Source organism: Gulbenkiania mobilis (genome assembly GCA_004346645.1).
Lineage (GTDB): Bacteria > Pseudomonadota > Gammaproteobacteria > Burkholderiales > Chromobacteriaceae > Gulbenkiania > Gulbenkiania mobilis.
Genome location: SMDA01000007.1, coordinates 1 through 57,671 on the forward strand (window position 1 = coordinate 1; position 57,671 = coordinate 57,671).

The 57,671-nt window shown below is 63.4% G+C and carries 49 protein-coding genes (1 of these 49 running past the window's edge); 25 read left to right on the forward strand and 24 right to left on the reverse strand.

Going from position 1 to position 57,671, the window contains the following annotated elements:
• Window positions 1-399 precede the first annotated feature (399 nt).
• Entirely contained in the window at window positions 400-1,977 is a 1,578-nt protein-coding gene (nadB, locus tag EV669_RS10735; protein WP_132098675.1) for an L-aspartate oxidase, read from the forward strand.
• Between the two features lie 16 nt (window positions 1,978-1,993).
• Here the strand turns inward: nadB and EV669_RS10740 are convergent, their stop codons facing one another.
• Complete coding sequence (locus tag EV669_RS10740; protein WP_132098676.1) at window positions 1,994-4,306, reverse strand: PAS domain-containing sensor histidine kinase; 2,313 nt, start codon at window positions 4,304-4,306, stop codon at window positions 1,994-1,996.
• Window positions 4,307-4,547: 241 nt separating this feature from the next.
• Here EV669_RS10740 and EV669_RS10745 point away from each other — a divergent pair, with 241 nt between their 5' ends.
• The 5 genes from EV669_RS10745 (at window position 4,548) to EV669_RS10765 (ending at window position 10,292) form a co-directional block, all read left to right on the forward strand.
• Window positions 4,548-5,549 (forward strand): TRAP transporter substrate-binding protein, encoded by a 1,002-nt coding sequence (locus EV669_RS10745; RefSeq protein ID WP_054285862.1) that lies wholly within the window; start codon window positions 4,548-4,550, stop codon window positions 5,547-5,549.
• 68 nt (window positions 5,550-5,617) lie between these two features.
• A complete protein-coding gene (locus EV669_RS10750; RefSeq protein WP_054285863.1) occupies window positions 5,618-6,229 on the forward strand; it encodes a TRAP transporter small permease in 612 nt (203 codons plus the stop codon).
• On the forward strand, window positions 6,226-7,509 hold the full coding sequence (locus EV669_RS10755; RefSeq protein ID WP_054285864.1) for a TRAP transporter large permease: 1,284 nt from the start codon (window positions 6,226-6,228) through the stop codon (window positions 7,507-7,509). Before EV669_RS10750 ends, EV669_RS10755 begins: the two co-directional genes overlap by 4 nt.
• Window positions 7,510-7,657: 148 nt before the next feature.
• A complete protein-coding gene (locus EV669_RS10760) occupies window positions 7,658-9,976 on the forward strand; it encodes an NADP-dependent malic enzyme (RefSeq protein WP_132098677.1) in 2,319 nt (772 codons plus the stop codon).
• 67 nt (window positions 9,977-10,043) lie between these two features.
• Window positions 10,044-10,292, forward strand: coding sequence for a PhaM family polyhydroxyalkanoate granule multifunctional regulatory protein (locus EV669_RS10765; protein ID WP_054285866.1), 249 nt, complete (start codon window positions 10,044-10,046; stop codon window positions 10,290-10,292).
• Between the two features lie 10 nt (window positions 10,293-10,302).
• On the opposite strand, the gene EV669_RS10770 is transcribed toward EV669_RS10765, so the two are convergent.
• Window positions 10,303-10,905, reverse strand: coding sequence for a flavin reductase family protein (locus EV669_RS10770; protein WP_055434267.1), 603 nt, complete (start codon window positions 10,903-10,905; stop codon window positions 10,303-10,305).
• A 114-nt stretch (window positions 10,906-11,019) separates the two neighbouring features.
• Here EV669_RS10770 and dnaE point away from each other — a divergent pair, with 114 nt between their 5' ends.
• The 5 genes from dnaE to EV669_RS10795 all read left to right on the forward strand — a co-directional run bounded on the left by dnaE (window position 11,020) and on the right by EV669_RS10795 (window position 17,989).
• The gene (gene dnaE, locus EV669_RS10775) at window positions 11,020-14,463 is read left to right on the forward strand and encodes a DNA polymerase III subunit alpha (protein WP_132098678.1); all 3,444 of its coding nucleotides are present in this window, start codon (window positions 11,020-11,022) and stop codon (window positions 14,461-14,463) included.
• A gap of 13 nt (window positions 14,464-14,476) precedes the next feature.
• Window positions 14,477-15,100: a LysE family translocator gene (locus EV669_RS10780; protein ID WP_054285869.1), complete on the forward strand. Its 624-nt coding sequence runs from the start codon at window positions 14,477-14,479 to the stop codon at window positions 15,098-15,100.
• 124 nt (window positions 15,101-15,224) lie between these two features.
• Window positions 15,225-16,331: a PfkB family carbohydrate kinase gene (locus tag EV669_RS10785; RefSeq protein WP_055434269.1), complete on the forward strand. Its 1,107-nt coding sequence runs from the start codon at window positions 15,225-15,227 to the stop codon at window positions 16,329-16,331.
• Window positions 16,328-17,254 (forward strand): pseudouridine-5'-phosphate glycosidase, encoded by a 927-nt coding sequence (locus EV669_RS10790; protein ID WP_318271431.1) that lies wholly within the window; start codon window positions 16,328-16,330, stop codon window positions 17,252-17,254. The genes EV669_RS10785 and EV669_RS10790 overlap by 4 nt, the downstream gene beginning before the upstream one ends.
• Before the next feature lie 81 nt (window positions 17,255-17,335).
• A complete protein-coding gene (locus tag EV669_RS10795; RefSeq protein WP_132098679.1) occupies window positions 17,336-17,989 on the forward strand; it encodes an HD domain-containing protein in 654 nt (217 codons plus the stop codon).
• Here EV669_RS10795 and EV669_RS10800 read toward each other — a convergent pair.
• From EV669_RS10800 to EV669_RS10825, 6 genes are all read right to left on the reverse strand, one after another.
• Window positions 17,964-18,764: a substrate-binding periplasmic protein gene (locus EV669_RS10800; protein ID WP_132098680.1), complete on the reverse strand. Its 801-nt coding sequence runs from the start codon at window positions 18,762-18,764 to the stop codon at window positions 17,964-17,966. The genes EV669_RS10795 and EV669_RS10800 overlap by 26 nt on opposite strands.
• Before the next feature lie 252 nt (window positions 18,765-19,016).
• A complete protein-coding gene (locus EV669_RS10805; RefSeq protein ID WP_054285873.1) occupies window positions 19,017-19,826 on the reverse strand; it encodes a MetQ/NlpA family ABC transporter substrate-binding protein in 810 nt (269 codons plus the stop codon).
• A gap of 50 nt (window positions 19,827-19,876) precedes the next feature.
• Window positions 19,877-20,563 carry a methionine ABC transporter permease gene (locus tag EV669_RS10810; RefSeq protein WP_054285874.1) on the reverse strand — a complete coding sequence of 229 codons (687 nt, stop codon included), beginning with the start codon at window positions 20,561-20,563 and terminating at the stop codon, window positions 19,877-19,879.
• Window positions 20,563-21,300: a methionine ABC transporter ATP-binding protein gene (locus EV669_RS10815; protein WP_072242892.1), complete on the reverse strand. Its 738-nt coding sequence runs from the start codon at window positions 21,298-21,300 to the stop codon at window positions 20,563-20,565. The genes EV669_RS10810 and EV669_RS10815 overlap by 1 nt, the downstream gene beginning before the upstream one ends.
• Window positions 21,301-21,577: 277 nt before the next feature.
• The gene (ribA, locus tag EV669_RS10820; protein WP_132098681.1) at window positions 21,578-22,189 is read right to left on the reverse strand and encodes a GTP cyclohydrolase II; all 612 of its coding nucleotides are present in this window, start codon (window positions 22,187-22,189) and stop codon (window positions 21,578-21,580) included.
• Between the two features lie 113 nt (window positions 22,190-22,302).
• Complete coding sequence (locus EV669_RS10825; protein WP_318271434.1) at window positions 22,303-23,034, reverse strand: GAF domain-containing protein; 732 nt, start codon at window positions 23,032-23,034, stop codon at window positions 22,303-22,305.
• 87 nt (window positions 23,035-23,121) lie between these two features.
• Between EV669_RS10825 and EV669_RS10830 the strand changes: the two genes are divergently transcribed.
• A complete protein-coding gene (locus EV669_RS10830; RefSeq protein ID WP_132098682.1) occupies window positions 23,122-24,201 on the forward strand; it encodes a hypothetical protein in 1,080 nt (359 codons plus the stop codon).
• Between the two features lie 71 nt (window positions 24,202-24,272).
• Here the strand turns inward: EV669_RS10830 and EV669_RS10835 are convergent, their stop codons facing one another.
• The 3 genes from EV669_RS10835 to EV669_RS10845 all read right to left on the reverse strand — a co-directional run bounded on the left by EV669_RS10835 (window position 24,273) and on the right by EV669_RS10845 (window position 26,992).
• Complete coding sequence (locus EV669_RS10835; protein ID WP_318271436.1) at window positions 24,273-25,364, reverse strand: polyamine ABC transporter substrate-binding protein; 1,092 nt, start codon at window positions 25,362-25,364, stop codon at window positions 24,273-24,275.
• A gap of 162 nt (window positions 25,365-25,526) precedes the next feature.
• The gene (gene hslO / locus EV669_RS10840; protein ID WP_132098684.1) at window positions 25,527-26,402 is read right to left on the reverse strand and encodes an Hsp33 family molecular chaperone HslO; all 876 of its coding nucleotides are present in this window, start codon (window positions 26,400-26,402) and stop codon (window positions 25,527-25,529) included.
• Window positions 26,399-26,992, reverse strand: coding sequence for an Ntn hydrolase family protein (locus EV669_RS10845; protein ID WP_054285879.1), 594 nt, complete (start codon window positions 26,990-26,992; stop codon window positions 26,399-26,401). The genes hslO and EV669_RS10845 overlap by 4 nt, the downstream gene beginning before the upstream one ends.
• 188 nt (window positions 26,993-27,180) lie before the next feature.
• On the opposite strand from EV669_RS10845, the gene EV669_RS10850 reads away from it, so the two are divergent.
• The 4 genes from EV669_RS10850 to EV669_RS10865 all read left to right on the forward strand — a co-directional run bounded on the left by EV669_RS10850 (window position 27,181) and on the right by EV669_RS10865 (window position 32,091).
• Window positions 27,181-27,996 (forward strand): class II glutamine amidotransferase, encoded by an 816-nt coding sequence (locus EV669_RS10850; protein WP_132098685.1) that lies wholly within the window; start codon window positions 27,181-27,183, stop codon window positions 27,994-27,996.
• Between the two features lie 253 nt (window positions 27,997-28,249).
• A complete protein-coding gene (locus EV669_RS10855; RefSeq protein ID WP_132098686.1) occupies window positions 28,250-29,605 on the forward strand; it encodes an aspartate aminotransferase family protein in 1,356 nt (451 codons plus the stop codon).
• Window positions 29,606-29,671: 66 nt separating this feature from the next.
• On the forward strand, window positions 29,672-31,477 hold the full coding sequence (locus EV669_RS10860) for a putative nucleotidyltransferase substrate binding domain-containing protein (RefSeq protein ID WP_132098687.1): 1,806 nt from the start codon (window positions 29,672-29,674) through the stop codon (window positions 31,475-31,477).
• Window positions 31,477-32,091, forward strand: a complete 615-nt coding sequence (locus tag EV669_RS10865; RefSeq protein WP_055434277.1) for a 3'-5' exonuclease — start codon at window positions 31,477-31,479, stop codon at window positions 32,089-32,091. The genes EV669_RS10860 and EV669_RS10865 overlap by 1 nt, the downstream gene beginning before the upstream one ends.
• On the opposite strand, the gene EV669_RS10870 is transcribed toward EV669_RS10865, so the two are convergent.
• From EV669_RS10870 to radC, 5 genes are all read right to left on the reverse strand, one after another.
• Window positions 32,082-32,615, reverse strand: a complete 534-nt coding sequence (locus tag EV669_RS10870; protein WP_132098688.1) for a ClbS/DfsB family four-helix bundle protein — start codon at window positions 32,613-32,615, stop codon at window positions 32,082-32,084. The two genes, EV669_RS10865 and EV669_RS10870, sit on opposite strands and share 10 nt — an antisense overlap.
• Window positions 32,616-32,705: 90 nt before the next feature.
• Entirely contained in the window at window positions 32,706-33,080 is a 375-nt protein-coding gene (locus EV669_RS10875) for an oxidoreductase (protein ID WP_054285885.1), read from the reverse strand.
• Window positions 33,081-33,159: 79 nt separating this feature from the next.
• On the reverse strand, window positions 33,160-34,074 hold the full coding sequence (rbsK, locus tag EV669_RS10880) for a ribokinase (RefSeq protein ID WP_054285886.1): 915 nt from the start codon (window positions 34,072-34,074) through the stop codon (window positions 33,160-33,162).
• Between the two features lie 141 nt (window positions 34,075-34,215).
• Complete coding sequence (locus EV669_RS10885; protein WP_054285887.1) at window positions 34,216-34,467, reverse strand: hypothetical protein; 252 nt, start codon at window positions 34,465-34,467, stop codon at window positions 34,216-34,218.
• A gap of 22 nt (window positions 34,468-34,489) precedes the next feature.
• Window positions 34,490-35,164 carry a RadC family protein gene (radC, locus tag EV669_RS10890; RefSeq protein WP_055434280.1) on the reverse strand — a complete coding sequence of 225 codons (675 nt, stop codon included), beginning with the start codon at window positions 35,162-35,164 and terminating at the stop codon, window positions 34,490-34,492.
• Between the two features lie 189 nt (window positions 35,165-35,353).
• On the opposite strand from radC, the gene coaBC reads away from it, so the two are divergent.
• Together coaBC and dut are read left to right on the forward strand one after the other, a co-directional pair.
• Window positions 35,354-36,535, forward strand: coding sequence for a bifunctional phosphopantothenoylcysteine decarboxylase/phosphopantothenate--cysteine ligase CoaBC (gene coaBC, locus EV669_RS10895; RefSeq protein ID WP_132098689.1), 1,182 nt, complete (start codon window positions 35,354-35,356; stop codon window positions 36,533-36,535).
• Window positions 36,536-36,634: 99 nt separating this feature from the next.
• Window positions 36,635-37,087, forward strand: a complete 453-nt coding sequence (gene dut / locus EV669_RS10900) for a dUTP diphosphatase (protein ID WP_055434282.1) — start codon at window positions 36,635-36,637, stop codon at window positions 37,085-37,087.
• Between the two features lie 92 nt (window positions 37,088-37,179).
• Here the strand turns inward: dut and EV669_RS10905 are convergent, their stop codons facing one another.
• From EV669_RS10905 to EV669_RS10925, 5 genes are all read right to left on the reverse strand, one after another.
• The gene (locus tag EV669_RS10905; RefSeq protein ID WP_054285891.1) at window positions 37,180-38,004 is read right to left on the reverse strand and encodes an ABC transporter permease; all 825 of its coding nucleotides are present in this window, start codon (window positions 38,002-38,004) and stop codon (window positions 37,180-37,182) included.
• 4 nt (window positions 38,005-38,008) lie between these two features.
• Window positions 38,009-39,271 (reverse strand): ABC transporter permease, encoded by a 1,263-nt coding sequence (locus EV669_RS10910; RefSeq protein ID WP_132098737.1) that lies wholly within the window; start codon window positions 39,269-39,271, stop codon window positions 38,009-38,011.
• Between the two features lie 84 nt (window positions 39,272-39,355).
• Complete coding sequence (locus tag EV669_RS10915) at window positions 39,356-40,390, reverse strand: ABC transporter substrate-binding protein (protein WP_132098690.1); 1,035 nt, start codon at window positions 40,388-40,390, stop codon at window positions 39,356-39,358.
• Between the two features lie 59 nt (window positions 40,391-40,449).
• Window positions 40,450-41,559 (reverse strand): ABC transporter ATP-binding protein, encoded by a 1,110-nt coding sequence (locus tag EV669_RS10920; RefSeq protein ID WP_318271437.1) that lies wholly within the window; start codon window positions 41,557-41,559, stop codon window positions 40,450-40,452.
• Window positions 41,560-42,008: 449 nt separating this feature from the next.
• The gene (locus tag EV669_RS10925; protein ID WP_132098691.1) at window positions 42,009-46,820 is read right to left on the reverse strand and encodes an NAD-glutamate dehydrogenase; all 4,812 of its coding nucleotides are present in this window, start codon (window positions 46,818-46,820) and stop codon (window positions 42,009-42,011) included.
• A gap of 510 nt (window positions 46,821-47,330) precedes the next feature.
• On the opposite strand from EV669_RS10925, the gene EV669_RS10930 reads away from it, so the two are divergent.
• The 7 genes from EV669_RS10930 (at window position 47,331) to EV669_RS10960 (ending at window position 53,496) form a co-directional block, all read left to right on the forward strand.
• Window positions 47,331-48,095, forward strand: a complete 765-nt coding sequence (locus EV669_RS10930) for an ABC transporter substrate-binding protein (protein WP_132098692.1) — start codon at window positions 47,331-47,333, stop codon at window positions 48,093-48,095.
• A 75-nt stretch (window positions 48,096-48,170) separates the two neighbouring features.
• Window positions 48,171-48,938 (forward strand): ABC transporter substrate-binding protein, encoded by a 768-nt coding sequence (locus EV669_RS10935; protein ID WP_132098693.1) that lies wholly within the window; start codon window positions 48,171-48,173, stop codon window positions 48,936-48,938.
• 54 nt (window positions 48,939-48,992) lie between these two features.
• Complete coding sequence (locus EV669_RS10940) at window positions 48,993-49,682, forward strand: ABC transporter permease (protein WP_054285896.1); 690 nt, start codon at window positions 48,993-48,995, stop codon at window positions 49,680-49,682.
• A complete protein-coding gene (locus tag EV669_RS10945) occupies window positions 49,679-50,410 on the forward strand; it encodes an ABC transporter permease (RefSeq protein WP_132098694.1) in 732 nt (243 codons plus the stop codon). Before EV669_RS10940 ends, EV669_RS10945 begins: the two co-directional genes overlap by 4 nt.
• Before the next feature lie 9 nt (window positions 50,411-50,419).
• A complete protein-coding gene (locus tag EV669_RS10950) occupies window positions 50,420-51,562 on the forward strand; it encodes a succinylglutamate desuccinylase/aspartoacylase family protein (RefSeq protein WP_132098695.1) in 1,143 nt (380 codons plus the stop codon).
• A complete protein-coding gene (locus EV669_RS10955) occupies window positions 51,559-52,374 on the forward strand; it encodes an ABC transporter ATP-binding protein (RefSeq protein ID WP_054285898.1) in 816 nt (271 codons plus the stop codon). Before EV669_RS10950 ends, EV669_RS10955 begins: the two co-directional genes overlap by 4 nt.
• A gap of 117 nt (window positions 52,375-52,491) precedes the next feature.
• The gene (locus EV669_RS10960; protein WP_132098696.1) at window positions 52,492-53,496 is read left to right on the forward strand and encodes a GlxA family transcriptional regulator; all 1,005 of its coding nucleotides are present in this window, start codon (window positions 52,492-52,494) and stop codon (window positions 53,494-53,496) included.
• Window positions 53,497-53,698: 202 nt separating this feature from the next.
• On the opposite strand, the gene EV669_RS10965 is transcribed toward EV669_RS10960, so the two are convergent.
• From EV669_RS10965 to EV669_RS10975, 3 genes are all read right to left on the reverse strand, one after another.
• The gene (locus EV669_RS10965; protein WP_132098697.1) at window positions 53,699-55,876 is read right to left on the reverse strand and encodes an ATP-binding protein; all 2,178 of its coding nucleotides are present in this window, start codon (window positions 55,874-55,876) and stop codon (window positions 53,699-53,701) included.
• Between the two features lie 115 nt (window positions 55,877-55,991).
• Window positions 55,992-57,287 (reverse strand): adenylosuccinate synthase, encoded by a 1,296-nt coding sequence (locus EV669_RS10970; RefSeq protein WP_132098698.1) that lies wholly within the window; start codon window positions 57,285-57,287, stop codon window positions 55,992-55,994.
• A 32-nt stretch (window positions 57,288-57,319) separates the two neighbouring features.
• Window positions 57,320-57,671: the final stretch of an ATP phosphoribosyltransferase regulatory subunit gene (locus EV669_RS10975; protein WP_132098739.1), read on the reverse strand. It continues 800 nt past the right edge of the window; only the last 352 of its 1,152 coding nucleotides appear in the window; its start codon lies off the right edge, out of view; the stop codon is at window positions 57,320-57,322.

A 57,671-nucleotide genomic window follows, 5' to 3' on the forward strand; every position in this document is an offset into this window, starting at 1 on the left:
TGTTCTAAACTGTCAAAGATCAGGCCGGCGCCGTTGCGCTCAGCAGAGGAAGCGAACTATACCCACCTCTCAATTATGCGTCAAGCAGTATTCGGTGATTACCTTGAAGGTTTTGCCTGAAAACTACAAAAAACAGCCACAACACGTTGTTCACGAAGAACATTTCAGAAAACCAGCCACACCCGGACGTGTGAGGGGGGGGCCGCCAAGCCCCTAGCCGGGAATGGAAGGGGCGGCGCGATGCCAAGCCGAAGCATCACGCCTAGGCCGCTTTGCTGTCCCGCCCCCTGCCGACCGATGTCTACCCTGCCCGCCAGCGGGCGCCCTACCTTTCCAAAAGCTTTTCGGCTGCATTTCATTGCTGATAGGCTTGCCCACATCTCACAGGAGCAGGATGCAATGCTGAAATTCGATGTGGTGATCGTTGGCAGCGGGCTGGCCGGGATGACGCTGGCGCTGCACTTGGCCGAACGCTGCAAGGTGGCGGTGGTGACCAAGCGGGACCTTCTTGAGGGCAGTTCTTCCTACGCCCAAGGGGGAATTGCAGCGGTACTGGACACGGACGACACGGTGGAGGAGCACATCCGCGACACGCTGGTGGCCGGTGCCGGGCTGTGCAATGCCGCGACAACCCGCTTTATCGTGGAACACTCCAAGGAGGCCATCGACTGGCTGATCGACCTGGGTGTGCCGTTCACCCGCGATGCCACCCACCAAACCGGCTACCATCTGACCCGCGAAGGCGGACACAGCCACCGGCGCATCATCCATGCCGCCGATGCCACCGGCGCGGCGGTGACCACCACCCTGGGGCAAAAGCTGAAGGCCCACCCGAACATCACGGTGCTGGAAGAACATATAGCCATCGACCTGATCACCTCCAAGCGCCTTGGGCTGGAGGGCCGTCGGGCGTATGGCATCTACGCGCTGGACAAGCAGGCCGACAGGGTGGTGACGATTGCGGCCCCGCACACCATCATTGCCGCCGGGGGGGCGGGCAAGGTGTACCTCTACACTACCAATCCGGATACTGCCACCGGCGACGGCATTGCGATGGGCTGGCGGGCCGGCTGCCGGGTGGCCAACATGGAGTTCATCCAGTTTCACCCCACCTGCCTGTACCACCCGCACAGCAAGTCGTTCCTAATCTCCGAAGCCGTGCGCGGCGAGGGCGGCATTCTGCGTTTGCCTGACGGAACCCGCTTCATGCCCTCGCATGATGCCCGCGCCGAGCTGGCGCCCCGGGACGTGGTAGCGCGCGCGATCGACTTCGAGATGAAGAAGCACGGCCTGGATTGCGTGTATCTGGATATTTCCTACAAGCCCGCCCATTTCATCCGCGAGCATTTCCCTAATATCTATGCTCACTGCCTGGAACTGGGTATCGATATCACTCAAGAACCGATCCCGGTGGTGCCGGCTGCGCACTATACCTGCGGCGGACTGGTGACGGATCTTGCGGGACGCACCGATGTGGACGGCCTGTATGCGGTGGGGGAGGCGGCCTGCACCGGCCTGCACGGTGCCAACCGGCTGGCAAGTAACTCGCTACTGGAGTGTCTGGTGATCGGCAAGGCGGCCGCGGCCGACATCTTGGCTACCCCACCCGGCACGCAGCCGGCGATCCCCGACTGGGACGACAGCCAGGTCACTGACCCAGACGAGGAAGTGGTGATCTCACACAACTGGGACGAACTGCGTCGGGCGATGTGGGACTATGTGGGCATCGTACGCACCAACAAGCGTTTGGAGCGGGCGCTGCACCGCATCGAACTGCTGCGCGAGGAAATCAGCGAGTACTACCGGCACTTCCATGTCAGCAACGATCTGATCGAGCTACGCAACCTGGTGGTGACGGCGGAGCTGATTGTGCGCTCTGCCATGGAGCGCAAGGAAAGCCGCGGGCTGCATTACAGTCGCGACTACCCCGAAACCTTGGCCGAAGCGCACGACACTGTGCTGACGCCGCAGCGTTGATCTCGGCCGCGGCCGCTCAGGCCGCGGTGGTCTCCGCCTGTAGCAGGGGCAGCGTGAACCAGAACAGGCAGCCCCCGGACAATGTGGCGTTAACGCCAAACTCGCCACGGTGGAATTCCACGATCGAGCGGCAGATGTTGAGCCCGATGCCCATGCCCTCCTGCTTGGTCGAATAAAACGGCGTGAACAGGCGGTCGCGCATGTCTTCAGCCAGCCCCGGACCGTTGTCGGCCACCTCCACATGCCAGTAGGCGGGGCCGACCCGGGTACGGATAGCCACCGTCGGCCGTCGGGTCTGGCTTTCCACCATTGCCTCGATTGCGTTCTTGATCAGGTTGAGCAGCACCTGCTCGATCAGCACCGGGTCCATTTCCAGCCGACAGACGCGGCCATCCTGCGCGACCTCCAGCGCAACGCCGTTCTTGGCCGCTAGCCCTTCGGCCAACCCGACCGCTCGCCGGATGACAGCAGACGGATCGGTGGCCTCCAGCTGCGGGGCGTGCTTCTTCACGAAAGCGCGGATGCTGTTGACGATCTGCCCTGCCCTGCGCGCCTGATCTGCAATCGCCTGCACCGCATCGCGCACCCCGCCGGGCAACGGCAGGTCTGCCGGCAGCCGGCGAATCAGCCCGGAGGCGTAGGTGTTGATGGCGGTCAGCGGCTGGTTGAGCTCGTGGGCCAGACTGGAAGCCATCTCACCCATTGCAATTAGACGGGCGGTATCCTGAAAGCGCTCGGCCTGGGCCCGCTCGCGCGCTTCGTGCTGCCGGGCTTCGGTGACATCCGACAGGATGGTCAGCCAGGCGGCTTCCCCATTGACCCATTCGATAGCGCGCCGGTGCAGCAAATACCAGTGCTCACCGTGGTTGAGCACCACCTCCAGCCCGCTCCCGCCCGCTTCGGCCAACCTTGGCAGGCCCGGGAAGACCGGACAGCAGGCGCCGTCCGGCTCGCAGCTGAGCCACATCGTGGCAAAGCCCGGGTTAGCGTACAGCAGCTGCGCGCTGCCCCCTTCTGTCACACACACCCCGGCATCCAGCCCGTTGAGCACGGTCAGGAAGCGCTGGTGCGACAGGTTGAGGGCCAGCCGCTTCTTCTTCAACTCCGTAATATCGTAGAGCGTGGCAATCCAGCCGCGCTGGGTACCATCGCGGTCCACCAGCGGAGTGGCGTAAAGCCGCACTTCGAAGCGTTCGCCGTCGCTGCGACGGAAAGGCAGCTCGAAACCATGTTCGGGCTGGGCCCCGGCGCGCACTGCGCGCATGGCACGTTCCAGCACCGGCCGCTCCTCGCGCGGCCAGTAACTGTGGGGGGGGCGCTGACCGACAAGCGCCTGCGCGGCGGTACCCGTCATCTCGCAGAAGGCCCGGTTGACGTGCAGGATCTCCCCTTCAAGACCAATGGCCACCAGGCCACTCTTCATCGAATCTTCCATTGCTTCGCGCAGCGTCATCTCGCGCTCCAGCGCCAGTTCCGCCCGGGTACGCTCGCGGGTGTGCTGGCGTAGCCGCCACAGCGAATAGGCCAGCGCGCCCACGAGCAGCGCAATGACACCCGCCACCGCTGGCATCGTCAGCCCGACGCCGCTGCGGTAAACGGTGGCACGCAGCAGTAGCCCGTCCCCTGGCGGATCGAAGCCGATCTGGTGCGTCAGGGCATCGGCACGCACGGCTCCCTCGAACTTGCTGGCCAGCTCTCTTCCGCCCAAATCCACCACACTGATGTGGTATTTGGAGGCGATCCACCACGGCACCTGGTAACGCAGCAGCCGCTCAAGGCCGTACACCAGCCGCACGCCCCCGACAAAGCGTCCCTGCGAGAACAGTGGCACCACAAGATCGAACTGCACCTTGCCATCAGCCGCCCGGTAGTAAGCGCCGTAGGCGGGGCGACCAAGGCGGCTGGCGCGCCACAGCGCGCTGTAGGCCTCATTGCGCAACGGTGGTTCCTGCACCAGCGCGAGGTTGCGCTCGTTCCAAAGTCGGTGGCCATCGGCACTGACGCGCTCCACCGTCAGGAGCTCCGGGTTCTCTCGCAGGAAAAGGCGGGTGTTGGTGATGAACTGCGCGCCGGTCAGCGCTTCGTCGGCAAGCGCATCGGCCACGTTGGCGCCCCACTCCTGGTGACTTTCCATATGCAGCCGGATCGACTGTTCCAGCCACAGCACTTCCTGGATGAGGTTGTCGCGCTGTTCATCCACCCAGTCGCGGTAGACGAGATAGATGAGTCCGCCAAGCGCGACCAGAAGGGCCGCGAGGATCATGGCGGTGGACAGCCACAGTAGCCGGGGGGAGCGGCGTAGGGCGGCGCGGCGGATGGAAGAAGGCATGGAAAGGCGACCGGCAACAAGCAGAACTGCCAGTGTGCAGAAGGCCGGAGGGCTTGGCAAACCGCGCCGCCGTCCGGTTCAGCCCACTACAGGAAAACCCTGATGCCGAATTCCCCAATGGTGGCACCACCGCCCTCCCCCTAATTTAGCGTCTGCCAGACAGCCCGGACACAAGGGCTGCTTCGGGGATGCCCCCAACAACGCAAACCAGATACCGGACCCGGTATACAGGAGATTCGAGATGAAACTGAAATTTGCCGCCCTGATGGTCGGTGCCGCCTTCGGACTGTCCGGCGTAGCGCATGCTGCCGGTGAAATCGTGATCAAGTTCAGCCACGTGGTGGCGCAGGACACCCCCAAGGGCAAGGCAGCCGAATACTTCAAGAAGCTGGCTGAAGAACGCACCAAGGGCAAGGTCAAGGTTCAGGTCTACCCGAACAGCCAGCTCTACAAAGACAAGGAAGAGCTCGAGGCGCTGCAGCTGGGCGCCGTGCAGATGCTGGCCCCCAGCCTCGCCAAGTTTGGCCCGCTGGGCGTGAAGGAGTTCGAAGTTTTCGATCTGCCTTACATCTTTGACGACTATAACGACCTGCACAAGGTGACGCAGGGCCCGATCGGCCAGCAGCTTCTGGGCAAGCTGGATAGCAAGGGCATCAAGGGCCTGGCCTTCTGGGACAACGGCTTCAAGCATTTTTCGGCCAACAAGCCGCTCAAGTCGCCGGCCGACTTCCGCGGCCTGAAGATGCGCATCCAGTCGTCCAAGGTGCTGGAAGAGGAAATGCGCTCGCTGGGCGCGCTGCCTCAAGTGATGGCCTTCTCCGAGGTCTATCAGGCCCTGCAGACGGGCGTGGTGGACGGAACCGAGAATCCGCCGTCCAACATGTACACCCAGAAGATGCACGAAGTGCAGAAGAACCTGACCACTACCGGTCACGGCTATCTGGGCTATGCGGTGATCGTGAACAAGAAGTTCTGGGATGGGCTGCCGGCGGACGTACGCGGCACGCTGGAAGGCGCGATGCGCGACGCCACCAAGTACGCCAACGACATTGCCAAGAAGGAAAACGACGAAGATCTGGCCAATATCGCCAAGTCCGGCAAGACCACCGTCTACACCCCTACACCGGCTGAGCGCGCCGCCTTCAAGAAGGCCCTGGTACCGGTACACGCCAAGATGGCAGACCGGATCGGCGGCGACCTGATCCAAGCCATCTACAAGCAGACCGGCTTCACCCCGAACTGACCGGTTCCTGACCCGGGAGCGTGTGCCGCCCAGCGCGGGCACGCTCCTGTTCCATCCGGAGTATCCCCATGAAATTCCTCGATCGTCTCGAGGAGTGGCTGATCGCCTTCCTGATGGGCGCGGCCACCCTCCTGACCTTTGTCGCCGTCGTGCACCGCTATGCCTCGGGCACCGAGCTGCTGCACCCATACACTGCACACATCAACCTGGCTTGGGCACAGGAACTCACGATCTACATGTTCGTGTGGATGGCCAAGTTCGGCGCGGCCTACGGAGTGCGCACCGGCATCCACGTGGGTGTGGACGTGCTGATCAACAAGCTCTCCGACCGCAACCGGGCCAAGTTCATCGTGATCGGCCTTCTGGCCGGTGCTCTCTTTACCGGCATCGTCGGCACACTCGGCGGCACCTTCGTCTGGGAGATCGCTCACACCGACCAGACTTCGGCCGACCTTGAGCTGCCGATGTGGATGGTTTACCTCGCGGTGCCTGTCGGCTCCTACCTGATGTGCTTCCGCTTTCTGCAGGTGGCCTGGAACTTCATCCGCACCGGCGAGCTGCCGCGCCACGACCACAGCCATGTGGAAGGCATGGACGAGGCCGCCGAAGACATCAACTGGTTTGCGATGGATGACAACCTGCACCCGCACGACCTGAAGCACGGAGACAAAAAACAATGAGTGCGCTCATCATCTTCGGACTCCTGATCGTCCTGATGCTGACGGGCATGCCGATCTCGATCTCGCTCGGCCTGACCGTCCTGACCTTCCTGTTCACCATGACCGAGGTGCCGATCGAGGCGGTGGCACTCAAGCTGTTCACCGGCATCGAGAAGTTCGAGATCATGGCGATTCCGTTCTTCATCCTGGCGGGCAATTTCCTTACCCATGGCGGCGTGGCGCGGCGGATGATCAACTTTGCCTCCAGCATGGTCGGCCACTGGCATGGCGGGCTGGGCCTCGCGGGCGTGGTGGCCTGCGCTTTGTTCGCGGCGGTGTCGGGCTCCAGCCCGGCCACGGTGGTGGCCATCGGCTCCATCCTGCTGCCGGCCATGGTCAAGCAGGGCTTTCCCGATCGCTTCGGCGCCGGGGTAATCACCACCTCGGGCGCGCTGGGCATCCTGATCCCGCCGTCGATCGTGATGGTGATGTACTCGGTGGCCACCAACACTTCGGTGGGCCAGCTTTTCATGGCCGGGGTGATTCCGGGCCTGATGCTCGCCACCTTCCTGGGCCTGACCACTTGGTGGCGGGCACGCAAGTTCGGCTACCCCCGCCTGCCCAAGGCCAGTGCCGCCCAGCGCCTGAAGGCATTCCGCGAGTCGATGTGGGGCCTGTTCCTGATCGTGGTGGTAATTGGCGGCATCTATACCGGGGTATTCACCCCCACAGAAGCCGCGGCGATGTCGGCGGTGTATGCCTTCATCGTGGCGGTGTTCATCTACAAGGACCTGTCGCTCAAGCAGCTGCCCAAGGTGCTGCTGGACTCGGCGGCCATGTCTGCCATGCTGCTCTACATCATCACTAACGCGGTGCTGTTCTCGTTCCTGATGACCAGCGAAGGCATTCCGCAGGCCATGGCCAGCTGGCTGATCGACGCCGGCCTCGGTCCGATCGCCTTCCTGCTGGTGGTGAACATTCTGCTGCTTTTGGCAGGCAACGTGATGGAACCCTCGTCCATCGTGTTGATCCTTGCACCCATCCTGTTCCCGGTGGCGGTGCAGCTGGGTATCGATCCGGTCCACTTCGGCATCCTGATCGTGGTGAACATGGAGGTGGGCATGTGCCACCCGCCGGTAGGGTTGAACCTGTACGTGGCCTCGGGCATTACCAAAATGGGCATTACCGAGCTGACGATCGCAGTATGGCCGTGGCTGCTGACGATGCTGGTCTTCCTCGGTCTGGTGACCTATGTGCCGGCCATCTCGCTGTGGCTGCCGCGCACCCTTGGCATGATGTAAGGCCAGGGGCCGGAAACACGAACGCGACGGTGTCCCCGTCGCGTTTTTTGTCGGACACGTCGTAGCCGGGTCTAGGGTTAGCCCCTATAATGGCTGACCTGTTCTTCCAACCATCCTCAAAGAAAAAGCAACTCTCAGGAGCTCCCAGATGGATGAGCAATTGCGCCAGAACGCGCTCGACTTCCACCAGTACCCGTCGCCCGGCAAGATCCAAGTATCCCCCACCAAGCCGCTGGCTACCCAGCGTGACCTGGCCCTGGCCTATTCCCCCGGCGTGGCCGCACCCTGCATGGAGATCGTCGAGGATCCGCTCAACGCCTACAAGTACACCGCCCGCGGCAACCTCGTGGCTGTGATCTCCAACGGCACCGCCGTGCTCGGCCTCGGCAACATCGGTGCGCTCGCCGGCAAGCCGGTGATGGAAGGCAAAGGCGTCCTCTTCAAGAAATTTGCCGGTATCGACGTGTTCGATATCGAAGTGAACGAAACCGACCCGGACAAGCTAGTCGATATCATCTGCTCGCTGGAACCCACCTTCGGTGGCATCAACCTGGAAGACATCAAGGCGCCCGAGTGCTTCTACATCGAGAAGAAGTGCCGCGAACGCATGGGCATCCCCGTCTTCCACGATGACCAGCACGGCACGGCCATCGTCGCCGCCGCCGCAGTGCTCAACGGCCTGCGCCTGGTGGACAAGGACATCAGCAAGGTACGCGTGGTGGCCTCTGGCGCGGGCGCAGCCGCCATCGCCTGCTTGGACCTGCTGGTTGCACTGGGCGTAGCCCGAGAGAACATCACCGTCTGCGACTCCAAGGGCGTCATCTATCAGGGCCGCGACGAAAAGATGGACGAATCGAAGAAGCGGTATGCGATTGCCGACAACGGCCAGCGCAAGCTGGCTGACGCGATGGTCGATGCCGACATCTTCATGGGCCTCTCGGGCCCCAAGCTGGTGAGCCAGGAAATGGTCAAGTCGATGGCGCGCAACCCGCTCATTCTGGCCATGGCCAACCCGGAGCCGGAAATCCTGCCGCCGCTGGTGAAGGAAGTGCGTCCGGACGCCATTATCGGCACCGGTCGCTCGGACTACCCCAACCAGGTCAACAACGTCCTGTGCTTCCCCTTCATCTTCCGTGGCGCGCTGGACGTGGGCGCTACCACCATCAATGAAGAGATGAAGCTGGCCTGCGTGCGCGCCATTGCCGACCTGGCCATGGCCGAGCAGAGCGATGTGGTGGCCTCGGCCTATGGTGACCAGGAACTGTCCTTCGGTCCGGAATACCTGATTCCAAAGCCTTTCGACCCCCGCCTGATCGTGAAGATCGCCCCGGCCGTAGCTCAGGCCGCGATGGAGTCGGGTGTAGCAACCCGTCCGATCACGGACATGAACGCCTACGTCGACCAACTGGCACAGTTCGTCTACAAGACCAACCTGTTCATGAAACCGGTGTTCTCGCAGGCCAAGAAGGAACAGAAGCGCGTAGTCTTGGCCGAAGGCGAGGATGAGCGCGTGCTGCACGCCACACAGGAGATCGTGTCGCAGGAACTGGCCAAGCCCATTCTGATCGGCCGTCCAAGCGTGATCGAGATGCGCCTCAAGAAGCTGGGCCTGAAGCTGCGCCCAGGTGTGGATTTCGAGCTGGTGAACAACGAATCCGACCCGCGCTTCAATGAATACTGGCAGGAGTACTACCAGCTCATGAAGCGCAAGGGTGTGTCGCAGGAGCAGGCCCGTCGTCGCGTGATCGGCAACACCACCCTCATCGGCGCCCTGATGGTGCACCGAGGCGAAGCGGATGCGCTCATCTGTGGCACCTACGGCAACTACCGCCAGCATTTTGATATCGTCCGCGACGTAATCGGTTACAACAATCCGCAGCAGCACGCGGGGGCGATGAACGCACTGATGCTGCCCACCGGCAACATCTTCATTGCCGACACCTACGTCAATGCCAACCCCACAGCCGAACAACTGGCCGACATCACACTGATGGCAGCCGAGTCGATCAAGCGCTTCGGTATCGTTCCCAAGGCCGCCCTGCTGTCGCACTCCAGCTTCGGCAGCAACGACAGCGATTCGGCACAAAAGATGCGTGCCGCGCTGGGCCTGATCCAGGAGCGAGCACCCGACCTGGAAGTAGACGGTGAGATGCAGGGCGACGCTGCGCTGGTGGAAGCCATCCGCAGCCAGGCCATGCCCGACTCCACGCTGAAAGGTTCGGCCAACCTGCTGGTAATGCCGAGCGTGGAAACGGCCAACATCAGCTACAACCTGCTGCGGGTGTCGGCTGCCGATGGCGTGACCATCGGGCCGATCCTGATGGGCATGGCCAAGACCGCCCATATCCTGACGCCGATCTCGTCGGTCCGCCGCATCGTCAACATGGTGGCGCTGGCTGCCGTGGATGCGCAGGCCAACGCACCGGTAGCACCGCCGGCCGACCCGGCCCAGCAGGCTGGCGTCTGACCGCGCTGGCAGACGCTATACTCAACGGGTGGCTTCGGCCACCCGTTTTTTCTTGAGGAAGACCGCCATGAGTGCCGACTACAATCCTGCAGACCCCTTCGCCCTGTGGCGTCAGTTTGTCCAGGCCGCCACGCCTTCCAGCGCCCAACCTTTCCTGCCGCCGATGAGCGAGGAGGAAATCGAGCGCCGGCTGGCCGAGCTTAAGGTGGTGGAAAGCTGGCTGACCATGAACCTTGGCATGCTGTCGATGCAGATCAAGACCCTGGAAATGCAGAAGGCTGCGTTCGCCAGCCTGAAGAAGGGCGCCCCGGAATAGCGTGCCGGCATCAGGGCCGGGGCAGGGCGAAGCTGTCGCGGGTGAAGGTGTAGGCATCGCCCGCCAGCTTGCCTACCGCATCCAGCATTTCGCCGTCAATTCGACCCTCGTGCCAGAGTGCGTCGGCCACATGCACGTGCAGAACCTCGCCCAGCACCAAGCACCCTGCCCCCGGCTGGTTGCCCAGTTCCAGCAGCTGCTGCAGCCGGCATTCGTAGCGTATGGCGGCATCGGCGATCACCGGCACCTTCACGGTATACGCCAAGGTCTTTTCCAGCCCGGCCAGATCAAATTCGTCCACTTCGGGCGCGTAGTTGCCGCAGGAAAGGTTCATCGCCTCGATCTGCGTACGGCGCACCACGTGCACCACGAACTCCCCCGTGGCGCGGATGTTGGCCAGCGTGTCCTTCTCGCTGCCGTCGGGACGGCGCAGCAGGCTGAACGCCAGTACTGGTGGCGTGACACTGGCGACGTTAAAAAAGGAAAACGGGGCCAGGTTGGCCACCCCTTCAAGGCTTTGCGTACTGACCCAGGCAATCGGGCGCGGCAGTACCCCACCCGTCAGTAGACGGTAGCATAGGTCGTTGTCCAGATCGCGGACGTTGAATTCCATGGTCTGTTTCCCTTCTTGTTGTCCTCTCTTTCATTCTGATGCTGCAGTGCAATAAGTGCAAATCGGTACGTGCGTGCGGTAGTAGCGTCGAGGCCCAGCCGCTAAAATGCCTGAATGAACGCACCCCGCTTTATTCCCCTGCGCCTGCACACCGAGTTCTCCATCACCGACGGCATCGTCCGGGTGGACGATGCCGTCGCTCGTGCACGCACACAGCAGCTGCCCGCCCTCGGTCTTTCGGACCTGATGAACCTCTTCGGACTGGTCAAGTTCTACAAAGCCTGCCGTAGCGCCGGCCTCAAACCAATCGTCTCCTGCGACGTCTGGCTGGAGAACGAGGAAGACCGCGACAAGCCCTACCGCATGATGCTGACGGTGAAAAACCGTGCCGGCTATCTGCGACTGTGCGAGCTGCTGGCCGATGCATACACGCACAACCAGTATCGTGGCCGTGCCGAACTGAAGCGCGCCTGGCTGGAGGACGGCGACAACAGCAACCTGATCTGCCTGTCTGGCGCCCATCTCGGTGACGTGGGGGTAGCCCTGTGCAACGGCAATCCCGACGAAGCCCGCCGGCGTGCCGAATACTGGGCCCGCCTTTTTCCAGATGCCTTCTACCTGGAGGTGCAGCGCCTCGACAGCCCGCAGATCGAGCAGTGCGTACAAGCTACGCTGTGGCTGGCCAGCCAGACCGACCTGCCGGTGGTGGCCACCCACCCGGTACAGTTTCTCGATCCGGACGACTTCAAGGCACACGAAGCACGAGTGTGCATCGCCGAGGGCTACACCCTGGCGGACAAACGCCGCCCCAAGACCTTCCACCCCTGCCAGTACTTCCCTTCGCCGGACGAAATGGCCGAGCGCTTTGCCGACCTGCCGGAGGCGCTGGCCAACAGCGTGGAGATCGCCAAGCGCTGCAACCTGACCATCGAACTGGGCAAGAACTACCTGCCGCAGTTCCCCACGCCTGACGGCATGACGCTCGATGACTACCTCGTCCATCTGTCACGCCAGGGGCTGGAGGCCCGGCTGGAGAAGCTCTACCCCGATCCGGCGGAGCGCGCGAACCAGCGCGAGCGCTATGACGCACGGCTGAAGGTGGAATGCGACACCATCATCCAGATGGGCTTTCCTGGCTACTTCCTGATCGTGGCCGACTTCATCAACTGGGCGAAGGCCAATGGCTGCCCGGTAGGGCCGGGCCGAGGCTCGGGTGCCGGCTCGCTGGTAGCCTACAGCCTGGGCATCACGGACATCGATCCCTTGGCGTATGCCCTGCTCTTCGAGCGCTTTCTCAATCCCGAGCGGGTGTCGATGCCCGACTTCGACGTGGACTTCTGCCAGGACAACCGCTACCGGGTGATCGAATATGTGCGCCAGAAGTACGGTGCCGAGGCGGTATCGCAGATCGCCACCTTCGGCACAATGGCCGCCAAGGCGGTGGTGCGCGATGTGGGCCGTGTGCTAGACCTGCCGTACAACTTCTGCGATGGCGTATCCAAGCTCATCCCCGCTGCGCCGGGCAAGCAGTACAGCCTGGACGATGCGGTGGAAATGGAACCCGTCCTCAAGGAGCGTCTGGAAAACGAGGAGGAACTGCGCGAACTCTGGGCGCTGGCCAAAAAACTGGAGGGCCTGACGCGCAACATCGGCATGCACGCCGGTGGCGTGCTGATCGCTCCGGGGCGGATCACCGACTTCTGTCCGGTGTATCAGGCCGGTGGCGAGGAGGCGGTTCCGGTCTCCATGCTGGACAAGGACGACGTAGAGCAGATCGGACTGGTGAAGTTCGACTTCCTGGGGCTGCGCAACCTGACGATCATCGATCTGGCGGTCAATTACATCCGTGATCTGGACCCGTCCTTTGACACCGACCTGAACCTTCTGGAGTTCACCGACCCGGCTGCCTACAAGGTACTGCAGGACGCCAACACCACAGCGGTGTTCCAGCTGGAATCGGATGGCATGAAGCGGCTGCTGGAGAAGCTGCGCCCCGACCGCTTCGAAGACATCATCGCCGTGCTGGCCCTGTACCGTCCGGGCCCGCTCGGCTCGGGGATGGTGGACGACTTCATCCTGCGCAAGGCTGGCAAGCAGGAGGTGGACTACTTTCACCCCGACCTGACCGCCTGCCTGGAGCCGACCTATGGCGTGATCGTGTATCAGGAACAAGTGATGCAGATCTCGCAGATCATCGGTGGGTACACCCTGGGCGGGGCCGACATGCTGCGCCGCGCGATGGGCAAGAAAAAGCCGGAGGAAATGGCCGCCCACCGCGAAAAGATCGCTGAAGGTGCGCGCAAGAAGGGCTACGATCCCAAGCTGGCCGAGCAGCTTTTCGACCTGATGGCCAAGTTCGCAGAGTACGGCTTCAACAAGTCGCATACCGCAGCCTATGCGGTAGTGAGCTACCAGACTGCCTGGCTCAAGGCGCATCATACTGCCGCTTTCATGGCCGCCACCATGTCGTCAGAACTGGACAATACCGACCAGCTCAAGGTGTTCTACGACGACTCGCGGGCCAATGGTCTGGAATTCCTCCCCCCGGACGTCAACGAAAGTTTCTACCGCTTCGTGCCGGTAGACCGCAAGCGTATCCGCTATGCACTGGGCGCAATCAAGGGCACTGGCGAGTCGGCGGTAAACCACATCGTTGCGGTGCGCAACGAAAGCGGTCCGTTCAAGGATCTGTTCGACTTCTGCCGCCGCACAGACAAGAAGATCGTCAACAAGCGGGTGATCGAGTCGCTAATCCGCGGGGGCGCCTTCGACACCCTCGACGATAACCGGGCGCGCCTGTTCGCCAACGTATCGTTGGCACTGGAAGCGGCCGAACAGGAAGCGGCAAACGCCAATCAGGGCGGGCTGTTCGACATGTTCGCGGCCGAGGACGTGCCTGCGGTGGCCATGATCGACGCCAAGCCGTGGAGTGACGCGGTCCGGTTGGCCGAAGAGAAGCTCGCCATCGGCTATTACCTGTCTGGCCACCCCTTCAGCGCCTATGAACGTGAGGTGCGCGCATTCATCAAAACGCCCCTGGCGCGCTTGCAGCCCAAAAAGGAGCTACAACTGCTGGCCGGTTTCGTGACCGGCATCCGCGTCAAGGTGGGTAACCGCGGCAAGATGGCCTTCGTGCAGCTGGACGATGGTTCGGCCAAGCTGGAGGTCAGTATCTTCGCCGAGGCTTTCGAAGCCAATCGCACCCGGCTTAAGGAAGACACGGTGCTGGTGGTGGAGGGCAAGGTCAGCAACGATGACTTCTCCGGCGGCCTGCGCATCGTGGTGGACAAGCTCTACGATCTGGGCGAAGCCCGCAGCCGCTTCGCCCGCAGCCTGTTGCTAACGATGAACGGCAACGCCGATGTGGGACGCCTGAAAAACGTACTGTCGCCGTTCCGGGCGCAAGAGTCCGGCTGCCCGGTACGGGTAAGCTACAGCAATGGCACCGCGCGCGGCGACCTGTTGCTTTCGCCCGAATGGGGCGTGCGCCTGGACGACGGCCTGCTGCTGGCCCTGCGCGACTGGCTAGGCCAGCAGGCCGTGCGGGTGATCTGGTAAGGGGAGGTCGACCATGCTTGAAGCCGTGATCCTCTTTGCGGTGGCAGCCGCTGTCCTGACAGTAACGCCCGGACTCGATACCGTACTCGTGCTGCGCACCTCGCTTGCCGAGGGTGCCCGGCCGGCCTTTCTGGCCGGCCTGGGCATTGCTACCGGCGTGCTGGCCTGGGGACTGCTGGTAGCGTTGGGTCTGGGTGCCCTGCTCACCACCTCCGAGGCCGCCTACCATGCCCTGCGCGTGGTGGGCGCCGCCTACCTCATCTGGATTGGGTTGCGGCTGCTGCGGACGCCACGCCGTGCACTCGGCGCCGCGTCCGGCACGAGTGGGCAGCGCCAGGACGCTGCACAGACGTGGTTCATGCGCGGGCTACTCACCAATCTGCTCAACCCCAAGGTGGGCCTGTTCTACCTCACCTTTCTGCCACAGTTCATCCCGGCGGGCGCTTCCGTCGCCCTGACCAGCGGCCTGCTGGCCTTGGTGCATGCGGCCGAAAGCGTGCTGTGGTTTGCGCTGCTGTCGGCGCTGGCCGGTCCGCTGGGCGGATGGCTGCACCAGCCCGGCCGGATCGCAGCCATCGATCGGCTCACTGGTGGCCTGTTCGTGGCCTTTGGGCTGCGGTTGGCCTGGCAAGACTAAGCCTTCCCCACCGCTGGCGCTTGGCCGAAGCCTTTATAGGCTTCGGCCAAGCTTTTTTGTTTGACGAGCATGAGGCCGCGGCCTATCATCCAAACAAAAGCAAACAAAACAAACTTAAGTTTAGATGACCGAACGCGAACAACAGATCCTATCCCTGCTGCGTCAGGATCCGCTCATCCCCCAACAGGCGCTGGCCGATCGCTTGGGCATCAGTCGCCCCGCTGTGGCCACCCATATCGTCAATCTGATGAACAAGGGCCTGATCCGGGGCAAGGGCTACATCCTGGCCGAGGCTCCCCGCACTGTGGTAATCGGTGGCGCCAACATGGACATCACCGGTATCGCCGGAGCCCCGCTACGGCAGGGTGACTCCAACCCCGGCCGTGTGCTTGCCTCACCCGGCGGTGTCGCGCGCAACATCGCTGAGAACCTGGCCCGCCTGGGCCTGGACGTGCGTCTGGTAAGCGTGGTGGGCGACGACCTGCACGGCCGTTCGCTGCTGGAGGCCACCCAGCGAGCGGGCGTGGACGTGCAGAACGTACTGGTGCTGCCGGACGCGGCCACGCCAACCTATCTCTCCATCCAAGGCCCGGACGGTGACATGGCGCTCGCCATCAACGACATGGACGCCCTCGCCAGGCTGACCCCGGCACGCCTCGTTGGATGCCGCGAGCTGGTACGCCACGCCGGGCGCCTGATCGCCGATGCCAACCTCTCTGAAGACGCCTTGGCCTGGCTGTTCGCCGAAGCGCAGGCGCCGGTGATGGTGGACCCGGTCTCGGCCTTCAAGGCCGAGCGACTGCGCCCCTGGCTCGCCAGGATCAGCCTGCTCAAGCCCAACCGCCTAGAGGCAGCCTCGCTCTCCGGCCTGCCGCTCACAGCCCCGCACGATGCCCCCCGCGTTGCCGACTGGTTCCATGAACAGGGCGTGCGGCAGGTAGTGCTCAGCCTCGGCAGCGAGGGGCTCTTCTACAGCGACGGCCACAGCAGCGGCTGGGCGCCGGCCGTACTGCCTGCTGGCGGGATCGTGAACACTACCGGCGCAGGCGATGCCCTGATGGCCGGGCTGGCCTGCGGCCTGCAGGACGGCCTGCCGCTGGAAGAGAGCGCGCGCATGGCACAGGCCTGTGCCGCCCTGACCCTGGCGACCCCCATGACCAACAGCCCCATCCTGTCGCGCGCCGCCGTTGAGGCGTGCCTCGCTCAAGAACCTGCAAGGAGCTTCAATTGAACCTGCATCCACTGCTCGATATCCATCCGGACGTAGCCCAAGCCCTGGCGGCCAACCTTCCCGTGGTGGCGCTGGAATCCACCATCATCTCCCACGGCATGCCGTATCCGCAGAATGTGGAGACCGCCCTGAAAGTGGAGGCCGAGGTGCGCGCGTCCGGCGCCGTGCCTGCCACCATCGCCATCATCGATGGGCGCCTGAAGGCAGGCCTGTCGCATGAAGAGATCGAACGCCTGGGGCGGGCCGGCCATGCCGTGGCCAAAGTTAGCCGCCGCGACCTGCCGGTGGTGGTAGCCCGCGGTCAGACCGGCGCCACCACGGTGGCCTCGACGATGATCGTGGCAGCACTTGCCGGCATTCGGGTCTTTGCCACCGGTGGCATCGGTGGCGTGCACCGTGGAGCCCAGACCAGCTTCGACATTTCGGCCGACCTTCAGGAGCTGGCGCAGACGCCGGTGGCGGTGGTATGCGCTGGCGCCAAGTCCATCCTGGACTTGGGGCTGACGCTCGAATACCTGGAAACGCATGGCGTGCCGGTACTGGGCTACCGGACCGACCACCTGCCGGCGTTCTTCACCCGCGACAGTGAGTTCGGCGTGGATGCCCGTATGGAGGAAGCCGAGGAGATCGCACGGGTAATGAAAACGAAGTGGGACCTGCAGCTGCGCGGTGGCTTGGTAGTGGCCAACCCCATTCCTGAGGCGCATGCCATGCCGCGGGCAGCGATCGACGCTGCCATCTCCCAAGCCCTGCGCGAGGCGGAGGAACAGGGCATCGGTGGCAAGGCCGCCACGCCGTTCCTGCTGGCCCGCGTCTGCGAACTGACCGGCGGCAACAGCCTTTCGGCCAACATCCAGCTGGTACTCAACAACGCCCGTCTTGCCGCCCAGGTAGCTAGCGCCTACTGCACGCTGGGCGCCTGAGCACCAGCGTGCCGGCCTCGGTTGACGCGGCCGCCTGCCTCGGCTTCAATGTCCGGCCCTTCGGAGATTGAAGCCGTTTTCATGATCGATACCCTGCACGCACACTGGCGCCCCCGGCTTCTGGACATCCTCGCCACCGAGGCAGGGGAAGCGGATGGCGCCCACGACACAGCCCACTTCGACCGGGTGTGGCAGGTGGCGCGCGCCCTGCTCTTGGCCCACACCGAGGCCGACCCGATGGTGGTGATGGCGGCCTGCTACCTGCACGACCTCGTCAACCTGCCGAAGAACCATCCCGAACGCCATCTGGCATCACAGCGCTCCGCCGAGCGGGGACGGGCGCACCTGCAGGCCGTCGGGTTTCCCGAGGAAAAACTGGATGCGGTGGCCCACGCCATCGAAGCGCACAGCTACTCGGCCGGCATTACCCCCCACAGCATTGAAGCGCGTATCGTGCAGGATGCAGACCGCATGGATGCGCTGGGGGCAGTGGGCTTGGCGCGGCTCTTCTACACTGCCGGGCGCATGGGCGCCACACTGGCCCACCCCACCGACCCGCTGGGCGGCACTCGCCCGCTGGACGACCTGCGCTACGCGCTGGACCACATTGCGGTCAAGCTGGAGAAGCTGCCGGAGACCATGCAGACCGAAGCCGGCCAAAGGTTGGCCGAAGCCCGGCTGGAGCGAGTACGCCGCTTCCGCGACGACTTCATGGAAGAGTGGCAGGGACAGTAACCGATGCGGAAGCGCGGGCAGACGGCGCGGTCAGCCCGGCCTGTTCCAGAAGCCGCGCCAGCCGGCCGTTCTTGCGCAGCCGTGCCAGCGCCGCATCAAGACGCGCCTTGACCGCGGCGGCCTGTGGCATGGCCTTGGGCACACCGAGGAAGTTCGGGTTCACCGCCAAGGGGGGCGAGACAATGCGCAATGCCGACATCGCCACACCGGCCTCCCGGGCGCTGTAGGCCACCGCCGGTGCGCCCCCGGCGAACAGCGCGCCCTCCAGCCGTCCTGCCACCAGCATCTGCAGTCGCAAAGGCGGGGACCCATCCTCGTTGATCACCATCTTGGGCAGGGCAGCATTCAGCTCCGGCGAGTAGCGCGCCCCGCGCGTCGTACCGATGCGTCGCCCGGAAAGGTCAGCCAACGAGCGCACCGGGAACGGCCTGCTTTCCGCCTGCACCAGCACTACCGCATCTTCCAGCAGGAGATCAGTGTACAGAAAGGCACGGTCCCGCTCGGTAGTGCGGGAGAAAGACGTGATGATGCCGCTGCCGCTGGCGGACTCTCGGATAGCCCGCAACCACGGCAGGGCGACCACCTTGGGCACATAGCCGGCCTCCAGCGCCACCATGCGCGCAGCCTCCACCGCGTATCCCTTGGCCACGCCGGCTTCGGCATAGTGCTTGGGCGGCGTGTGCTCGCTGCAGTAAATGACCAATGTCTCGTCGGCCATGGCCGGCGTGATCCAGGCAAGCCCCCACCAGATTGCCCATGCTGCACGGTTGCGCATTCCCCCGACCCTCCTCTCGAGTCGCCCGTTTTCCCTTTGGCCCTGAGGGCTCTCTATGCGGGAAGCGGTCTGTGCATTCAGTGACAGAGGAATACCATTCTGAAGCGGACCCGACAACCCTGCCGCGCGGCAGGCGTTGCGGATGCGCAAAAAAAACGGAGGGCCAGAGCCCTCCGGAAGCCTTGATGCCAGGTGTATCACCCCATTGGCCAAACCTTCGGCCAACCGGGCAATCCGGTCGCGGTTGCCCGCTTATTTCCAGTCGGCCGGCAGCTTGTAGCCGGCATACTTCTGCTTGGCCCATGCCTTGAATTCCGGCGACTTGTAGGCAGCCACGACGTCCTTCACCCAGGGTTTCTGCACGTCTGCACTACGTACCACGCCCCAGTTCACATAGGCGTAACTCTTTTCCTGATAGATGGCTTCAGTCAGCTTGATGCCCGAGCTGGTGGCGTAGTTGCCGTTGATGACGGAGAAATCCACATCGCCACGCGAGCGCGGCAGCTGGGCCGCTTCCAAGGGCACGATCTTCACGTTCTTCACGTTCTGGGCGATGTCATGCTCGGAGGCGGTCAGCGGATTGATGCCCGGCTTGAGCTTCACCCAGCCCAGGTCGTTGAGCATCACCAGCGCACGTGCAAAGTTGGTGGGATCGTTGGGAGCGGCCAGCGTGCTGCCTGCCTTCACGTCCTTGAGCGACTTGAGCTTGCCAGGGTAAATCCCCAGGGGCGCCGTCGGTACTTGGAACACCGGCGTCAGCGAAAGGTTGTGCTCCTTGGCGAAGTTGTCCAGGTAGGGCTTGTGCTGGAACACGTTCACGTCCAGCGAGCCTTCCTGCAGGGCGAGGTTGGGGCGCACATAGTCGGTGAACTCTACCAGTTTCACGCTGTAGCCCTTTTTCTCCAGGATGGGCTTGATCGACTGCTTGACCATGTCGCCGAAGTCGCCGACGGTGGTGCCAATTACAATTTCCTTCTTGGCCGGGTCGGCTGCCCAGGCGCTGGCGGAAAAGGCCAGGCCCAGGGATACGGCAGCGAGGGTTTTCAGTACGGTTCTGCGCATTGTCATTCTCCTTATGGACGGATCTGTCCGGTGATCGAGGGGGAAAAGGGTCAGCGTTTGTCAAGACGCGAAGCCAGGCGGTTGCCGATGAACTGGATGATCTGCACGATCACCACCAACAGCAGCACCATGCCCACCATCACGTCGGTCTGGAAGCGGTAATAGCCGTAGCGGATGGCTAGATCGCCGATGCCTCCGCCCCCCACCACGCCGGCCACGGCCGAATAGCTCAGGAAGCTGATGGTGAGGATGGTCAGGCTGGAGATCAGGCCGGCGCGGGCCTCGTTGATCAGCACCTTGGTGATAATCTGCAGCGGACTGGCGCCCATGGCCTCGGCCGCTTCGATCACGCCGCGCGGGATTTCGCGCAGTGTCTGCTCCACCAGTCGGGCAAAGTAGGGAATGGCCGCGAACGACAGGGGCACGGCTGCTGCCACCGGGCCGATGGTGCTGCCCACCAGAATGCGCGTCAGCGGGCCCAGCGATACCAGCAGGATGATGAACGGGAAGGAGCGCACCAGATTCACGAACCAGCCCAGCACAGCGTTGAAACCACGATGGGCAAAGAGCTGCCCCGGCTGGGTGAGGTAAAGCACAATGCCCAGCGGGCCGCCGACGAACAGCGCCGCGCCCAGTCCGATGGATAGCATCAGTGCGGTTTCCTTGACGGCCTGCCAGATTTCCGGCGCCATCATCGACAGATTGGCTAGCGCACTTGCGAAGGTAATCGGTTCCATTACGCAGCCTCCAGCAGCGAGCGGGCAAGATCGGAGCGGGCATCGACCCGGCCGGCCTCCACATTGATGACCTCCACCACCCGCCCCGCATCCAGCAAGGCGGCACGGTGGCAGATGGAACGGATCACGCCCATCTCGTGGGTGACGATGACGATGGTCACGCCAAAGCGCGCGTTGATGTCGCGCAGGCACTCCAGAATGGATTGGGTGGTCTTGGGGTCGAGCGCCGAGGTGGGTTCGTCGGCCAGGATCACATGGGGCCGCGGTGCCAGGGCGCGTGCAATGCCCACACGTTGTTTCTGCCCCCCCGAAAGCTGGGCCGGATAATGGCCGGCACGGTCGGTCAGCCCGACGATCTCCAGGCACTCGGCCACACGCTGGCGGATGGCCTCGCGCTTCCAGCCGGCGATCTCCAGCGGAAAGGCAACGTTCTCGGCAACGGTGCGGTTGGCCAGCAGGTTGAACTGCTGGAATACCATGCCGATGTTCTGTCGGGCACGGCGCAGCTCCGCCCCCGACAGCTGGGTCAGGTCCTGACCGTCCACGATCACCGCACCGGCATCGGGACGCTCCAGCAAGTTAATCAGACGCAGCAGGGTAGACTTGCCTGCACCGGAGAACCCGATCAGGCCAAAGATTTCACCGGCGGACACCGACAGGCTGGTGTCGCTCACCGCGTCGAACCAGCCACCGTCAGGGCGACGGAAGCGTTTCTTTACATCATTGAGGTGGATCATTCGAAGGCTCCAAAGCATCAAGGCCCACCGATATGCGGCGGGCCTTGTGCATGGAAATCTTCGTATCCGAAAGATTGTGGCACACGGGGAAACCCTAGTGCTCCACGCTTTAGCTGTTTTACGCCCGCAAGCTGTGTTCAAATCGGCGGTAAATCTGATCGTTATTGAACCGCTGTTTTCGGTTGCTGTCAACGATTCTGGATACAACATTCAATAACGATTGGTTCTAACTACATAACGGACTGTCGGGTCTGCTGCGCGCCCTACGGCGGATGGCCTAGCCAGACAGCATGTGGCCGAGCTTGGCCATCTTGGTGGAAAGGTAACGCTCGTTGTGCGGGTTGCGCCCTACTTCAAGCGGTACGCGCTCCACCACCTCGATGCCGATCTTCTCCAAGGTCTCCACCTTGCGCGGGTTGTTGGTCATCACCCGCACCCGGGCGATACCCAGTTCCGCCAGCATATCGCGCACCAGGCGGAAGTCACGCATGTCGGCCGGGAAACCCAGCTGCTCGTTGGCTTCCACCGTGTCCGCCCCACCGTCCTGCAACTTGTAGGCACGGATCTTGTTGATCAGCCCGATGCCCCGCCCCTCCTGTCGCAGGTAGAGCACGGCGCCGCGACCCTCGCGCGCGATGGCTTCGAGCGCGGCCTCCAGCTGGAAACCACAGTCACAACGCAGCGAGAACAGGGCATCGCCGGTCAGGCACTCGGAATGCAGTCGGATAAGCACCGGCACATCCCCGGCACCCACCTCACCCAAGCTGAGCGCAACATGCTCGCGTGGACCGCCCACCTCCTCGAACCCGTGCAGCGTGAACACGCCAAACGGGGTGGGCAGCTGGCAGGCCGCAACGTGGCGGACGAGGCGGTCGTCGGAAACAGACATGGCAATACTCCGGGCATAACGTCGAGGGGCGATGGTAGCCCCGTTGCTGGCCAAAAGGAAAGTTGATCGTTTTAATCGGAACGGTCAGGCTTTCGCTATTGGACCGGCACTGTTCAGACGCCGGCTTCGTCCTCGTCGTCCAACGTCAGCCACGGCAGTGTGCCGAAGGGGTGGGCCAGCACCACCGCCAGCGCGGTCAGCCAAGCCTGCTTCTCCGGGGTGAAGAAGGCTGGCGTGGCGGACTCGGCATCGATGATACCCAGCACCCGGCCGGCTGCATCCACCACCGGAAGGCATACCTCGCTGCGGACCTTGGGGTCGCATTCGTAGTATCCGCCGCCCTCGGCTCGCCACACCGCTACATCGTCGATGAGCACGCCCCAGCCAGTCAGCCCCACCCGGCTGTTGTTGCTGCCCTCGGCAAATGCTTCGGTCAGGGGGAATTCGGCACGGCTGGGCAGGCCTTGGTAGGCCAGCTTCACCAGACGCTTCGCCTCCCCTTCGCCCGCCCGGACATAAATGCCCAGCCAGTCGGCACCGATCTGGTGCTGGGTGGAATGCACCAGCGCATTAAGGCTGGCCAGAAGGGTACGCGCCTCCAGCGTCTCGCCGCCGAAAAGCGGGGCAAGATCGAAGGGTTCGGGTGCCAGTTCGTCCACCAGCGAGCAGGCGCCATCGTCGGACAGCCTCGGAACAGGATAGCGGAACAGGTTGGCCGAAGGGTCGGGCTTGTCGGCATCAAGCACGGCCTTGAGCGTCAAGGCGGCAACCTGCACGTCGGCAAGATCCAGTTTCAGGCCCTGCTCGCGCAGATAGTCGGTGAGATGGCTCACGGGTATCATCATGGACTCCCTAAACGGGGCGGCGAGAGTGCGGCCCGCAAAAGCGCTAAAGCATAGCAAAAGCCACCGATCGCCGCCCACCCGATGCCGATGACCGCGATCCACATTCCTTATCGCCCCCTGACCCTGCGCGCCGGACACAGCGCCCTCAAACACCTTGCACGCGAGGGGCTGACAGCCGGTGCGGTCGGCGCACTGCCCGGTGCCGCGGGCGGCCCGAAAGCCGTAGGCCTAACCGGACTGGACAAGGCCGTGTTCGGCTGGCTGGCTACCGTACCCCGTGTGCGTGAGCTGATCGGCGCCTCTATCGGAGGCTGGCGCTTTGCCTGTGCGATGCAGCCTGACCCGGCCACCGCGCTGGAGCGACTGGCGCGGCGCTACACCGCAGAACGCTACCATGCCCGCGTGACCGTGGACGACATCACCCGGCAGACGCGGGTGATGCTGGACGAAATCCTGCCGCCTGAAGCGCGCGCCCGGCTGCTGACACACCCGGACTACAGGTTGACGCTGGTGCTGGTGCAGTCGCACGGCCTGGCCGCGTGCGAAAGCCGGGGAGCGCTGCTGGCAGGCCTGGCGCTGGCGGCTGCCTGCAACACCGTGGCGCGACCGCTGGTGCGACATGCCTTTACCCGGGTGCTGTGCCACGACATGCGTAGCGCCCTGGACTTCGTGCCCGATGACGGCATTCCCACCCGTACCGTGCCGCTCACCACGGACAACCTCGACGCAGCGCTGATGGGTACGGTGGCCATTCCGGGCGTGATCGGCGGCGTGCAGCTGCCGGGAGAGGCAGCCGGTGTCTACCGTGACGGCGGCCTCACCGACTATCACCTCGACTTCCCTTTTTCAGGACGCAACGAGATCACGCTCTATCCCCACTTCACCGATCGCATCGTTCCGGGCTGGTTCGACAAGTTCCTGCCTTGGCGCAAGCCGCAGGTTGCGCATCATGCGGACACCCTGCTGCTGGCGCCCTCCCGTGAGTATCTGGCGCGCCTGCCCGGAGGCAAACTGCCGGACCGCAACGATTTCCGCCGCTATTTGGGCCGGGACACGGAACGCGAGCGCCTGTGGCATACGGCGCAGGTGGAGAGTGAGCGGCTGGGGGATGCTTTTCTGGAGCTGGTGGAACACCAGCGGTGGGAGGAAGTGCTGGCGCCGCTATAGACGGCCCGGAAAGCCTTCGGCCAACCCCGCCTGTCAGGGCAGGGTTGGCCGAAGCGTCAGACAAGCGGCGCTTAGCGGCCGGTCTTGAAGGATTGCCAGAGGCGGGTGTAGGTGCGGATGGTCTTGGGTGAAACCGTCTGCATGATGAAGCCGTTCTTCACATCGTCGGCCGTGGGGAAGATCGAGCGGTTGGCCAGGTACTTCTTGTCCACGAACGGCCGTGCCGACAACACGCCGGGCGCATAGGTCACTGCGTTGGCGTTGGCGGCCGCGGTCTTGGCGTCCAGCATGGCGTTGATGAAAGCATGCGCGCTCTCCACGTTGGCTGCGTCCTTGGGGATGGCCATGCTGTCCACCCAGATCGCCACGCCCTTGGGCATCAGCACGTTGATCTTCACGCCGTTCTTGGCCTCCTCGGCGCGGCGCTTGGCGATGTTGAGGTCGCCGCCATAGCCCAGTGCCAGACACACGTCCCCGCCAGCCATTTCATTGATATAGCCAGAGGAGGAGAAGCGCGTGATGTAGGGGCGCACCGTCTTCAGCGCCGGCATCACCCCTTGGTAGTCCGCCTCGGCATCGCTGTTGGGGTTCTTGCCGTAGTACTTGAGCGCTACCGGAAAGAACTCGGACGGAGAATCGAGCACGCTCACCCCGCAGCCCTTGAGCTTGCTGACATACTCGGGCTTGAAGAACAGGTCCCACTGGTTGGCCGGTAAGGGGCCGCCCAGCGCCTTCTTCACCTTGTCCTCGTTGATTGCCAGCGTGATCACGCCCCAGAAGTAGGGCACGCCGAACTTGTTGCCAGCATCGAACTGGCTCATCAGCTTCAGGAGTTCAGGGTCCAGCGACTTGTAGTTGGGCAGCTTGCTCTTGTCCACCGGCTGGAAGAAGCCCGCCTTGATGCCCAGGTCCAGCGTGTTGTTGGTGGGCACCACCACATCGTAGCCGGAGCGCCCGGTCATCAGCTTGGCCCGCAGCACCTCCATACTGTCGTACACGTCATAGCGCACCTTGATGCCGGTGCCCTTGGAAAAGGCCGGCACCGTGCCTTCGGCAATGTAGTCCGACCAGTTATAAACGTTCAGTTCCTTGCCGGCCGCCTGGGCCGAGGTGGCTGCGACGGCCAGCGTGGCCGCCAGCGCACACAGGCGCATCGTGTTCATCCTCATTTCACCTTTGCATTGTCGTGTGTGTTATAGGCTGCCGGCTAAGGCAGCAATGTTTAGAGTAACGACACAAAAATACACTGTCCATCTATTTTTTTAAACATTGGGCGCATGAAAAAGGGCTGCCGCAGCAACCCTTCCGGGATGGGGTAGCCGTGCTCAGTGCCTGGCTTCGCGCACTGCGGCCACCACATCAAAGTCGAAAAGCTCACGGGCGTCCTCATCGTCGAACACATACTTCTGGTTGCAGAACTCGCAGGCGATCTCCACGCTGCCCTGCTCGTCGATGATCTCGCCCACCTCCTGTCCACCCAGCATTCTGAGCATGTCGCCCACACGCTCGCGGCTGCAGGTACAGGCAAAGGCCATCGGTTCGGCATCGAAAAGGCGCACCGCCTCCTCGTGGTAGAGCCGGTGCAGCAGGGTCTGCGCGTCCAGCATCAGCAGTTCTTCCGCTTTCAGGGTATTGGCAAGCGTGACCACATGGGCCCAGCTGTCCGGATCACCGTGTCCATCCGGAAGGCGCTGTAGCAGCAGGCCGGCAGCAGTTTCATGGTTGGCAGCCAGGATCATCCGGGTATCAATCTGCTCCGAACGGGCCATGTAGTGCTCCAGCATCGGCGCCAGGCTATCGCCTTCGAGCGCCACGATGCCTTGCCACGCCTCGCCCTGCTTCGGGTCCAGCGTGATCACGCACACCCCGCCCGTGCCCAGCAGTTCCTTGACCGGCACATCGGGCAGGCTGTCACCGTCCCAGCGGGCGGTGGCGCGCAGCGTGCGGTCGCTGTTGCTCTCGACCACCGCAAGCTGCAGGGCGCCCTGCCCCTGCAGTTGCATCACCAGCGTGCCCTCGAATTTCAGGTTGGCCGAAAGCAGGCTGGAGGCAGCCATCATCTCGCCCAGGAGACGTTCCAGCGGCGCCGGATAGCTGCGGCGCGCCAGCACCTGCTGCCAGGCGGCATCCAGTCGCACCAGCGCTCCGCGCACCGGGGCGCCGTCAAAGATGAAACGTTGCAGAATGTCTTGATGGGTCATGCAGCAGATCCTTGTGGTTCGGTGGCGGACGCCAGGGTGTGCAGCGTCATCGGCAGCGAGGAGGCCAGGTCGAACTCGCAGCCGGCGCGTACCCCGGCCGCAGCCAGGTCGCCGGCCGAAAGCGGGCTGTCATAGAGCGCATGGATGGCGCCCATGGCGAACTTGCGGCCCGAACCGATGGCCCAGTAACGCGAGAACTCGTACACCTCGCGCATCGGGTAGACCCCGAAGATGCCGTGTGGGTTGGCAATGACCACCATCATCTGGCTGGATTCGTACGGATCGTCTTCTTCTTCCTCCGGCCGCAGGAAGAAGGTTTCCTTCAGCTTGGGGTGCAGCTTGCGGAAGGTTTCGAAGATGGCGGCGCGCGAACTGAGGTCGCGGCTCTTCAGTCCCCGCAGTGCCTGCTGCAGCACCAGGTCGTGCGCGGCAGAGCCGGAGATCGCCAGATAGTTGTCTCCGAGGCGGAAGATCTTGCTGTGGTACGGATCGTAGGCGGCCAGCAGCTTCTGGTCATCGCCGAACGTCGTCTGGCTGTCGGCGGCAATGGCGATCTCGCCCGCTTTGCGAACAACGACGATGGTCGTCATGAGGCACCCTGTGTCTTTCAGAAAGGCTTAAATGGAGATTTTCTCACAAATTGCAAGCCGCTCCGGCTGCGCGTACGGATGCGTCAGGACGGGCATGGCGGGATGCGAACTTAAATGGAACAATGAAAGCCTAATTGCGGTGTTTTTCGAATAACGGCCTGCGGGCCCCTCAACAGACGGACGATCCCATGTGCCAGCTGCTCGGCATGAACTGCAATACGCCGACCGACATCCTGTTCTCGTTTGAAGGCTTTCACCGCCGCGGCGGCCTGACCGACCACCATGCGGACGGTTGGGGCATCGCCTTCTTCGAAGACAAGGGCGTACGGCTCTACATCGATGACAAGCCTTCGGTGGCCTCGCCGGTGGCCGACTTGGTGCGCCGCTACCCGATCAAGTCGGAGAACGTGATCGCCCACATCCGCAAAGCCACGCAAGGCGAGGTACGGCTGGCCAACTGTCACCCCTTCATGCGTGAGGCATGGGGTCAGTACTGGATCTTTGCACATAATGGCGACCTTAAGGCCTTCACCCCTCCTGTCGGGGGGCGCTACACACCAGTGGGCAACACCGATTCAGAACGGGCCTACTGCCACCTGATGAATCATCTGCGCAGCCGGTTCGCGTCTGCCCCCGGGCCCGAAGCCCTGTTCGATGCTGTGGCCGAACTGGTCGCCGAGATCCGCCAGCATGGCGTCTTCAACTTCATGCTTTCCAACGGCGACTGGCTGCTCACCCACTGCAGCACGCACCTGCACTACATTATCCGGCAGGCCCCCTTCAAGGCCGCCCATCTGGTGGACGACGATGTAACGGTGGATTTCGCTACCGTAACCACTCCGCGTGACCGTGTGGCCGTGATCGCCACCCAGCCGCTCACCGACAACGAGGTCTGGACAGCGCTGCAGCCGGGCGAGATGGCGCTCTTCATGGGCGGCGAACCGGTACGACGCGAACGGCTACCGGGTCCCTTGGCACCTGGTGCTTGTGGCTGCCCGGCATGAATGACTAATATGTTAAACATACTGTTTAACAATTAGCCGGCATGGCCGGCGGTTTCCGGCCATGTCCCTGTACGCTACGCTTTCCTCGCTGCACGGCCCGTCTCCGCGGGACCGCCTGCGTGCGCTGCGCCGCACGCCGATTCCGCTTGTCCGCCTTTGCGCTCTCGGCCATTGCGGAGTTGCCCTGCCCGGCTGACGGGCACTCCAGCCGGGCAGGGCATCCCTCAGCCGCACTTCTTTGCGGAGTTTCACCATGCAGACCCCGATCGACCGTACCCGCCTGGAAAGCCTGGCCCACCAGGAAACCGAACGCTTCATTTCGGCCAACCCCACCTCACGCCAACTGGCGCAGGCCGCCCGCCCGCATCTCTTGTCAGGCGTGCCCATGCACTGGATGACCGACTGGGGCACACCTTTTCCGCTGTTTGTCGACCACGCCCGTGGCGTGCACTTCACCGATGTGGACGGCCATCGCTATCTGGACTTCTGCCTGGGAGACACCGGTGCGATGTTTGGCCACAGCCCGGGCCCGGTAGCTGCCCTGGTGCGGGAACTGGCCGAACGGGGCTACACCACGATGCTGCCTACCGGGAACGCTGCCCGGGTCGGCGCCCTGCTGGCCGAGCGCTTCGGGCTCCCGGTGTGGCAGTTCACCACCACTGCCACCGATGCCAACCGCTCGGTGCTGCGCTGGGCCCGCGCCCTGTCCGGCCGCAGCCGCATCCTGGTGTTCGATGGCTGCTATCACGGCACTGTTGACGACACCTTCGTACGCCTGACGGACAGGGAAGCGCGTCATCGCCCAGGGCTCGTGGGGCAAGTGCACGACCTGACACTGCATACCCGGGTGGTGCCATTCAACGATCTGTCCGCCGTGGAGGCGGCATTGGCGGACCGCACTGTCGCCTGCGTGATCACAGAGCCCGCACTCACCAACATCGGCATGGTGCTGCCGGACCCCGGGTTCATCGAAGGGGTGCGTGCGCTGACTTGCGAGACCGGAACCTATCTCGTCCTGGACGAGACACACACCATCAGTGCCGGCTACCACGGCTGGAGCGGTGCACTGGGTGTCGTGCCCGACTTTCTCACCCTGGGCAAGCCGGTAGCAGGTGGCCTGCCGGCGGCGGTGTATGGCATGAGCCGGGAGGTTGCAAAGGCGGCAGAGGCCTACCTCGCTACCAAGGAGACGGGCCACTCCGGCATGGGCACCACGCTTTCGGCCAACATGTTCACGATGGCGGCGATCCGCGCCAACCTGGAGCAAGTGATGACACGCGACGCCTACTGGCACATGACGGCCACGGCCGCGTATCTGGCCGAGCGTCTGGAAGCTCTGTTCGCACGGCTGGCACTGCCCTGGTGCGTCACCCAAATCGGGGCCCGCTGCGAATTTCAGTACTGCCCGGTCCGCCCACGTACCGGTGTGGAGGCCGAAGCGGCCATGGATGACACGCTTGAAGGCGCGCTGCACCTCTATCTGCTTAACCGCGGCATTTTGATCACACCGTTCCACAACATGACGCTATGCTGTCCGGAAACGACCCACGCCCACGTGGACACGCTGGTCGACACCCTTGCCGAGGCGCTGGAGGGCCTGATCGCCTGACCGCTGCCTGCTTCGGGTCTGGCCGGCGCATGCCGGCCTTTTTGCTGCCGGCCCGGAGGAGAGACCATGAGCCGTTTCGATTTCAGCCATCCCCCTTTCGACACGCTGTCGGCGGCCGAGCGCGACACGCTGGAAGCCAACGCCGATATCGTGTTCTTCGATGACGAGTCCGTTATCCTCGGACCGGGCCAGCTGGTGGAAGCCCTGTATGTGGTCATCAAGGGGCTGGTGCGGGAGATGGCAGGCGACGAGGTGATCGCGGTGTATCGCGAGCGCGACACCTTTGATGCTCGGGCGCTGGTCGCCAGCGGCACGACACACCGCTTCGTGGTGCATGAGGAGGCGCTGGTGTTCAGCCTGCCACGCACGGTGGTGCTGCAGCTCACCGAACGCAATCCCCGCTTCGGCGCCTTTTTCTACGCCAGCGTGTCGCAAAAGTTCGGGGCGCTGGCCGAGCGTGCGGGCAGCCGCGAACTGCAGACGCTGCTGACCGCCACCGTGCGCGATGTGGGCAGCCGTGTGCCAGTGACCCTGCTGGGCCACCAGACAGTCCGCGATGCCGCTGCGGCCATGAAGGCACAGCGGGTGAAGTCGGTACTGGTACGGCACGAGGACCGGCTGGGTATCTTCACCACCACCGACTTTCGCGACATCCTGCTCGGTGACCTGCCGTCCAGCACACCCTTAGCGAGTGTGGCCCAGTTCGCCCTGCTGACGGTGGACATCGACGACTATCTGTTCAACGCGCTGCTGACGATGACCCGCCGCAATATCCGTCGCCTGGTGGTCACCGAGCGTGGCGAGGCCGTGGGCATGCTGTCGCAGGTGGATATTCTTTCCTATTTTTCCAACCACTCGCACCTGATCGCCCAGCGGCTGGAGCGTGCCAGCTCGCTGGACGAACTGGCCGAGATCGCCGGCCAGATCACGCGGCTGGTGCGCATCCTCAGCAGCCATGGCGTCAAGGCCCCACAGCTGGGCCGCCTGGTACAGACGCTTAATACCAGGCTGTTCGAACGTACTTGGAAGCTGATCGCACCAGCCGACGTGGTGGCCAATACCTGCCTGGTAGTGATGGGGTCTGAAGGACGCGGCGAGCAGATCCTCAAGACCGACCAGGACAACGCACTGATCCTGCGCAATGGCTTTTCCCTGCCGCAGCTGCCGGGGTTGGCCGAAGCGTTTTCGGCCGCCTTGGAGCGCTTCGGCTATCCGCCGTGTGCCGGCGGAATCATGATCAGCAGACCGGCCTGGCGGCAGACGGTGGCGGACTTTTCGCGCACGCTGCAGGGTTGGGTGGACCGGCCCGACGGTGAGGCACTGATGAACCTGGCCATCTTCGTCGATGCCGAGGCGGTGGCGGGTGATGCCAGCCTGCTGCAAGCCTGTCGCAGCACTTTGCGGGCGGCGTTGGTGGACGACCCGAGCTTTTATGCCCGGTTCGCTCGCGCGGTGGAACAGTTCGACACTCCGCTGGGGCTGTTCGCCCAGCTGCTCACCCAGGAACGCGAAGGCCAAGCGATGCTGGACCTCAAGAAGGGGGGGATTTTTCCGATCGTGCATGGCGTGCGTGCGCTGGCACTGGAAAGGGGCCTGACTGAAAACAATACCTTCGATCGGCTGGACAAGCTGGCCACCTGTGGCGCCCTGGAGCGCGAACTGGCCAGCGACATCGGAGAGGCGCTGGGCTTCCTGCTGCAGCTGCGGCTGGAGCAAGGCCTGGAAGAGATGGCCGCGGGCCGAGCCGCCACCAGCCGCGTGGCGCCCGCCCGGCTATCCACCCTGGAGCGCGACCTGCTGAAAGACGCGCTGGCGGTGGTCAAGCGTTTCCGCACCCTGCTGCGGCATCACTTCCGGCTGGGGAACTTCTGATGTTGGACGCACTCCGGCGGCACTGGGCCCTGAACCGTCTGCGCGATGCGCGCTACCGCACCTTATTCGAAGCACGGGAGGACGAAATTGTCAGCGTGGACTGCGAGACCACCAGCCTGAACGTGCGCGAGGCCGAGTTACTGTCGATTGGCGCGGTGCGCATCCGCCCGGCAGAACGGCGTATCCTCACCAGCGACGCCTTCTATCTCCTGGTCCGCCCCAGCCAGCGGCCCGATGACGACAACGTGCGCATCCACGGCCTGCGACCGCGCGACGTCGAGGAGGGTATGGCGCCGCAAGAGGCGGTAGAGCGCCTCCTAGCATTCATCGGCGGACGGCCGCTGACCGGCTACTACCTGGAATACGACGTAGCCGTGCTCAACAAGTATGTGCGCCCCCTGGCCGGATGCAGCCTGCCCAACCGCCAGATCGAAATCTCGGGCCGCTACTACGACTACAAGCTGCGTCAGAATCCGGACGCCTACATTGATCTGAAACTTCAGACCCTGGTGGACGACCTGCAGGTGCCCGCCCTGCCCCGCCACGATGCGCTCAACGACGCCATCACCGCCGGCATGCTGTATCTGGCCCTGTTGCGGCGCGGTTACGGCTGAACCGTACCGCTCGTGCGGGCGACGGCCGGACCGAACGCCTTGCGCAGGCGTGCGCGTGCATTGGCGTAGGGGGCGGCCGTGTTGAGCTGGACCATCCGTCCCAGCGTATGCTTGCCATACCACGGCGCGCCGTACAGGGTCCTATCGTCATGGCGCTCCACCAGCGCCACGAGTGCGGCGTGCGTTTCGGCCAACCGCTCCAGCAGTGCTGGCCAGGGCAGCCCCTCCCCGTCCCGGTAGAATTTTCGTGCCAAGGCGCCCAAGTTGTTCCAGCGGTAGCCGGTCTCGGGAAAGTCCACCGCCTCTCCGGTTTGCCAAGCAGCCTCCCACTTGAGCACCAGCTGGCCCCAGCCGATCAGGTAGGCGACGAGGTCGGCGGCACTGATCAGGCTGCCTTGCACATGGCCTGCCACGCAGGCCGAGCGCGCGCGCTCGGCCGGTACGCTCTTCAGTTGGTGCGTCAAGTGCAGGTAGTTGGTCTGCATCGCCGCCAGGAGAGTACGCCGGTCGTCAGGAATCGCCATGCTGTCCTCCAGCTTAATGTAGGCGCCGGGCTCATGAAAAAGGGGCGCTTGCGCGCCCCAAACCCTCGTCTGCTCATGTATGCAATGGCGTCAGTACGCCAGTTCGCTGTGCCGGGTTTCCATCAGCTTGCCTGCACACAGCGACATCATCAGGATGGCCACACGCTCGTGAACGATCACGGTGTGGGCATTGCCCGAAAACTGCATGAAGCGGCGCAGGTCCTCGCGTACCTTGCGCGAGCCGGTGACGTCGATGATGATGTCCACTTCCTCGCCCTGCTCCGCGATCTCGATGAAGTTGCTGGTAACGGGAACGCCATGCTCCTGAGCCAGCCGGATGCCCGGCAGTTCGAGGTTCAGGTCGGCCACGCCCACCATCTTGACAAACGGTGCTTCCAGCAATTGCAAGAGCAGCGGCGTGCCTGTCTCGCCGGCACCGATCATCCCTACACGAATTTTTTCCATTGCTCGACCTCGCTCTTCCTGGCTTCTCTAACCTACAAGAGCAAGCACTCTAGCCAGTGGGCAAGTTTCTGACTTTGCGTCAGGTCAAAGACGGTGCATTCTGAGTCGAATTCTGCAGAAAACTCTCCACCGCCGCTGCTGAGGGCATCCCCCCCTGCGCCCCCAGCCGGGTCACGGATAACGCCGCAGCTGCCGCGGCAAAGCGCATGGCCTGGCGTAACCCGCCCTGCCAGGCTGCGGCCAAGGCCGCGTTGAAGGTATCGCCGGCCCCGGTGGTATCGACCGCAGAAACGGCAAAACCGGGCTGGTGCCAGAACTGTCCCGAGCCATCCACATGGTAGGCACCATGCTCGCCCTTGGTCATCACCACCTTACCGGGCAACAGCGCCAGCATGTCCGGAAATGGGAGGGAGGGCGCCCCCAGTACGGTGGCCAGCTCGTGTTCATTGGGCGTCAAGCAGGCGACCTGGTCCAAGAGCGCCCGCGACAGACGCACTGCCGGCGCTGGGTTGAGGATCAGGGGCACACGATGCCGGCTGGCAAGCCGGGCTGTGGCCTCCACCGTTTCCAGCGGAATCTCCAGCTGGGTCAGCACCACGTCGGCCGAAGCGATCAGCTGTTCGGAGGCCTCCACCATTGACGGGGTGAGGCAGTGGTTGGCACCGGGCACGACCACGATGGTGTTCTCCCCGCCGCTGACGAGAATGCTCGCCACACCAGTGGACGCTTCACCGCTCACACGGATTGCCGAAGTATCTACCCCCTCTGCCGCAAGTCCGGACAAGAGTTCGCGTCCGAACCCGTCGCCGCCAACGCAGCCGACCATGGCCACTTCGGCGCCGAGGCGCGCCGCAGCCACCGCCTGGTTGGCCCCCTTGCCCCCGGGGAAGGTTTCGAACCGGCTGCCGATGAGGGTTTCACCGGGCGCCGGAAAGCGCGGGACGAGCGCTACCAGATCCATGTTGATACTGCCGACTACGGCTACTTTGGTCATTGCTGTCTCCGCCTCAATGAATGCTGCAAAGCAAAGCGGCCGGGCACAGCGCCGGCCGGGGCGGTCATTGTCGTAAAAAAAAACCGAAGGCTCAACCGGCATGGCCGGCAGGCGCTTCGGTCTGGCTGCAATCGGGCCGGATCAGTGGAGGCTGGCGCGTGAGACGAAACGCACGTACCCCACCGTCTCAAGCCAGAAGCCGCCATCTGCGAGCGGCAGGGCTTCCTCCAAGTCGGCGACGGTCAGGACGAAAGGCATGCCGTTGACTTCGGCCTCCACCGCCACGTCGTCATCGTCAGCAAAGTCTTCCGAGGCGAACAGGAGGTCGGGCTTGATCAGGTGGTTATTGATCTGGATGTATTCCGATTCATTGATCAGACGCAGGATGTTCATGGCAGCCTCCTCATCGGGCAGGTTACAGCCAGCCGTTCTCGGCAAAAGACACCGCACGCTGGCGGGTCACGATAAAGTGATCCAGTAGTTCGATCTCTAGCAATCCGAGTGCCGCCTTGAGCTGAACGGTCAGTTCGCGGTCGGCCCTGGACGCCTCTTCCTGTCCGCCGGGGTGGTTGTGGGCCACGATCAGCGCCGCGGCGTTGTGCGCCAGGGCACGGCGCGCCACTTCGCGCGGGTAGACCCGCGTCTCGTTCACGGTACCGGCAGATAACTCTTCGACAGCGATGAGCCGGTTTTGTGCCGTAAGAAAAAGGACTGAAAATACCTCGACCTGCCGGTGCCCCAGGGTGAGGCGCAAGTAGTCCCGCACCGCGTCGGGGCTGGTGAACGTCTCACCAGCCACCAGCCGCTCTGCCAGGGCACGGCGTACCAGCTCCGAGGTGGCGGCCAGCTGTGCATATTTGGCTTCGCCTAGCCCCGGCAGCGCGCAGAAAGCCGCAAGGTTGGCCGAAAGCAGGGTCGAAAGCGAACCGAAATGCGCCAGCACCTCCCGGGCCAGGTCCACCGCGCTCTTTCCCGGCAGCCCGGTGCGCAGGAAAAGCGCCAGCAGTTCGGCATCGGATAGCGCCGCTGCTCCGCGTGCCAGCAGCTTTTCGCGCGGCCGCTCGCTGGCCGGCCAATCGGAAATCGGCATGAAGCCCCCCCTTTGTCAGACATAAAAGTTCTAGCACGCGCCCTGGTTTCATGCAATAAGCATATATCGCCCTCTCTCCCTGCTTGCAGCTTTCGGTGGACGCTGTTCTGGGCAGCGCTTTTTGTGCCGGGCTGCGCAGGGCCCCGGGGTTTTGTTTACACTGTGCGCTTTGTGTCCGGGCTTACAACCATGTCTGCCAGAAGAATCCTGCTGGGCGTCACCGGTGGTGTCGCCGCATACAAGGCGGCCGAATTCACGCGCCTGCTCGTCAAGGCTGGCCATACGGTCGAAGTCGTAATGACCGAGGCCGCCACCCGCTTCGTTACGCCGGTCACCTTCCAGGCCCTGTCCGGAAATGCGGTCTACGCCGACCTGTGGGATCCACGCCCCCACAATGCGATGGCTCACATCGAACTCTCTCGCCGGGCCGATGTCTTCATCATCGCACCGGCGACGGCCAACACCCTCTACAAGCTTGCACACGGGGTCAGCGACGACCTGATCTCCACGCTGGCCGCTGCCCGCACCTGTCCGCTGGTGGTGGCGCCCGCGATGAACCGGCAAATGTGGGCCAACCCGGCCAACCAGCGCAACGTGGCCCAGCTGCGGGCTGATGGCGTGCAGGTATTCGGTCCGGCTTCGGGGGAGCAGGCATGTGGCGAAGTGGGCGAGGGACGCATGCTGGAACCGGAGCAGCTACTGGAGCGGCTTGAAGCCCTGTTCGTACCCCAGCGTCTGGCAGGGCGCAAGGTGCTGATGACGGCCGGCCCCACCTTCGAGCCGATCGATGCGGTCCGCGGCATCACCAACATTAGTTCGGGCAAGATGGGCTATGCGCTGGCGCGTGCCTGCCGCGATGCGGGTGCCGAGGTCACGCTCGTCTCTGGCCCCACCGGGCTGCCCTGCCCGGAGGATGTGCAGCGTCTGGATGTGGGCACAGCGCAGGAAATGTACGATGCCGTGCTGCGCCATGCGGGTTCGGCCGACATTTTCATCGGTGTAGCCGCCGTGGCCGATTACCGGGTACGCAACCGGGCGGAGCACAAGCTGAAAAAGGGCGATTCGGTGCCGGTGATCGAGCTGGAGGAAAACCCGGACATCCTCGCCACCGTAGCCAGCCTGCCGGCGGCTCCCTTCTGCGTGGGCTTTGCCGCCGAAAGCCGTAACCTTCTGGAATACGCCGATGCCAAGCGCCGGCGCAAAAAGGTGCCCCTGCTGGTGGCCAACCTGGTGCAGAAGGCGATGGGACGCGACACCAACGAAGTGCTGCTGCTGGATGACGCCGGCAGCCACGCCCTGCCCGAGATGGACAAGCAGGCCCTGGCTGCGCGCCTGGTAGAGGAGCTGGCCGCACGTCTGCCACCTGCCTGACCGGGGGCGGACTTTCCCACCTTCTGCAAACCGGCTATGCTTGCGGCCGCGCGGGGCAGCCCGCGCCCTGCCCTACCACCGTGCCTCAGGAGGCCTGCCATGAAACCTGTCATCGACGTCAAGATTCTGGACAGCCGGCTCACCGACCGCCTGCCCGACTATGCCACCCCAGGCTCGGCCGGCCTCGACCTGCGCGCCGCTATTGACCAAGCCTTGGATATCGCACCGGGCGAGACACAGCTGATACCGACCGGCATGGCGATCCACATCGGCGATCCGTCGCTGGCGGCGATGATCCTGCCCCGTTCGGGCCTGGGCCACAAGCATGGCATCGTCCTGGGCAACCTAGTGGGACTCATCGACTCGGACTACCAGGGTCAGCTGTTCGTGTCGGTCTGGAACCGGGGCAACGCCGTTTTCCACCTGGCCCCACTGGAGCGCATTGCCCAAATGGTGATCGTGCCGGTGGTGCAGGTAGGCTTCAACATCGTTGACGCATTCGACAGCAGCGACCGGGGCGAGGGCGGATTCGGCAGTACGGGGCGCAGCTAGCACAAGGTTGGCCGAAGCGCCTTGCGGGGTACCCAGAAGCGCAAAAGCCCGTCCAACAGGACGGGCTTTTGCTTGGGCTCGACGGAAAACGCTCAAACCTTTGCGGTGCGGATCCGCTCGCTGCGCCCACGCAGCCATTCCAGCGTAAGCAGCAGCACGATCGAGAACAGGATCAGCACGGTGGCGGCCGCAGCAATCGCCGGGCTGATGTTCTCCTTGATGCCGGCAAACATCTGCCGAGGCAACGTCACCTGCTCGGGGCCCGCCAGGAACAGGGTTACTACCACTTCGTCAAACGAGGTGGCGAAGGCGAACAGCGCCCCCGAGATCACGCCTGGCGCAATCAGTGGCAGCACAACGCGGCGGAACGTCATCAGCGGCGGTGCGCCCAGACTGGCGCTGGCCTTCATCAGGTTGACGTTGAAACCGCGCAGCGTGGCCGATACTGTGATCACGACGAAGGGTACCCCCAGCGCCGCATGCACCATGATCAGGCCGAGGTAGTTGCCGGTCAGGCCCATCGGCGCCATGAACAGGTAAGCACCCACCCCTACGATCACCACGGGCACGACCATCGGCGAGATCAGGATGCTCATCAGCACACCCTTGCCGGGAAAATGGGCGCTGGTCAGCCCCACAGCCGCCAACGTGCCCAGCGCTGTGGCCAGCACCGTGGCCGCCGGAGCGACGATGAAGCTGTTCTTCAGGGCATTGAGCCACTCCCCGTTTCCGAAGAAGGTTTCGTACCAGCGCAGCGAGAAGTGGTGGATCGGATACAGCAGGAAGCTGTCGGCCGAGAAGGACAAGGGCGCGATCACCAGCAGCGGCGACACCAGGAAAATCAGAATCAGCACGCACAGCAGGCGAAAGGTCCAGTACCAGATGTGCTCGATCGGCGAGGCATAGTTCGGCAGCATGCGTTTACCCCAGGCTCAGACGGTTGGCACCCACCAGCTTGCTGTACACGGCATACAGCGTCATCGTGGCGACCAGCAGCAGGCTGCCCAGTGCGGCGGCCATACCCCAGTTGATGGTGACGTTGGTGTAGAAGGCGACGAAATAGCTGACCATCTGCTCTTCGGGGCCGCCTAGCAGTGCCGGCGTGATGTAGTAGCCGATGCACATAATGAATACCAAGAGCGCGCCGGCAGCGACCCCGGCCACCGTCTGCGGGAAGTATATCTTCCAGAAGGCGGCGAAGGGATGATCACCCAGCGAGATCGCCGCACGCATGTAGGTGGCGGGAATCGACTTCATCACGCTGTAGGTGGGCAGGATGATGAAGGGCAGCAGGATGTGCACCATGGCGATGTACACCCCCATGCGGTTGAACGCGAGCGGCAGGGGACTGTCGATCACGCCCAGCCCCATGAGTGCCCGGTTGATCAGGCCTTCGGACTGCAGCAGAACGATCCAGGCCGCCACGCGCACCAGTACCGAAGTCCAGAACGGCAGCAGCACCAGAATCATCAGCAGGTTGCTCTGCCGCTTGGGCAGCGTTGCCAGCCAGTAGGCGATCGGATAACCGAGCGCGATACACCAAATGGTGACCCAGAGGCTCATCCACAGGGTTCGGCCGAAGATCTTGAGGAAGGCGCGCTCCTCCTCCGGTGCAAGCTCGGGCGTGCCGCTCTTGGTTTCGCGAAGGTCGAGGGCACTGTAGACGTAGTACGGCGTCCAGGACTTGGCATTGCGGGCAATCGCATGCCAGTGGTCCGGATCCCCCCAGCGTTCATCGATCTCGATGAAGCGGTCGCGTACCGAAGCACCGGGAGCGAGTTCCAGCGGCATCTTGCGTGCGGTACGCTGGATCAGCGAACGGAAGCCGCTGATCTCCATGTTGAGGCGCTTGGCCAGCTCCGGGACCGTCTTTTCCTCCCGGGCGCGCGTCAGGTCTGCGGCCAGTGCGTTGAAAACCGCTTCGGACGGCAGGCCGCGCTGGTCCCAGTCCGCCAGCAGCCGGCTGGTCTGCGGTAGCACGCTGACCACTTCCGGGTTGTCCACGCTGCGCTTGAGCAGCAGGCCGATCGGCAAGAGGAAGGTCAGTAGCAGGAACAGGGCCAGCGGCGCGATCAGGCCCAGGGCCTTCAGTTGCTTGAGGCGCGCCTGGCGTTTGAGCTTGACGGCAAGCGGTACGCCATCGGCGGCAGTCAGCGGAGCATCCATGACGAGGCTTTCAGACATCATGTAAACCGTCAGAAAGGGCCTTCGGCCAAGGTTGGCCGAAGGCAGGCGAAAAGATGGGCCGGCATTGCCGGCCCGCGTGGCTTAGCGCGAAGCCCAGGCGTTGAAGCGTTCTTCCAGCTCTTCGCCGTGCTCCACCCAGAAGCCCACGTCCAGCGCCAACGCACCCTTGAGGTTGGCCGGAGCGGTGGGCAGGTTGGCCGCCACCTTCGGATCGATCATCTTCACGGCCTTGACGTTGGTCGGACCGTAGGCGATGCGACTGGAGTACACCTTCTGGTTTTCCGGCTTGCTGGCGAAGTTGATGAAGTCCATGGCTTCCTTCAGCTTGGGCGAGCCCTTCGGAACAGCCCACGAATCCACGTCGTAGACGCTGCCGTTCCATACCACCTTCAGGTTTTTGCCCTCTTTCTGCGCAGCGTCGATCCGGCCGTTGTAGGCCGAGCTCATCACTACGTCACCCGAAGCGAGGAACTGCGGCGGCTGTGCGCCGGCTTCCCACCACTGGATGCTGGACTTGATCTGATCCAGCTTCTTGAAGGCGCGATCGACACCGGCCTTGGTGGCCAAGGTCTTGTACACCTGATCCGGCGGCACGCCGTCGGCCAGCAGTGCGAACTCCAGCGTGTACTTGGCCCCCTTGCGCAGGCCGCGCTTGCCCGGGAATTTCTTCAGATCCCAGAAATCCTTCCACGAGGCCGGTGCAGCCTTGAGCTTGTCCGCGTTGTAGGCCAGGGCGGTGGACCATACGAAGATGCCAACACCACACTCGGACACGGCCGGCTTCACGAAATCGGACTTGTTGCCTACCTTGGCCCAGTTGATCTTCTCGAACAGGCCTTCCTCACAGCCACGCAGCAGTTCGGGAGACTCCACTTCCACCACGTCCCAAGTGGGGCGCCCTGCTTCCACCATGGCCTTGATCTTGGCCATCTCACCGTTGTAGTCGGCGGCGGTGATCTTGGTCCCGGTCGCCTTTTCGAACGGCTGGTAATAGGCCGCCACCTGGGCCTCCTTGTTGGCGCCCCCGAAGGCCACCACGGTCAGATCCTTGGCTGCAAAGGCCGGCACGGCCAGAGTGGCAAGGGTCAACGCTGCAGTCAGTTTGAGACGGTTCATGGTTCTCTCCTTTGTAATCATACGCTTGCGCGTCTTTTTTGCTTGGGTGGGGGGTGTTCTCAGGCCGCCAGCGGGTCCAGCGCACGCAGATCGCGCGCCGACCAGCCAACATCCAGCGTATCGCCGACGCGCCAGCCCGAATCGAGCTGACCCACCGGCACCTTGACCATGAAGCCGTTCTGCCCGGCCACTTCCAGCCGTAGTCGAACGTGATCGCCGAAGTAGATGAATTCCGCCAGGCGACCCGCAAGACGGTTCTCGCAGCCGGCAGCCTGATCGGCCAGACGCACCCGCTCGGGGCGGATGGACATCGAGGTGACCGCACCCTTGTCGCTTGGGCAGACCGCCAGTGCCCGCACCACGTCGCCACCGGCCAGACGCACGGCGTAGTAATCGCCCTCGGCAGCCAGCACCTCGCCGGCCAGCGTGTTGTTCTCGCCGATGAAGTTGGCCACGAAGGAGTTGGCAGGCGCCTCGTACAGTACGTTGGCCGCGTCGATCTGTTGGATGATGCCGTCCTTGAACACCGCTACCCGGTCCGACATCGTCAGCGCCTCGCTTTGATCATGAGTGACGTAGACCACGGTTACGCCGAGGCTTTCGTGGATGTGCTTGATCTCGAGTTGCATGTGTTCACGCAGCTGTTTGTCGAGCGCGCCCAAGGGCTCGTCCATCAGCACCAGCTTGGGGTTGAACACCAGTGCCCGTGCCAGCGCCACGCGCTGCTGCTGGCCGCCAGAAAGCTGGCCGGGATAGCGATGGCCGAAGTTGTCGAGTTTCACCATCCCCAAGGCCTTCTTCACCTTCTCGGCGATCTCGCTCTTGGAGAGCTTGCGGATGGTGAGCGGGTAGGCCAGGTTCTCGGCCACGGTCATGTGCGGAAACAGGGCGTAGTTCTGGAACACCATACCGATGTCGCGCTTGTGCGGAGGCACGTTGTTCAGTAGGCGGTCTTCGAGCCGGATTTCGCCGTGGGTAGGGGTCTCGAAACCCGCCAGCATCATCAGACAGGTAGTCTTGCCCGAACCGGACGGCCCAAGCAGGGTGAGGAATTCGCCCCGACGGATGTCGAGATCGAGGTTTTTGACGATCAGGCTTTCACCGTCATAGCTCTTCTGTACGGCACGAAAACTGACGAGTACGTCTTGGCTGGGAGGGGCGATGGACACCAGTTGACTCCTTTGTCTAATAACATTCCGCACTGCGGAATGCCGTTTTATTTTCTCTTAGACTAATCAGGAACAAAAAAACTGTAAAGAGTTTTTGCTCGAGTTTTTCATGCCCGATGCTGCGCGACAGGAGGGAGTTCAAGACAGGCACCAAGAGTGCACAGGGCGCAAGCGTGTGAGACAAGTGTTTAACACCGCGTCACAGGTGTCCAGTTTGTTTCGGAATAATGAACAGCACGCGTCGCTTGCTCGCCGCAAGCACCGATGGTCCGACAGGAAAATGCCCGGATTGAGGGCAAAGATCAGGAAGATCGAAAGCCGTTGCCCCAGTTCGGGGCGGAAAAGCTCAAGGATGGCGCAGCCGGCTCGAACAGGTGTTTGTCGCACCCCGGCAACAGAGCACAAAAAAGCCGGCCCCGCAGGGCCGGCTGAAACAGACGGGGAGAAGATCAGGCGAGCAGATGGTTGTTCAATTCGCGCATACCGGCCGAGAGCATGGCCAGATCCAACGTCTCGAACGACTGCAACTCGCCGAACATCTGCTGGCAGACTTCGACGTGGGCTTGGCGCTTGGCCAACCAGTCCTCCACGAACGCCCCTTGCCCTTCGGTTTCCTGCAGGGCCAGCTTCACCAGTTTGCGATGCAGGCGGTAGAGGTCGTCACGCAGGGCAGAGCGCGCCAGCGACTGCCAGCGGTTGTCGCGCGGCAGGCGTGTGATCGCGTCGCGTAGCCAATCGAGCTGCAGGGTGCGGCCGAGGCGATAGTAGTTGAGCGCCACCTCTTCCAGCGACAGCGGGCTACCCTCGCCGATCTCGATGATGTCCATCAGGGGTACCGCAAACTCCAGCCGTGCCAGCACTTGCACCAGCTCCTTCGGCAGATTCGGCATGTCCATGCGGATTTCTGCCTGCACCACGGCCGGGTAGTCCACGGCATCGATCAGTTGCGGCAGTTTGCCCAGCAGCATCTGCACCGGCTGTGCGTACTGGTCGATGACGGCGTTGACCGACGCGAACGGGCGCTTGTTGCGCAGCACCCAGCGGGTGACGCGCTCGACCAGCGTACGCACGCGCACCATCAAGTCCATCTGCTGATCGGCCGGCACACGGGTGTCCAGTGCCTCGATCTGGGTCCACAGGCGCTCTGCATCGAACACGCGGTTGGCAATCCACCATGCGCGGGCGATGTCGGCCGCGGAAAACGGCGATTCTTCCTGCAGGCGGAACACAAAGGTCGTGCCCATGCGGTTGACGATCTGGTTGGCCAACTGGTTGGAGATGATCTCGCGCTTGAGGTGGTGCCGCTCCATCTGCGCGCCGAAGCGGGATTGCAACGGTTTGGGGAAATAATTCACCAGCACCGGCAGGAAGTCCGGATCATCGGGCAGGTCGGTGGCAAGCAGGGCCTGATCAAGATTGATCTTGCTGTAGGCAAGCAGCACGGCCACCTCCGGCGTGGTCAGCCCCTGCCGCGCCAGGCGACGCTCGTTGATCTGGGTGTCGGACGGCAGATACTCGATCTCGCGGTTGAGCTGACCGGCCTTCTCCATCGCCGTGATCATGCGGGCATGGGTGGAAAGCATGGAGGCGGACTCTAGCCGCTTGATGGCCAGCACTTCGGTCTGCAGATAGTTGTTGCGCAGCACCAGCTGGGCCACCTCGTCGGTCATTTCGGCAAGGAGTGCATTGCGCTGCTTGAGCGTCATGTCGCCCGCCTGCATCACGCCGCCGAGCAGGATCTTGATATTGACCTCGTGGTCGGAGCAATCCACCCCGGCAGAGTTGTCGATCGCGTCGGTGCAGATCAGGCCGCCCTTGAGCGCAAACTCGATCCGGCCCTTCTGGGTGCAGCCCAGGTTGCCGCCCTCGCCCACTACCTTCACGTTCAGCTGTGCACCATCCACCCGCAGGGTATCGTTGGCACGGTCGCGTGCGTCGGCGTGGCCTTCAGTGCTGGCCTTGATGTAGGTGCCGATGCCGCCGTTGTAGAGCAGATCGGCTTCGGCCTTGAGGATCTCGTGGATCAGTTCGGTCGGCGCCATGCTGTCGCGATCGGTTTTCAGCCATGCTTTGATCTGCGGCGACAGGGGGATGGACTTGGCCGAACGTTCGAAGATGCCGCCGCCTTCCGAGATCAGCTCGCGGTTGTAGTCGGTCCAGTTGGAGCGCGGCAGGTTGAAGAGGCGTGCACGCTCGGCGAAGCTGGCGGCCGGATCCGGGTTCGGGTCCAGGAAGATGTGCATGTGGTTGAAGGCGGCCACCAGCTTGATGTGTTCGGACAGCAGCATGCCGTTGCCGAACACGTCACCGGCCATGTCGCCGATGCCAATCACGGTAAAGTCCTGGGTCTGGGTATCGATGCCCAGATGGCGGAAGTGCCGCTTCACAGATTCCCAGGCACCGCGCGCGGTGATGCCCATTTTCTTGTGGTCGTACCCGGCCGAACCCCCCGAGGCAAACGCATCCCCGAGCCAGAAGCCGTAGGACTCGGAAACACCGTTGGCGATGTCGGAGAAGGTGGCCGTGCCCTTGTCGGCTGCCACGACCAGATAAGGGTCGTCCTCATCCAGACGTCGCACGTCAACTGGCGGCACGATCTTGCCGGTGACGAGATTGTCGGTGATGTCAAGCAGCGCCGAAATGAAAATCTTGTAGCAGGCGATGCCTTCGGCCATGAAGGCTTCACGGTCGGACGGCGCGGGCAGCTGCTTGCACACGAAGCCACCCTTGGAACCCATCGGCACGATCACCGAGTTCTTCACCATCTGCGCCTTCACCAGACCCAGTACTTCGGTACGGAAGTCTTCCATGCGGTCGGACCAGCGCAGGCCGCCACGGGCCACCTTGGAGCCACGCAGGTGTACCCCTTCGACACGCGGGCTGTAGACCCAGATCTCGAACAGAGGACGCGGCTGCGGCAGGAAGGGCACTGCATTGGACTGCAGCTTGAACGAGATGTAGCTCTTGCACTCGCCGGCGGCATCCTTCTGCCAGAAGTTGGTGCGGCGGGTAGCCAGGATCACCGACAGGAAGCCATTGAGGATACGGTCCTCGTCGAGGTTGGCCACTTGGTCCAGCAGTTCCTTGAGCTCCTGCTGCAGCGTTTCGGCCAAGGTATCGTTGGCTTCGGTGGGATGCAGGCGAGCCACGAACAGGGCCACCAGGCGGCGGGTGATCTCGGGATAATGGGCCACGCACTGCTCGATGTAGGCCTGGCTGAAGGTCAGCCCACCCTGGCGCAGGTATTTGGCCAGCGCGCGCACCAGCGAGATTTCGCGCCAGTCGAGCCCGGCGGTGAGGGCCAGACGGTTGAAGCCGTCATTCTCGCAGCGACGCGCGAAAACCTGCGTGAGCAGTTCCTGGAAATCGTGCTGGACTTCGTCGGACGTCATCTGCTCGAAAGCCTCGCCCACGTCCAGACCGAAGTCGCTGATCCAGATGCCGGTACCATCCGCCTTCTTCACGCAGTACGGATGCTCGTCACGCACCTTGACGCCCATGTTCTCCAGGATCGGCAGGCTGGCCGAAAGCCCCATCGGCTCGCCGGCGCGGAAGAGCTTGAGGTTGAACGTCTGTCCGGTGCGCTGGAACGGACGGTACAGCTTCATGGCCAGCGGTGCGCCGTCAGCAGCCGCTTCCAAGAGCTGGATGTCGAGCACGGCGTTGCGGACGGTGAACTCCTCGCGATAGGAGGTGGGGAAGGCATCTTTGTAGCAAAGGAAGAGCGCATTGCCCTTTTCCTCACCATGGGTCTCGATCAGCTGTTGATGGAGCTCCTCCACCCAGCCCCGCACCAGACGTGCGATTTCGGCCTCGATCTCCGCTTCGCGGAAGGAGGGCATGCTCGCAGCGTTGGTGCGGATGATGTAATGCACGCGGGCCAGCGTGGCATCGCCGATCTGCACGCTGTACTCGGCGCTGGTGCCGTTGAAGGCCTTCATCAGCGTCTTTTCGATCTTCAGGCGCACTTCGGTGCTGAAGCTGTCGCGCGGCACGTACACCAAGCTGCTCACGTAGCGGTGATAGCGGTCGGTGCGAACGAAGAGGCGCACACGTGGGCGCTCCTGAAGGCTGACGATGCCTTCGGCGATCGGGGCCAGCACCTCGGCAGGAATCTCGAACAGTTCGTCGCGCGGGTAGGTTTCCAGTGCAAAGTTGAGCGTCTTAGCCTTGTAGCTGTTGTCCACGTAGTCGCACTGGGCGATGACGTAGTCCACCTTCTGACGCAGGATCGGCACGTCCTTGGGCGATACCTGATAAGCCGAGGCGGTGTAAAGGCCGAGGAAGCGACGCTCCCCCACCACTTCGCCCTTGGCGTTGAAGCGCTTGATGCCCACGAAGTCCATGTAGGCGGAGCGGTGGATCATCGAGCGCGTCTGTGATTTGTTCAGGATGATCAGCTGTGGCAGGTGGGCCAGTTCGCGCAGCTCCTGCGGCAACTGTTCGAAACTGGCGGAGTATTCCTTCGTGCCCTGATCGCGCAGGATGCCCAGACCGGAATCTTTGACGATCTTGAGGCTGTCCTTGCCATCGCGCTTGACGAGGTCGTAATCGCAATAGCCGAGGAAAAGGAAGTGATTGTCGGCCATCCACTCGAGGAAGCGGGTGGCTTCCTGCGCTTCAGCTGCGCGCGGACCGGACAGATCGGAGAGATGGGTGGCGATCTCGCCGATCACCTGGCGCATCTGCGGCTCATCCTGTACCACGAGGCGGATGTCGTTGAGGACGCGCAGCAGTTCTTCTTCCAGCGACTTGAGGGTGGCGGCGTCACTGACGCGATCCATCTGCACGTGGATGAAAGACTCCAAGGGCAGGCTGCGGTCTTCAGTGCGCTTGAAGGTGGTGAGGTTGCCGCTCTCGTCGCGACCAACGGACAGTACCGGGTGCACCAGCAGGTGCAGGTTCAGGCTGTGACGCGCCAGCAGCATGGTGACCGAGTCCACCAGGAAGGGCATGTCGTCACTGACGATCTCGATTACGGTGTGCGTGCTCTGCCATCCGTCGCGCTCGAAATCAGGGTTGTAGATCCGTACCTTGGGTACCCCGGCCTTGCGCTTCTTGGCGAAGGCGAAGTGCGCCATGGCAGCACCGAACAGGTCCAGCGAAGAAAAGCGCCGCAGGTCTGCGTGCTCGGCCTCTTCGAAGTAGATGGGGAAGAAGCCGGAAAGCTGCTTGGACTCCTGCGAGGAAAGCTTGCTCTCGGCAACCGCCTGAATATCGTCAATCAGGCTCGCCAGTTCGGTCTTGTTGTTAAGCGACATGAGGCTTCTCTTGTTGTGAGCACAAAGATGTGTGGGCGCATTGTAGTAACCCCCACCCCAACGGCATTTCCAGAAAGCGACATCCTCTTACAAAAACCCAGGATGCAATGCAACAAGAAGGGCAACGGCGTTTACATAAACGCACGCTTGAGTGTCGTCATCCCTTACAGCAATGCGACGATGAATTACAGAAACAAACTTCTGCCCAAAGCACTGTTTTCATGTAAAAATACATGCAAATCATTGATTTATATGCCGATTCAAATTGTATACAGAGTTGTGTAAAATAAGTGGACAGGGTTTGAGGGCTTTGCCGGACAATCCGGCAGATTGTTGGCGCGTATCAATCATGCCAACATTTCCGTCAGCTTCACGGGCTGGCGAGGCACCCATAACACAAGATCCAGACCCCGACTCCGGCATGGCGCTCCCAGACGCCCGCCGGACGGCAAGAAGCAGGAGGCCGGTTTCGGCCAACCATAACGCCCATCGAGAAATAGAGACATCCGCATGAAAAAAGTTTTGGCTCTCACCGCATTGACCGCCTCGCTGTTCGGCATGGCCGCCCAGGCCGAAACCATCCGCTTCGGCATCGACGGCAACTATCCCCCGTTTGCCAAGCAGGGCCCGGACGGCAAGCTGCAGGGTTTTGACGTGGACATCGCCTACGCGCTCTGCGGCGCGATGAAGGTGACCTGCCAGATCGTCCCGCAAGACTGGGACGGCCTGATCCCGGCGCTTAACGCCAACAAGTTCGACGCCATCCTCTCGTCGATGTCGATCACCGACGAGCGCAAGAAGGCTGTGGACTTCTCCAACAAGTACTACCACACCCCCAGCCGCATGATCGCCAAGGAAGGCCTGAAGGTTGACCAGAACGCCTTCAAGGGCAAGAAAATCGGCGCGCTGCGTGCCTCCACCCAGGAGCGGTTTGCCAAGGACTACTGGGGCAAGGCGGGTGCAAGCGTGGTGTCGTACGGCAAGACCCCCGAAGCCTTCCTGGACCTGCGCTCCGGCCGCATCGACGGCGTATTCGTGGATGCCACGGTGGGCGAGCTCGACTTCCTGAAGACCCCGCAAGGCAAGGGGTTTGCCTTCGTGGGCCCCGACTACAACGAAGCCAAATACTTCGGTTATGGCGCGGGCATCGCGGTCAAGAAAGGCAATGCCGCACTGGTTAGCCGCCTGAACCAGGCGATCGAACAGATCCGCAAGGACGGCACCTACAAGAAAGTACAGGACAAGTACTTCACTTTCGACGTGTACGGCAAGTAAGACCGGCCGTCGTCCCGGCTGCCTGGCCTCCGGGCAGCCGTCTTCCTGTCCCTACAAGAAATCCGGAGAAACCTCTTGAAGAAGCCCTCGTTACTCCTGGGCGCGCTTGCGCTCGCCCTTTTTTCAGCCGGCGTGCACGCCGAGACCTTACGTTTCGCCACCGACGCCAGCTATCCGCCGTTCTCCAAGCAGGGCCCGGACGGCAAGATGATCGGCTTCGACCCCGACATTGCCCAGGCCCTCTGCGCCGCGATGAAGGTCAGCTGCGAAGTCCTTCCGCAGGATTTCGACGGTGCCATCCCCGCACTCAACGCCCGCAAGTACGACGCGGTGATCGCCTCGATGAACATCACCGACGAGCGCAAGAAAGCGGTGAACTTCACCGACAAGTACTACAACATGCCCAGCCGGCTGGTCGGCAAGGCCGGCATCACCGTGAACGACGCCTGGTTCAAGGGCAGAAAGATCGGTGTGCTGCGCTCCTCCATCCAGGAAAAGTATGCGCGTGACCACTGGGTGAAGCTGGGTGCCACCCTCGTCAGCTATGGCAAGGCCCCCGAATCCTTCCTCGACCTCAAGTCCGGCCGTATCGACGCCAGCTTCGTCGACGCTGCCGTAGGCGACACTGATTTCCTCAAGACTCCGAACGGCAAGGGCTTTGCCTTCGCGGGGCCGGAATACAACGATGCCAAGTACTTCGGTGAAGGCGCGGGCATCGCCGTGCGTAAGGCCGATACTGCCCTGCTGGCACGCCTGAACAAGGCGCTGAAGGACATCCGCGCCAACGGCACCTACGACAAGATCCAGAAGAAGTACTTCAGCTTCGACATTTACGGCAAGTGAGGCTAAGCGGCGGGCCGCATGCGCGGCCTGCCCTTACAGACAGGAAACACGAACATGCTTCTTCAGGGTTACCTGCCCAGCATCCTGGAAGGCGCCGTACTCACCCTAAAGGTGGCGGGCGCTTCGCTGATGGTGTCGGTGGTGCTTGGCCTGGTCGGGGCGGCCTTCAAGATGGCGCCGTCCAAGCCGCTGGTACTGCTGGCCGAACTTTATTCTACCGTCGTCCGCGGCGTACCCGACCTGGTTTGGATGCTGCTGCTGTTCTTCGGCGTACAGATGCTGATCAACGAGGCCTGTGCCAGCCTGGGCTGGCCCGCGCCCGAGATCGACTCCTTCTTTGCCGGGGTGATGACCATCGGCTTTATCTTTGGTGCCTACATGACCGAGACCTTCCGGGGCGCCATCATGGCCATCCCCAAGGGGCAGATGGAGGCCGGACGCGCCTACGGTATGGGCCCGCTGCGGGTGTTCTTTCGCATCACTGCGCCGCAGATGGTGCGCTTTGCACTGCCCAGTTTCTCCAACAACTGGCTGGTACTGGTGAAATCCACCGCACTGGTCTCGGTGATCGGCCTGAACGACGTCATGTACCGTGCCGATACTGCCAAGTCCATTACCCAGGAACCCTTCACCGTGTATGCGGTGGTGGGGGCCATCTTCCTTGCGATCACCACGGTTTCCGACCTGCTGCTCAAGTGGCTGGAGAAGCGGTATTCGCTCGGCGTGCGGGAGAGTGAACTGTGATCGACGTGCAATTCATGCTGGACAAGCTACCGGCCTTCCTCGGCGGGGGGGACGGCCAGCCGGTGTTCTCGGTAACGGACGGCCTGGTCCTCACGCTCGAGCTTCTGGGCATCTCGCTGTTCTTCGGCCTGTGCCTTGCCGTGCCCCTCGGCCTGATGCGGGTCTCCCGGAACCGTTTTGTGTCCGGTGCGGTGTGGCTCTACACCTACGTCTTCCGGGGCACGCCGCTGCTGGTACAGCTCTTCATCATCTATTACGGGCTGTCGCAGTTCGAGGCGGTACGCGAAAGTTGGGCATGGGCCTATCTGCGCGAGGCCTATGTGTGCGCCATTATTGCGTTCACGCTCAACACGGCGGCGTACACCACGGAAATTATCGCCGGCCAGATCCGCAACACCCATTGGGGCGAGATTGAGGCAGCCAAGGCAATGGGGATGAGCAAGGGACTGATGATGCGCCGCATCGTGGTGCCATCCGCCCTGCGTCGTGCACTGCCTGCCTACAGCAACGAGGTGGTGATGATGATGCAGAGTACGTCGGTAGCCGGGCTGGTGACGCTGGCAGATCTCACGGGGGTGGCCCGCCGTGTGTTCAGCGACAGCTATCTGCCGTTCGAGCCCTTCCTGACCGCTGCGGCCTTCTATCTGGCTCTGACCTTCCTCTTCGTCTGGCTGTTCAAGCTGGCGGAGCGGCGCTGGCTGGCGTACCTGGCCCCGCGCAAGCACTGAGGAGCGATCATGCAACAACGTGAACACCTCTTGCTCTCGCCGAGCTTGGGCACGCAGCGAAGCGTGACCAGTTTCCATTTCGGCCCTGAGGGCACCGGACGCAAGGTCTATGTCCAGAGCTCGCTGCATGCCGACGAGCTGCCGGGCATGCTGGTGGCGTGGAAGCTGCGGCAGCGGCTGGCTGCGCTGGAGGAAGCGGGCCGTTTGAATGCCGAGGTAGTGCTCGTGCCGGTGGCCAACCCGATCGGCTTGGCGCAGTCGTTGCTGGGTCTGTCGCTCGGACGCTTCGACATCGCCAGCGGACACAACTTCAACCGTCACTATCCGGCCTTGGCCGAGACAGTGCTGGCCGCGGTCAGCCACCGTCTAGGCCAGGATGCTTCGGCCAACGTGGCGTGCATCCGGCAGGCGCTGCGCGAAACCCTGGCGGCGCGTTCGCCGTCCACCGAGCTGGACAGTCTGCGCCTGACGCTCATGCAGCTGGCCTGCGATGCCGACGTAGTGCTCGACCTGCACTGCGACTTCACTGCTGGTCTGCACCTCTATACCCTCACGCCGCAGTGGCCGCAGGTGGAGCCGCTGGCGCGTCATTTGGGCTCGTGCGCGCAGCTCCTGGCTACCGATTCGGGGGACCAGCCTTTCGACGAGGCCTGCAGCCAGTTCTGGCTGGACCTGACGCGCTTGGCCGAAGCCGAAGCCCGCGCGCAGGAGCGGCCCGTGCCGTCCATCCCGCTGGCCACGGTCGCTGTTACCGTCGAACTGCGCGGTCAGGACAGCGTCAGCCATGCTCTGGCGGAGCAGGATGCCGACGGCCTGATCGCCTATCTGCGGGAGACCGGACATATCAGCGGTCCGGCTGTCCCTCAGCCACCGCTGCCCTACCCTGCCACGCCGCTGGCGGGCTCCGAGAACTTGGTGGCCCCCCACGCCGGCGTGGTGGCCTTCCACTGCGAACCGGGCACTCGCGTGACGGCCGGACAGCCCGTGGCCGACATCATCGACCCGATCAGCGGGCAGGTGACGCCGCTTGCGGCCAGCCATGACGGCATGCTGTACGCACGTGCCAGAGATCCTTACGCCCGACCGGGCACCTGGGTGGCCAAGGTGGCCACGTCCGTCGCGTTCAAGACAGGAAAGTTGCTAAGCGCATGAAACCGATCGAACATCCTTCCGTGGCCGCCGAAGTGCGCGGCACCTCGCTCAAGCTGCAGGTAGAAGACCTGCACAAGAGCTACGGCAACCATGAAGTGCTCAAGGGCGTGTCGCTCACCGCGCACGCAGGCGACGTGATCAGCATCATCGGCTCGTCCGGCTCTGGCAAGAGCACCTTCCTGCGCTGCATCAACCTCTTGGAGCACCCGAACAGCGGGCGCATCGCTGTGGCGGGCGAGACGCTTGGGCTGGTGCCCGACCGTCGCACCGGAGCACTGCGCGCAGCGGATGCGCGCCAGCTGGCGCGCATCCGCACCAAGCTGGCCATGGTGTTCCAGCACTTCAACCTCTGGGCACACATGACGGTGCTGGAAAACATCATCGAGGCTCCCGTCCATGTGCTGGGCGTGCCCAAGGACGAGGCCGTGGCCCGGGCACGCAAATATCTGGAAAAGGTCGGACTGCGTAACGTCGAGGACAAGTATCCAGCGCATATGTCCGGCGGCCAGCAGCAGCGCGTGGCAATTGCACGCGCCCTGGCGATGGAGCCGGAGGTGATGCTGTTCGACGAACCCACCTCCGCGCTGGACCCGGAGCTGGTGGGGGAAGTGCTGCGCGTGATGCAGGACCTGGCCCGCGAGGGCCGTACCATGGTGGTGGTGACCCACGAGATGGGCTTTGCCCGTGAGGTATCCAACCATGTCATCTTCTTGCATCAGGGCCGGGTGGAGGAGGAAGGCAACCCGCGCGAAGTGCTGGTGAGCCCGAAGAGTGAGCGCCTGGCGCAATTCCTCTCCGGCAGCCTGAAATAAACTACAATAGCGCGCACTGCCGCGGCCCAACCTTGAGGCCGCGGTGACAAAACCGACTTCGCCATGCCGTCATGCATGGCGTGTTTTTTGGTCTGACAGAGCGAGACAAGTACGCCGATGGGTTCCCCGACGCCAGCCGCCAAACCGCAACGCTACGGCTTTTTGCTGTTGCCCCACGCCTCGATGGCCGACTACGCCCTGGCCGTGGAGGTGCTGACGCGCGCCAACCAGCTGGCTGAGAAGCGGCTGTACGAGATGCTGACGCTCTCGGTCAAGGGCGAGAGCGTCGTCACGGCCAGTGGCCAGAAACTGGCGGTGGAGCTGCCGCTGGCCTATGCCCCGAAACTGGACGCTCTCTTCATGCTGGCGGACGACATTGGCAACGATGTTTCCACTGAGGAGCTCAACAAGGGCCTGGCCTCGCAGTCGCTGGACACCCTGCGTTTGGGGGGAATCGGCTGCGGCAGCTACTGGCTGGCCAAGGCGGGCTATCTCAACGGTGTACGCGCCACTATCCACTGGCAGGAGATCAGTCGCTTTACCGACGAGTTCCCGGAGGTGATCGTCTCCTCCAACCTCTACGAGATTGAGCCGGGGCGCATGAGCTGCGCCGGTGGGGCCGCCACATTGGACTTCATGATCTCGCTGGTGGCCAGCGAGCACGGCAGTCCGTTTGCCGCCCAGCTCTCCGAGCTGTTCAGTATGGAGCGTGTGCGTCCCGGCAACGAGCGCCAGCGCATCCCGCTTGCCACCCGCATCGGCGGCAGCCAGCCCAAGCTGACCGAGGCGGTCAGCCTGATGGAAGCCAACATCGAGGAGCCGCTCACCACCGACGACATCGCCTATTACGTGGGGGTGTCACGACGCCAGCTGGAGCGGCTGTTCAAGCAGTACCTGAATACCGTCCCCTCCAAGTACTATCTGGAACTGCGCCTCAACCGGGCGCGGCAGCTGCTGCAGCAGACCAGCAAGTCGATCGTACAGATCGGCCTGGCCTGCGGCTTCTCCAGTGGCCCGCACTTCTCAAGCACCTATCGCAACCATTTCGGGATCACGCCACGCGAGGAACGCGCCCAGCGCACGCATACCTTCGTGGAAAGCCGCACTCCGACTGCCGGCTGAGCCGCAGCAGCCGCACGCGCCCGGCGGTTGCAGCGCAGATTGAAGGATATCCGGAAGCACCCGCGTGCCCCCTCCTAAGCGCACCGCAGGCTGCATTCCTTCCTGCGCCCAGCCCACGGCAGGGGCCTTGCCCCTGTTCTTCCGCATTGCTCTTGTCCTCTACCGGCGGTGCGGCCCACACCTTGATGTGATAGCGTCCGCCCTAACGGGGTAAACGGCCGACAGGCAGGGCCGTTGTGGGAGGCTCGGCGGCCAGGGGCAGGCATACGCGGAAGACTGCGCCCCCCGACGCTGGTGTCTCCACCTCGATGCGCCCGCCGTAGCGCTCGACGATCGTCTGGCAGATCGGCAACCCCAGCCCCAAGCCTTGCGGTTTGGTGGAATAGAAAGGCTGGAACAGCCGGGCCTGCGCTTCAGGGCCCAGCCCCGGCCCGTTGTCCCGCACTTCCAGGCGGCCCCAGCCATCTTCGGCCAACGTGGTAAGTACGATATGGCGCTCGCCTACGGGTCGGGACTGCAGCACGGCAGTAGCGTTGGACAGCAGGTTGAGCACCACCTGCTCCAGCTGGATGCTGTCGGCCATCACCGGTACTGGCTGACCTGACAACCACTGCACCACTTCCACCCCGGCGGCCTTGAGATCGTAGGCGTCCAAAAACACCGCATTGGCCACAACCTGATTGAGGTCCAGTGGACGAACGTCCACTTCCTGATTGCTCACGAAGGCCCGCAACCGGCGGATGATGTCCCCGGCGCGGTCGGCCTGGCGCACCGCCTGGTGCAGGGCAGCGCGCACTTCGGGTACGAGCGAGGGCTCGCCCTCCTCCAGCAGCTCAATCGAGGCTTGGCAATAGTTGGTAATCGCGGTCAGCGGCTGGTTGATCTCATGCGCGAGACCGGTGGCCATTTCACCGAGGATATGCAGGCGATCGGTATGCACCAGCCGCTCCAGATGACCCTTCACCCGATTTTCACTGGCTTCTAGGCGCTCGCGTGCCCGCAGGGTGGCCGGACCGATGTCGCGGAAGGCGAACACGGCGCCCGTGAGGTGGCCATCCTGGGCCCGACAGGGGGCCACTGCCCCCTCTACCATGCGCGTGCGGCCGTTCGGCAGCTGCAGCACGCAGTTTTCGGGCAGCTCCACTGGCACCTGCAGGCGGAAGCAGCTGGCCACCGGGTCTTCGGCCAACCCTTCGGCCAGCTCGTAGCGCAGCACCATCACTGTGCCCACCGGCTGGCCGATCACCTCGGTCTGCGGCCGCTCCAGCAGCGCCAGCGCCATCGGATTGGCCAGCACGATCCGCTGCGCTGCATCCAGGGTCAGCACCCCGTCGTGAATCGCCGACAGGGTAACAGCGGCCTCTTCCTCCCGGTCGAAAAGGCGTGCATCCGCGCGCTGTCGTGCCGCCCGCAGGCTGGCGAGCGCACGCTGGGCACGCCAGAGCGCCAGGGTAAGCAGCCATCCGAATAACAGCCCCAGCACCAGGCGCCCGTACTCGAGCGTTTTCCAAGGAACAAACTGCCGGAAGGTCAATTGCAGCCGCTGCGAATCGGTGGGTAGCCAAACTGTGCGCTGAAGCGTCCACAAGGTGCCGGCATTCTGGGTCGTCGGCCCCACGGCAAAGAGAGGCTCTGTATGCGTGGTGGGAGTGGCCATCGCCAGGGCAATGTCCGGATGAAGCGCCACCGACTGTAACAGTTGCTGGCCATCCACCAGCACCGCCACCAACCCCCACGGGCGGGCAGGAGCCTGATCATCGCCCAGATAGAAGGGGCGCATCATGAAGTAGACCTTGCGTCCTGACAGTACATGGAAGGGCGGAGAGGTCACGGTGCCGCCAGTGGACAGCGCCAACTGCGCGGCCGGCCCCAGATCCTGGTTGTGCAGGATGTCGAAACCGTAGACCGGCTGCACCCCCGGATGATCGGGCTCGATCAGGGTGGCGATCAGGTAGGAAGGCCGTGCCGGGGCGGGATGCCACACCCGGCGTCCGTCCACGTTGAAATCACGCACCAGCGGCCTTCCCAGCGAGGCCCGCCAGCGGGCCTCCAGCCGGAAGCGCTCGCGCTCGCCGATGAGACGGAACACCTCGGCCGAATACAGAAAGCGCTCCTGCCCCAGCAGGCGCTGCGCCACGCGGCGCCAAGCCTCCGGCTGGAAGTCACGCTCCGAGGCGGCCTGCGCCTCCAGCGCCCTGAGCAGCATGTCGGTTTTTTCGAGGCGGCGGCCGATCTCGGTCTGGAGACGCTCAGTTTCCAGGATGAACGCCGTCTGCGCCCGCCGGTACTCCAGCGCCCCCCACAAGGCGAAAACGAGGGCGGTCACCCCCAGAAGCGCCAACAGCAGGGGACGCCGCCATGTCATTGCCACAGACGCCATGCTGGCGCGCCCTTCCGGATAAAACCCGTATTCTAGTGGAGCAGCAGGCAGAGCGGTCAAAGACGCCCAGCAAAAAGCCCGGCGCTAGGCCGGGCTTTCAGGAGGCAACAGGCGCTTACAGGCCGAACGGATGACGCATCACGATGGTTTCCTCGCGGTCCGGACCGGTGGAGATAATGTCCACCGGCGCACCGCAGACCTCGGCAATGCGCTTGAGGTAGGCTTGGGCATTGGCGGGCAGGTCTTCCCAGCGCTTGAGGCCGAAAGTGGTCTCGCTCCAGCCAGGCAGCGTTTCGTAGACGGGCTCGCACTTGGATACGGCATCGGAGCCAAACGGCAGGATGTCCACTTCCTTGCCGTCGATACGGTAGCCGACGCACAGCTTGATCTCATCCAGGCCGTCCATCACGTCCAGCTTGGTCACGCACAGTCCGGACACCCCGTTGATCTGGATCGAGCGCTTGAGCGCGGCAGCATCGAACCAGCCGCAGCGGCGTGGACGCCCCGTGACGGAGCCGAACTCGTTGCCACGCTTGGCGAGGAAGGCGCCGATCTCGTTGTCCTGCTCGGTCGGGAACGGCCCCGAACCCACGCGGGTGGTGTACCCCTTCACGATGCCCAGCACGTAATCGAGCATCTGCGGCGCCACGCCCGCGCCCGGTGCGGCAGCCCCGGCCACGCAGTTGGAGGAGGTCACGAACGGGTAGGTCCCGTGATCGATATCCAAGAGTGTGCCCTGAGCGCCTTCGAACAACAGCGGTACGCCGGCCGCGTTCAGGTCGTACAGCGTGCGCGACACATCGGCCACCATGGGCTTGATGCGCTCGGCCAGCACCATGGTCTGCTCCAGGATGGCATCCGCATCCACCGGGTCAGCCTTGAAATACTGGGTCAGCTGGAAGTTGTAGAAGGCCACATTCTCGCGCAGCTTGCTCTCGAAGCGCTCGCGGTCGAAAAGGTCGATCACGCGCAGGGCCCGGCGGGCCACCTTGTCTTCGTAGCACGGCCCGATGCCGCGGCCGGTAGTGCCGATCTTGCCGGCCCCCTTGGCGGCCTCGCGGGCTTGGTCCAGCGCCACATGGTAGGGCAGGATCAGCGGGCAGGCCTCGGCGATCTTGAGGCGGGAAGCCACGTCCACGCCTGCGGCCTCCAGCTCGTCGATCTCCTTGAGCAGGGCTTCGGGAGAGAGGACCACCCCGTTGCCGATATAGCAGTCCACACCTTCACGCAGGATGCCGGAGGGAATCAGCCGCAGCACGGTCTTCTTGCCGCCCACCACCAAGGTGTGGCCGGCATTGTGGCCGCCCTGGAAGCGCACCACGCCCCGCGCGTGATCGGTCAGCCAGTCAACGATCTTGCCCTTGCCTTCGTCACCCCACTGGGTTCCGATCACGACAACATTTCTGGACATTGGAAAAGCCTCTTCGTCTGTCAAAACAACACTCAGTTAAACGGAATCACCTGCCAGCCTTCGCCAGCAGGCACAAGTTCACGGTCGCAATTGAGGGCTCCGGCCGACTCGGCCAGGTAGTCGATCACAACGATCTCACCCGCCTCCCGCAGCCGCTGCACTTCGGCAGCCGCCCCCGGTAGGTGCCGGGCGGCGACACGTATGCCGCGCGCCGGATCGCGCTCAGGCAGGATGCGCACCAGATCGCGCAGGTCCAGGCTGAAACCGGTCGCCGGACGGGCACGCCCGAACCTTCGGCCAACATTGTCATAGCGGCCACCACGCGCCAGTGCCTCGGACCAGCCTGGAGCGTAGGCGGCAAACATCAGGCCGGTGTGATAGTAG

Bases quoted from the DNA above. Each gene is read 5' to 3' on its own strand.
- EV669_RS10860 (WP_132098687.1), top strand. From the start codon at position 29,672: ATGAGCCGTTTCGATTTCAGCCATCCCCCTTTCGACACGCTGTCGGCG.
- dnaE (WP_132098678.1), top strand. From the start codon at position 11,020: ATGAACGCACCCCGCTTTATTCCCCTGCGCCTGCACACCGAGTTCTCC.
- EV669_RS10865 (WP_055434277.1), top strand. From the start codon at position 31,477: ATGTTGGACGCACTCCGGCGGCACTGGGCCCTGAACCGTCTGCGCGAT.
- radC (WP_055434280.1), bottom strand. From the start codon at position 35,164: ATGCCGATTTCCGATTGGCCGGCCAGCGAGCGGCCGCGCGAAAAGCTG.
- EV669_RS10910 (WP_132098737.1), bottom strand. From the start codon at position 39,271: ATGTCTGAAAGCCTCGTCATGGATGCTCCGCTGACTGCCGCCGATGGC.
- EV669_RS10830 (WP_132098682.1), top strand. From the start codon at position 23,122: ATGACCGCGATCCACATTCCTTATCGCCCCCTGACCCTGCGCGCCGGA.
- EV669_RS10825 (WP_318271434.1), bottom strand. From the start codon at position 23,034: ATGATGATACCCGTGAGCCATCTCACCGACTATCTGCGCGAGCAGGGC.
- EV669_RS10965 (WP_132098697.1), bottom strand. From the start codon at position 55,876: ATGGCGTCTGTGGCAATGACATGGCGGCGTCCCCTGCTGTTGGCGCTT.
- EV669_RS10885 (WP_054285887.1), bottom strand. From the start codon at position 34,467: ATGAACATCCTGCGTCTGATCAATGAATCGGAATACATCCAGATCAAT.
- hslO (WP_132098684.1), bottom strand. From the start codon at position 26,402: ATGACCCATCAAGACATTCTGCAACGTTTCATCTTTGACGGCGCCCCG.
- EV669_RS10955 (WP_054285898.1), top strand. From the start codon at position 51,559: ATGAAACCGATCGAACATCCTTCCGTGGCCGCCGAAGTGCGCGGCACC.
- EV669_RS10835 (WP_318271436.1), bottom strand. From the start codon at position 25,364: ATGAACACGATGCGCCTGTGTGCGCTGGCGGCCACGCTGGCCGTCGCA.
- coaBC (WP_132098689.1), top strand. From the start codon at position 35,354: ATGTCTGCCAGAAGAATCCTGCTGGGCGTCACCGGTGGTGTCGCCGCA.
- EV669_RS10755 (WP_054285864.1), top strand. From the start codon at position 6,226: ATGAGTGCGCTCATCATCTTCGGACTCCTGATCGTCCTGATGCTGACG.
- EV669_RS10805 (WP_054285873.1), bottom strand. From the start codon at position 19,826: ATGCGCAGAACCGTACTGAAAACCCTCGCTGCCGTATCCCTGGGCCTG.
- EV669_RS10815 (WP_072242892.1), bottom strand. From the start codon at position 21,300: ATGATCCACCTCAATGATGTAAAGAAACGCTTCCGTCGCCCTGACGGT.
- EV669_RS10750 (WP_054285863.1), top strand. From the start codon at position 5,618: ATGAAATTCCTCGATCGTCTCGAGGAGTGGCTGATCGCCTTCCTGATG.
- EV669_RS10970 (WP_132098698.1), bottom strand. From the start codon at position 57,287: ATGTCCAGAAATGTTGTCGTGATCGGAACCCAGTGGGGTGACGAAGGC.
- EV669_RS10780 (WP_054285869.1), top strand. From the start codon at position 14,477: ATGCTTGAAGCCGTGATCCTCTTTGCGGTGGCAGCCGCTGTCCTGACA.
- EV669_RS10770 (WP_055434267.1), bottom strand. From the start codon at position 10,905: ATGGAATTCAACGTCCGCGATCTGGACAACGACCTATGCTACCGTCTA.
- EV669_RS10850 (WP_132098685.1), top strand. From the start codon at position 27,181: ATGTGCCAGCTGCTCGGCATGAACTGCAATACGCCGACCGACATCCTG.
- ribA (WP_132098681.1), bottom strand. From the start codon at position 22,189: ATGTCTGTTTCCGACGACCGCCTCGTCCGCCACGTTGCGGCCTGCCAG.
- EV669_RS10960 (WP_132098696.1), top strand. From the start codon at position 52,492: ATGGGTTCCCCGACGCCAGCCGCCAAACCGCAACGCTACGGCTTTTTG.
- EV669_RS10915 (WP_132098690.1), bottom strand. From the start codon at position 40,390: ATGAACCGTCTCAAACTGACTGCAGCGTTGACCCTTGCCACTCTGGCC.
- EV669_RS10795 (WP_132098679.1), top strand. From the start codon at position 17,336: ATGATCGATACCCTGCACGCACACTGGCGCCCCCGGCTTCTGGACATC.
- EV669_RS10845 (WP_054285879.1), bottom strand. From the start codon at position 26,992: ATGACGACCATCGTCGTTGTTCGCAAAGCGGGCGAGATCGCCATTGCC.
- EV669_RS10875 (WP_054285885.1), bottom strand. From the start codon at position 33,080: ATGGAAAAAATTCGTGTAGGGATGATCGGTGCCGGCGAGACAGGCACG.
- EV669_RS10905 (WP_054285891.1), bottom strand. From the start codon at position 38,004: ATGCTGCCGAACTATGCCTCGCCGATCGAGCACATCTGGTACTGGACC.
- EV669_RS10940 (WP_054285896.1), top strand. From the start codon at position 48,993: ATGCTTCTTCAGGGTTACCTGCCCAGCATCCTGGAAGGCGCCGTACTC.
- EV669_RS10785 (WP_055434269.1), top strand. From the start codon at position 15,225: ATGACCGAACGCGAACAACAGATCCTATCCCTGCTGCGTCAGGATCCG.
- EV669_RS10810 (WP_054285874.1), bottom strand. From the start codon at position 20,563: ATGGAACCGATTACCTTCGCAAGTGCGCTAGCCAATCTGTCGATGATG.
- nadB (WP_132098675.1), top strand. From the start codon at position 400: ATGCTGAAATTCGATGTGGTGATCGTTGGCAGCGGGCTGGCCGGGATG.
- EV669_RS10765 (WP_054285866.1), top strand. From the start codon at position 10,044: ATGAGTGCCGACTACAATCCTGCAGACCCCTTCGCCCTGTGGCGTCAG.
- dut (WP_055434282.1), top strand. From the start codon at position 36,635: ATGAAACCTGTCATCGACGTCAAGATTCTGGACAGCCGGCTCACCGAC.
- EV669_RS10930 (WP_132098692.1), top strand. From the start codon at position 47,331: ATGAAAAAAGTTTTGGCTCTCACCGCATTGACCGCCTCGCTGTTCGGC.
- EV669_RS10950 (WP_132098695.1), top strand. From the start codon at position 50,420: ATGCAACAACGTGAACACCTCTTGCTCTCGCCGAGCTTGGGCACGCAG.
- EV669_RS10800 (WP_132098680.1), bottom strand. From the start codon at position 18,764: ATGCGCAACCGTGCAGCATGGGCAATCTGGTGGGGGCTTGCCTGGATC.
- EV669_RS10740 (WP_132098676.1), bottom strand. From the start codon at position 4,306: ATGCCTTCTTCCATCCGCCGCGCCGCCCTACGCCGCTCCCCCCGGCTA.
- EV669_RS10855 (WP_132098686.1), top strand. From the start codon at position 28,250: ATGCAGACCCCGATCGACCGTACCCGCCTGGAAAGCCTGGCCCACCAG.
- EV669_RS10870 (WP_132098688.1), bottom strand. From the start codon at position 32,615: ATGGCGATTCCTGACGACCGGCGTACTCTCCTGGCGGCGATGCAGACC.
- EV669_RS10745 (WP_054285862.1), top strand. From the start codon at position 4,548: ATGAAACTGAAATTTGCCGCCCTGATGGTCGGTGCCGCCTTCGGACTG.
- EV669_RS10760 (WP_132098677.1), top strand. From the start codon at position 7,658: ATGGATGAGCAATTGCGCCAGAACGCGCTCGACTTCCACCAGTACCCG.
- EV669_RS10925 (WP_132098691.1), bottom strand. From the start codon at position 46,820: ATGTCGCTTAACAACAAGACCGAACTGGCGAGCCTGATTGACGATATT.
- rbsK (WP_054285886.1), bottom strand. From the start codon at position 34,074: ATGACCAAAGTAGCCGTAGTCGGCAGTATCAACATGGATCTGGTAGCG.